Below are 57,671 nucleotides of genomic sequence, written 5' to 3' on the forward strand. Positions count from 1 at the left end.
CGACTGGCAACGACAACGTCGAATTGATACTCTCAGCCATGGTGGCGTACTCCGGGGGAATTGGGTCTTAAGCAACCAAATTCAAACCCAAGTACGCCGCCTTTTTCAACTAACCCGTCCACAACATTCGGTTATATCTCAGTGTCCGTTGGGATCAGCTTGAAACTTCCCTTCCTCAGCGTCATCTTTCGCACCTTCACTTCGGTTCCAGCAACTAAACGTTTGATGACCTGCTGATGGTCATCAGGCATTTTCGCACCTAGATAGATCGCCGTAAGTGCAGCGGGATCGTAGCTGCGTAGAACGTCGCCTTTTTTATTCAGAATTCGCCATTCGTTTTCGTACGCCCAGCAATTCGATTTTACCAGCCACAGTCTAATCAATTCCTTGTCGGTAAGATCGCCACTCATCAGGCGGTCGGTGTCGAGTACGGGAATGGAATTATCGGGAGGATAATCTACCTCCATCGGCGGAAGTCCAAGTTTTGCGTCACGATCCATATTGAACTCTAGACAAAAGCCACGGTGGCCATTGGCATAGTGACCCCACATCAATAGACAATCCGCAGTTGCGGAAAAGCAGCACACTCCACCAAGGAATCCTTGTAGTTTTTTCTCAATGCTCTCTTTGAACTGCCCCGCCGCAGCTATCCGAATCTGTGCGGCCTGGTCATCGTTCAAGTTGTCGAGCTTGGGAACCAACGCTGGAGTCTGCTTTTCCAGCATCCTTTTCAGTGTCTCAATACTCGGCTCCGAACAGACAACGTCGAGGGCGCAGTCAAAAGGGTCATTGAACGTACCGACCTTTGCAAACCATAGTTGGTTGTTCGATAGATTTGCGATGTCTTCCAAGGTACCTGAGCGGTATTTGAAGAGTCGCTTGGGGAAATCTACTGGCGCGACCACCATTGTCGATCATTCCGTCGCCCGAGAATAGAACGAGTCGCGACCGGCGGGCGGCGACCAATCGCGGCATACGGGTGCGGTGGTTTTCCCTTTGATTTCGGTCGTTGTCAGCATACCACGGCGGCCTGTTGCATCGCGGTGTCGCGAACTATCGACCCCCTGCTCCCAAAGTTAGCGGGCGTCGCGTCGCAATTTCGTAAGTTGCTATATCAACGGTGGTTGCGACACGTCACCGATTGCAGGGATTGCACAAAATCGCATCGATTTTGCTTCTCTCTCTGCAATAACTCTGCAATTTGCGACACTTGGTACTGCTAGGTTCTTGCGCGATCGCGCCCAATCATCGGCGGAGCGGACAGGACGCGAACATCCGCTGAAAACACGGCAAAAAATGACTATTCTACGGCAGGCGCTGCAGAAGTCGGTGGAGTTTTCCCCGATCCTGATCTGTAGGCGGTTGTCTCCGCTTGGCCCGATCTTTCAGTCCGGTTCCGAAAGCTAACTGCGGAACTGGTCCGGGAGCAGTGGCCTCGCTGAGGGGGAGCTTATGAAAATACTTTGGGTCGTAATGGTGATCGCTGTTGTGGTGTTGCTCTCCGTTCTGGGAGCCGTAGCGTGGTTCGACCTCCTGAAGCCGTTTTGGGAGGGTTGGTCCGGGAAGCTCGGCGTTGTTGGTGCAGTGCTCAGCATCGTGGCAGCGATCGCGGTCGGCATAATGCACAAGTTAAAGCTCACACAGCTTAAGGAGGACCACACCTTCTACGTTGCAGCAATCGTCATTTCTTGTGTGATGTTGTTCCTAGTATTTGTTGTCTCGCTTGATGCTGCTCAGACCTGGAATGCTCGACGACTAACACATGAGAAGGAATTGTCAGTTAGAGAAGTGCGAATTCTTGTAAAAGACCAAAACGGTCGTTTGTTACGGGAACCGTTCAAGGTATCGGTGCAGGTCCCAGACCGAGCGCTCGAAACACTGTCTGGACACGATGGTTCAGCGAACGTCAGCGCAGTGCCAAGAAGCATCGCTCAGCTCAGCGAAGTGGACGTAGAGTACCGTGACTACGAGCAAGTATCGAAGCCTCCTTTCAAGATCGAAGAAGGCGGAGTCGTAACCGTGCAAATGGTTCATTCGAAAAAACAAGAGCCTATGCTTAACCCGACGAAACCGCCACCATTGCCGACCTTCACCGATGCTGGAAAGGCCAGATTCTCTAAGGATTCCGCCAAAGTCTATGGTGTTGGCGGCGAGGATGTCATTGTACGCGCGCGCAATGTGACGTCAGACGATTTGACGCTTCTCATGGAGGACCTTACGAATCGGCCGAAGAACGCGGTCAATCCTGACGGGTCTCTGCACGTCGGTGGCCCAGGTGGAGGCGGCGTTGAGAGCCGTAAACTGCCGCGATCTGAAGATGGTGTCGTTTATGAGGACTTTAAGGACGGGAGCGGCTGGTATTTCTTCTGGGTCCGTGGCGAAAGCGGTAAAGAATGGCCGCTCGGTGACCACAATATATTTACGGAGCGGAAAGTCTTTGTAACCGTCCAAGATGCTCGCGATCCAAAGGAGGGGAGATACGAGCTGAACTTTTCCCCTTTTGGCGAGCAAACGAACGGTGGGCAAAACACTCTTGATGGTGGCAGCAATCAGCCTGGCGACGAACCAGGCAGTAGCTCAGGATCGACTCCTCCTTGAGTCGAAAATGGGACGCACGGCATTCCTGTGGATTAAGCCGGAGCGGGTGACACAACGACCGTGGCTGCGACGAGAGGTGAATCCAGGCATAACAGCGTCTCCATTGGTATTGGAAGACCCGGATAGCTACTACCTCATTACTGAAGACCGCGATGGCTTTGAATGGTTTGACCGCCGCCAGCCTGCGTTCCCTTTGCGCGAAATGATTCAGAAACAAGGGCTTCGACGTTTGATATTGGATGGCAAAACGGTAAACGAGACGAAGCAAGACCCGATATGGAATCCTTTGGCTCAACGCTGGGAATACCGGACGCGAACAGTTACCCGTATGAGCGAGGTCATCTACCGATTTCAGTTCGCCGACGGGACGGAAAGGAGTACGTCATTCCCATGGTCGGGACGGCGTTTGCGTGTGCCGCAACCGCGGACGCGCGTTGTGCCCGTTCAACCGCAGTCAGTCCTCATGGATTTGCCATGTGACTGTGAGGCATGGGATTAGTGATCGCAACGATTTGAGTTTGGAACCGTGCCAATTTTGGCGGAGGGATTGCCGATCCAAGCTCGGCCTCGTAAGCGAGTGTCGAGCATGGATTGATGGCCGCGGCCCCATTGCCAGCAAATAGGTTAGCACAATCGGGCGATCCGAACGCTGCAAAATCCGATGCAGTTGGCTCTCATGCTTTAAGCCGCCGGAGATTTGGTGAAGGTCGTGACCGAATGGCCACAACTATTTGTGTGACAGTTTTGTTACGATGCTATGCACAGACTTTGGACTCCAACTACCAGTAAGAGCTATAGGTGATAACTATAGGTTTGGGGGGGTGATTCATCGAACTTTTGGCCGGTGACGGGGGGGTGATTCATCGAATGCCGGGGGGTGATTCATCGTGGATAACTTTGCTAACCCCCTGGCTTATCCACAGACACCAACGGCAGAGACATGCCGACCGACGTTCTGGTAATCGGCGGCGGCGATTCGTAGAGCTTGATGCCGCCGTCCACTTCTTCAATACGGGCGTCAGGATAGACCACGCTAACCTGACGCAATAGCGCACGAAATTCGCGTTTGAAGTCTTTCGACTCAGAGTATTCCTGGCCGAACTGGTCGCGGAGATTCTGCCATGAGAGCATTACGCCCCCGGGCTTGTTGATTCGGCAGAGCCGATGAGCAAGCCACGTGTAAATGTCGAGGGCCAGGGCCGAATGCCGCAACGCCGATAACGCCCGATAGTCGAGCGGCACGGCATGGCTGGCCAGCGTCTCATAAAAGTCCGGGTGCAGTTCCATCACGCCAGGCCATAAGGTCTGCTGCGAGCCGTCCTGATGCAGCCACGCTTCAAACTTGCGGATCGGCTTGGCGTCCACGGTGACGACCTTGCCATGATCCCGCATTCCGATGGTGAGCCGACAAGCGGCCAAGGCTTCGATCTGCTTGCGGATCGCCGTATATCCTCCGCGAGGCCCTCCCCCGTCCCCCATGCCGAGCTTAAGCAGGAATTGCCGCATACTGTCGCCCACATCGACTCGGCGGCTCTTGGTTCGGATCGCCTCCGACGAAACGTGTACCATCACGAGGCGTGGCGTGGTGCCGTAGGGTAATGGCTGCTGCACCCATTCTTTGCCGTTCCACAGCTTGCCCGCCTCAAGCTGAAGGCTGATATGGCCGCTGGTTCGCTCGAAGGTGCGTGCCTCGGTGGCCCGGCGTGGCATACCGACCTGGCACATAACGGTGTGCAGAAAATCGTTGCGGTCGGGCCGTTCGTTAATAATCTGATCGCGGGCGTCGATAAGCCGCTGCTGGTTGCGGGTGAGTGTTGTTCCCTCGTCCGGCCGCTTCATGCAATCGGGCTCTTGCCGTGCTTAACGAACAAGTCGTTGAGCGCCTCGGATAGCAAATCTTGCACGGTGCTGTCGTGTTCTACAGCCATGATGCGTAGCTGCTTTGATACGGCCGGGTCAAAGAATCCGCCGATGGTCTTTAAACCATCGCGGCCGGTTCGTCTCTCTGAAGCGGCATCATGCGGCTTATTTTTTTCCGGCTCGATGTCCGCCGCAGCCGTAGGCCTGGATGCCTCACGCAATGCTGCCGACAAGCTTGGTTTCTTGATTGTCATGCTCTACCCCCAATCGTTTCATCATCCAGCGGAACAAATGCTTGATCTCGCGGGCCGCCTTCCCCCCCGGCTCGAACTCCTGGGCGGTGAGTCCCGCCGTGAGGCAATGCACGAAGGCTGCCCGCTGCCCCAACTGCACGTCCGCCACGTCGATGCCGTAGCCGGTGACGGCTTCGATGGCTTCGCCCGTCAGTGAGCCACGAGCAGGAACAGCATTCAACACAACAGCCGCAGGCTTGCCCGCGATGCGTGCTAAATCGACTGTCTGGCTGATCGCCCGCAAGTCGAGAATCGCCGGACGGCACGGGATCAGGATCAAATCCGCCTCACGCGTGGCGGCTAGCGCCGCTGCCTCGGAATGCGGAGCGGTGTCGATAAGGGCCAACCTCGCCCCGTTCTGCTTGGCGATTTGCAAGACGTTGCCAAGGCGGGCTGCCTGGGCTGAGACAACCGCCGGTGTGTCCTGCCTGCGGCTATCGCCCCAGCCGGTGGCGCTGGCTTGCGGATCAAGATCGATGATGGCCGAGGACAAGCCGGAGCGCTCGGCCTCAACTGCTAGATGCACGGCCAGCGTTGTTTTGCCAGCCCCGCCCTTTTGAGAAATGATCGCCACAGTACGCATGTGCAAGCGATACACACCTACGGGCCGGGATGTCAACCAATAAGAAACTCAACGCATTGACACGTGGAATTGATTGGTAGGTGTAGTCGTGTGATTGTCGTCTGCTTGACGCGTCTGCAAGTAGTAGTCGTTGGCATTCGTGCAACGTCGATTTGTCCACATGCCAACGTGTGTGGATGTTCGGCAGCCATGAATTTGACCGGGGTAGTCGATGTGCTTTTATGGGCCATCACGATTGATTTTCACGGTGAAAAACTCCCTTAGCTCTGCTAAGGGAAGATGTCTGCAACGAAGTTGTGATTTTTTGCCTGCACTCAGCCAGTCGGCTTACTGGCGTCATAGCCTGGCCTGCGGTCGCGACTTTTCACCGTGAAAAGTGCAGCCAGCTATTGGCCACCTCCTGTATTCATCCTCCGTTGGCAGGGTGATTTTCACCGTGAAAACGGCAGCAATTTTTCACGGTGAAAAGTGGGGACGGGAACTGCTGGCTTTTGGACCGGAGCCCACACTCAGCGAAGGGCCAAAAGCCAGCATCGCCAGCGATGCTCTTGTGCCGATCTGTGACAGGTGGCAGCCCTTCATTGCGTTGACGAAGCAATGCCGCTCTGGCATGAATCGAGGCATGTTACGTGTCGTCCAAAGTACCTCTCAGGCCCAGGCCCGCAGCTACTACACCGCCGATTACTATTCGGAGGGGCAGGAATTAACCGGCATCTGGCACGGCCAGGCGGCGAAGCGACTCGGCCTGGCAGGTGCGGTGACGCAATCTCAATGGGATGCGTTGTGCGGCAACCACCATCCCTCCACGGGCCAAAAACTCACCCGGCGGCAAAACAAAGAGCGGACGGTGGGTTATGACTTTAATTTCCACGTGCCCAAGAGCGTGTCGTTGCTCTATGCCGAAACTCGCGATCAGCGAATCGTGGACGCGTTATGCGAATCGGTCGCGGCCACGATGGACGATGTCGAAAGCGAGATGGCGGCGCGTGTTCGCAAAGGTTATCGGTACGACAACCGACGAACCGGCAACATCGCCTATGGGCTCTTTGTCCATTTCACGGCCCGGCCGGTGAATTCGATTCCCGATCCGCACTTGCACGCCCATTGCTTCGTCCACAACCTGACGTTCGACGAGGACGAACAGCAATGGAAAGCAGGACAGTTCCGCCTGCTCAAGCAATGTGCCCCGGAATTCGAGGCGATGTTCCATGCCCGGCTGTCGGCCAGCCTGGCTGAGCTTGGTTTACCGCTCGTACCCAGTAAGCACGGCTGGGAACTTCAAGGCATCGATCAGGAATTCATCGAACGTTTCTCGCGGCGGACGCATTACATCGAGCAGAAAGCCCAGGCCCTGGGCGTCATTGATCCGCTGGCCAAGTCGGAGCTTGGTGCCAAGACGCGCGAGCACAAGCGAAATGATCTCTCGTTCCGCGATTTACAAGCCATCTGGCGACGACGAATGACCGCCTCCGACCGGCGAGCGTTGGCTACTCTCAAAAGCAGGCTCAACGGCAATGCCGAGTCTGATAATGCTGCCCCGAGATCGCGGCTCGATACCAAAGGGTTGATCGATGACACGCTACGGCGGCAAGCGTTCCTCGCCGATTGGTCGCGTCAGTGGGCCGGAAGCGGCTGGCGATTACATGCACGGCAGACGATATGAAAGACAGCTTTGTCGCCAAGTTTGAAAGCAAGGACGCGGAGTCGAACGTCATTCAGCTAGCGGAAGCAGAAGCCCAAGACAACCTGGGCGTTTGCGGTCTGCTGCGTGGCATCCGCGATAGAGCGATTATGCTTGAGTTGCGGCTACGTGGCGGCCGCGTCGAAGCCTGCGGCTACATGTGGCTCGATAATGCTACGTTCGATCCTAGCGAGGGGATTACCCTGTACTTCGCCCGCAAGGTGGTCAAGATCAGCGGTCGCAACCTCGATACTCAAATCCGGCCGGGAGTAAACTTGTTTGAAGCTCTGCTGCGGCATCGCGTTACCTGGCTCCGGGAAGCCGACCTAGCGGACCAGTTTTACGGTAAAATTGCGATTGAGCGGATCGAAGTCGAGCAGCTAGGGGGCTGAAAAATCTCTCGACCGCTATGCCCAATCGTGACAGAATACCGATAGAGGTTCGGTTATGGTTAACATTCAACTCAATGACGCCACGGCTGCCGCGTTAGCGGCTAAGGCCGCTTCCCAAGGGCTTTCGCTGGAAGCCTATCTCGATCAGATGGCAAATAGCGGCAGCAATCCGCCCGCACCTCGTATGTCGGCCGACGAATTCCTGCGATTGCTCGAACAAGAAGCGACCGACGGGCCTTCGCCATCTGGGACATTTCCTCGGTCAGAGATTTACAGCGATCACGATTGATGGCCTGTTTACTCGACACCGGCATTCTGCTGCGGGCCTTCGACGCCAGAAATCCCCAATGTCGTGGCATCCGTCAGGCGCTTCGCAAACTTCTGTCACGACAGGAGCGATTGACCGTTGCACTACAGAACATCGCCGAATTCTGGAACGTTTCGACACGTCCGGTCGAGTCTAATGGCTTCGGCCTGGCGACGGATCGGATCGGGCAACGGCTAAAGCTGCTTGAGAGCGGCTGCGAGGTACTGACTGAGAGTGATGAATCGTATCGCATTTGGAAGGGATTATTGGCGGCTCACTCCATATCCGGTGTTGCCGTCCATGATGCCCGTCTGGTCTCGGTCATGCTCGCCAACGGCATCTCAACAATCGTCACGCTCAACGTAAAGGACTTCCGCCGCTATAGCGGCATTTCAGCAGTCGTTCCGAGCGACGTTTGACTCCGGTCGCCTACCCTCCCTCCGCTGGAGTTCTGCCGCATTCCAGCTGAACTCGGGCACTGACCCCTTCGGTGGCAATCATCGTGGCACTAGAGGCGCATGGCATGGACGGTCGGATAGACTTCGTTCATCACTTTAGCCCTAAGCATTTCTTCTAACTGTGGATCGTCGGTATGGATAACAAGATCTTCTTCTTGGGGAACCGAATTGCATTCAGCGTCGACCTCGAGGTCTGAATTCAGATTACTCGGGGTAATAAGCTTGATGGTGAAATCTGTGTCCATCGAACAATAGCAGACTATGTCAAGCATCCGAGGAATTCTCGAAAGGTACGTCTCTATCGATTCAATAAGTGCGTTGCAGCCGGGGCGCTGACGAATCGATTTTGGCAATTCCTTTAGCAATCCGTCGAGCAGGGCCTTCGCTATCTCATCCGAGATCAAGTCGCGTTGCGGCCGTGATCCGACGAAGAACATTACCTCGAACAAGATCACCTCGGTAGCATGGATATGCACGACCGAATCAACTCTTAAGCCGGCAGAGCCATCCGAGGACGCTGCTGCATCGCTCGCTGAAGCAAGCACAGAAATGCTTTGTGCCCTACGCTCATCGGCCCGGGGGGTGCAACGAAATGTCCACACGACAGGAAAGGGTGCCGATTGACCCGGCACTAACGAACGCCGATAGACGACTTGCTTGCACATGCGTCTGAATCCATTATTTGACCTAAGTTTTGATCGATAAAATCGTCTAGTTCAACTGTTCATTCTTCCGCCTGCCGTGCTTTGATTCTTCTGTTGGTCATCGGTATCAGAAGCACCCACTACGCACGTTTCGTTGAAATAATGAACGATCACCTGCACGATGGTCTTGGAGGCATTCTTCGCAGGATTAGCCTCGCGTCGGCAACAAGCGCGCAAATCGACAGCTACCCAAGGAACTTGCCACGTCGTCCCAGGCGGATCTTGATGCCCAGCCGATTCTTGAAACTGCGGGAGTGGCAAAGTCCCTTCCGTTGTTCGCAAGAACTCTTCCGCGGCAGTTGCGAGGCGATTGAAGAAACCAAGAGGTTTAGGTACACCACTTCCTTGACCATTCCTATGCGGACCATCGTCTCGCCCTGACCGGAAACGCTTCGCAAACCGCGCCAACCGAAACCTTAAATATGCCAGTTTCCAGCGAATCGAAAAGGGGCACCCTTCGCGGCGAGCCCACCCCGGGAAGCATTGACGACGAACGAGATGATACAACCCGTCGACATCTGGTTCGCCGACTCCTGCGGCCCGCAACTTGTCTGTCAGTGGCTTTGCTTGAAGAATGGCCGACCACTCGAATGCCTCATGATTCTTCATCAACATGAATGCCTTCTCTTTAATCCGTTTCTCTAAGGCTTCGGGTGTTGGATATCCAAGCGTTAGATGCTCGTCCAGTACTCCCTCTACAATCAATACAGGCTCCAATTTTGGGACCTTCGCCACGCTCCCGCCCTCAGAATTAGTCGATTAAGCCAGCCGCCATCCGGCCTTAGTTGCGTGAGCATATCACCCCCCACCAATGGGTGCAAGGTGCCTGAAGTGTGTCGAATTTGAAAGGACGGACGCTTAACCGACGAGCACCCGATTTGTGGTGAAAACAGGCTATGACGGCCTGAAGCGTCGAGGTCTAGAGTGCGTAAAATACCACGTCGGTGAGGCAGGATTGCGCCATCGTGCGGCAGTGACGAGCGGAATCGAAAGCAAACGGTCGCACGAAGAAAGTTAGTTTTGCTCGTTCTGGTCACACCGCAATTACTTGCCTCGTTTGCGGCTATCCGAGTCTCGACGGGATTCAAGCCGATGCACATGGTTTGATCTCAATACAACAGCATCGCCCAGCATTTCTGCGAAGTTTTGATTGGAAGCCCGAATGGCGATGCCGTAGGGCGTCTTGCCTCGCGCAGTTTGCGCTTCAACATCTGCGCCGTTTTCCACTAACAGTTTACCAGCATCTATTAGACGATGGAAATTGAGGGCGGCGTAATGCAATGGTGTCGCGCCGTTGGCATCCCGTGATTCAATGTCGGCACCGGCAGTGATCAATACGTCGACAATCGTGGTGCGATTATCTCGCGATGCAAGATGGAGCGGGGTACGAAGTAGTGCGTCTTGCGTATTCACGTTGGCACCGCATGCAATTGCTTGCGAAACACCATGGGCATCCGCTCTCATTACAGCATTGAATAATTGACGGTCGACATCGGACAGCATCGGCACCTCATCAGATGCCGATGGTTGTAAAGATGTTTGTTGTTCGCGCAAGCAGTTTCCGCTTGCGGCCGCTGCAAGTTCTGTTCCAGCGGCCAGTCGCCCGCACCTGAAATCACGGGCGATCTAATAGGGCAGCGCGATTTCAGCGGAAATCCGGTTAACGAACGTCTACAAATAGGGTTCGAATGTTTGTGGACATTCGGAGTTTGTGGATGTAGTTTCTGGACGGTTCTGATGCAGAACGATCGGACCTCGCTCATCGTCCAGCAAACGACCGCTTTATACACAACTCATGGCCAAAAATGACGGCGATTCTCGGCTATGCCCGCGTATCAACCGCCGGGCAGGATTTGGAAGGCCAGCGGCAGCGGCTGAGTGCCGCCGGTGCTATCCGTGTCTTTGAAGATGTCACGAGCGGCCGTAATTTCAAGCGGCCTGGCTTATCATCACTGCTTGAATATGCCAGAACCGGCGACGTGCTGTGCATTGTCCGCCTGGATCGCCTCGGCCGCAGCCTACGAGAACTGCTCAATATCGTCGATACGCTCAAGCAACGCGGCATCGGCCTCATGTCGTTAGACGAAAAACTCGACACTTCTTCAGCGGCTGGCGAACTCGCATTCCATGTCTTTGCAGCTGTAGGCCATTTTGAGCGGGGCGTGATAAGCGAGCGGACACGTGATGGGCTGGCAGTTGCCAGGGTACGCGGCAAGCGAATCGGTCGGCCGATACTCGATGAAACCAAAATCGCCGCCGCCTTACGACTTGTTGACGCGGGCCTAACCCCTGCCCAGGCCTCGCAACAAGTCGGGCTGGGGCGTTCAACCGTGTACCGCGAATTGCGGACACGGAATCGCTCGCGGCAAGAAATGCCATGCTGAACCTGTTGACGGTGGTTTTCGAGGCCCATCATACCGGCAGAAACCATCATCGCCGCTATCAAATCAGCGTCGGCCGCGATCTATTCAATGACTGGATAGTGAGTATCGATTACGGCCGCATCGGTCAGCAAGGACAGCGGCAACGCTTCGGACATGCAAACGCTGTTCAGTTGCAGAGCATTATTCGTGAGCGGTTACGACGCCGGCGATCCGCGCAACGAAGAATTGGCTGCACCTATCAGCTGAAAGAACTGCACACCTTCAACGGATTCGATGTCGAGGCGTGGCTGCCGCGGGCATTGCTCGCAGAGTTTTTGCAAGTTTCTTCTTCCCCGGAACACCAGAGAAAGGCTAGCGGGGTCCAGGGGGCGGCAATGAGCCCCGGTCTGCGTGAACGCAACAAACAACGGCGGCGTTAGCCACTCCGCTGCTTCGCGTGAACGAAAGTCGCGGACACTTTGGCGGTGCGTTCATGTTGCCTGAGATGAGGGCTGACAATGCTTGCCAGAGAGCGACAACAAGCGGCTCGCAAACTTTCTAGAATTCTTTGCTATTGATCGCCGTACTATGAGAAAGCCGTGAAGTGCGCGGCTAGGCGGTCAATGGGGAGGATGCAATGAGCACGGAGCAACAACAGTTGCTAGTCACCTCGAAGCAAGCGGCTTCGATGCTGGCGATTTCGGAGCGAACGTTGTGGCAGTTGACCAGTGATGGTCATCTGCCCGCCGTCCGTTTTGGCAGGACGGTGCGTTACGATCTCAGCGATTTGCGAGCGTTCATCACCTCGCGTCGTAGCGGCGGTACTCCGGCCGCAAACTGACGCCACGTTCGTATAGAATGGCGTGAACCGATTTATTCCCCGATCAGCGGAGCGTGTGCGCGATGGCGAGCATTACCCGGCAGGGAAATGGGCGGCGGACAATTCAATTTGTGGGGACTGATGGGCGGCGGCGAAGTCTGAGGTTAGGTAAAACGTCGCAACGCGATGCCGAGAGGATCAAAACGAAAGTCGAAGCGATTCTCTCCGCTCGCCTGGCCGGGCAACCGCTCGATGCCGAAATCTCTGCCTGGCTCGGTAAGCTCGATCCGCTAATGCTGGATCGCCTGACAATGGTGGGATTGATAGCGACAACCACGTCACGCGGCAAAGCAACGCTTGGGCCCTTTCTCATCGAATATGTGGATCGCCGTATCGATGTGAAGCCAGCGACGAAAGAGGTTTGGTCGCAAGTGACGCGAAATCTCTGCGAGCATTTTGGCGAGTCGCGGGACATGGCCACGATCACCGAAGGTGATGCCGAGGATTTCAAACTATTCCTGATCGGCTCCGGCTTGGCTCCGACCACAGTGCATAAGCGTCTGCAATTTGCCCGCATGTTTTTTCGAGCGGCAACCAAGCGGAAGCTTATCGCAGCCAATCCGTTTGCCGACGTGACCGCCAAAGCGGTACTACGGCAAGAGCGGCAACGGTTCGTCACGCGCGAAGAAATCGACCGGGTGCTTGCTGTCTGCGATCCGATTTGGCGAACGATCATTGCTCTGTGCAGATTCGGCGGTCTGCGTTGCCCCAGCGAGGTTCTTTCGCTGCGATGGCAAGACATCGATTGGGATGCCGGGCGCATTACCATCACGTCACCAAAGACCGAGCATCATCCGGGCAAGGCAAGCCGCATCATGCCCTTGTTCCCGGAACTGCGGTCAGTCCTCGCTGAAGCATTCGAGTTAGCCGTTGATGGTGCCGGGTATGTGGTGAGCGGCAACTATCGCCAGACGGCGAACACAATACGGGGCTGGCGGAATTGCAATTTGCGGACGCAATTTGAGCGGCTGGTGAAGCGTGCCGGGCTGACGCCGTGGCTGCGGCTGTTCCATGCCCTGCGGGCAAGCCGCGAGACGGAGCTGGCCAGGGAGTACCCAATTCACGTCGTTACGGCCTGGCTGGGCAACACGCCTCGCATCGCCCTCAAGCATTACCTGCAAGTGACAGATGCCGATTTTGAGCAAGCGAACTCAGGCGGTGCAGAATCCGGTGCACGAGTGGTGCAAAATGCGGTGCAGCAACCCGCCGCGGCGAACGGCGACGTTTCGCAAAAAACGACGCAAGCCCGTGCTGGTGCAGGGGCTTATGCGAACTCTCGCGAATGGCCGCGAAGGCCTGCGAGAATGTCGAGCGGAGAGGACAGGATTCGAACCTGCGGACCGGTTACCCGGTCACGGGTTTAGCAAACCCGCGCTTTCGACCACTCAGCCACCTCTCCGAATTGAGCGAAACGGCCACCGTCGGGAACGGGCCGGCCGTCAACGCAGCAGGAATTTTAGGCAATTCGGCGGGTATCGCAAGGCGGCTATTTCGCAAGTTCAGCCGTCGAATCCGCCTGATCCGGCTGATCCCCGCGGCGCTAGCCCGAAATGGGCCGTAAACGCCGTCCCAATTATCCAGTGCTGGCAGGGTCGAAGCTATGGTTGACTGGGACTATAGTAGCGCCGGGGTCGACCATCCGCCGTGGTACTTTGCGTAGTCGGGGCGGGGAGCCCGCTCACGTCGTGCCTTGAGTGCGCAGCGGGAGACTAGGGTGACACAGCAAGACCCAGAATTGAAATTCGCCACAGCATACGATCAGCAAGGTGTTCGATGTTTGCAAGATGGTTTGCGATCCGTCCCGTCGGTAAGAGCATTTGGGCGGCCCTAACGATCATCTGTGCGGCATTCGCACCCTTGTTCGTGGCAAACGCGCCGGCTCGCGAGACGATTTCGCGTCCGGTGGTCAGCGAAGCGGCCTGGCCCGGCGAGGCGAGCAACATCGACGCCGCGGCCGCAACCATAACGGCCAACGAGCTTAAGCAGCACGCCTCGGCTCTGGCGGACGACACATTCGAGGGACGCGCCACGGGCAGTCGGGGCGGTCGGGCGGCGGCCGGCTATTTGCAATCGAAGCTCAAGGAGTTCGATCTCGCGCCGGCCGGCGAAAAGGGGAGCTACTTCCAAAGCTTCGATTCCAGCTCGCGCAATATTCTGGCCAAGATCGAAGGGACCGATCCGGCGCTAAAAAAGGAAGTCGTCCTGGTCAGCGCTCACTACGATCACGTCGGGTACGGTAATTCTCGCAACAGTTACGGCCCGACCGGCTACATCCATAACGGCGCCGACGACAACGCCAGCGGCGCGGCCACGTTGCTCGAGGTCGCCGAGGCCTGCGCCAAACTCGACCCGAAACCGAAGCGGACGATCCTGTTCGCGCTGTGGGACGCCGAAGAGACGGGGCTCAATGGCTCGAAGTTCTGGCTTACTAGGCCGACGGTTCCGCTGGCCGACGTCAAGCTGATGATCAACATGGATATGGTCGGCCGGTTGCGTAACAACAATCTCACGGTTTATGGCGCTCGCACGGCCCGGGGCCTGCGCAAGCTGACCAGCACGCCTAACCGCGACAGCGACGCGCCGGTCATCGACTTCGATTGGGAGATCCGCAGCGATAGCGACCATCATCCGTTCTACATGCGCGGAATCCCCATCCTGATGCTGCACACCGGTCTGCACGGCGATTATCACCGACCGAGTGACGACGTCGAGAAATTGAACATTGAGGGCATGCAGCGCGTCGCTCGGCTGTTGTACGGCATCGTCACCACAGCGGCGAATCAGGCGGAATTGCCGAAATTCCGCGAAGCTGTTCGCCGTGAATCGAGCTATAGCAAATCGACGAACGATCGCATCGAGCCCGCGCCGCCGGGGCGTCTCGGTCTGCAATGGGATCGCGAGGACAACACCGCAGCCGGCTTGAAGATTGTTCGTCTGACGCCCAGTGGTCCTGCTGCGCAGGCAGGGCTGAAGGTGGGCGATCGCCTGTTGAAATTCAACGATCACGAGCTGGTACACGGCATCGACCTGGCCGGCATCGTTGTCTCGGCACAGAACCCAGTGAAGATCACAGTCGCCCGCGTCGGTTCGGAACAGCCAATTGACGTCAAGGTGCAATTGCGTGGCAACCCCACCAAGCTCGGCATTCAATGGCGCGAAGACGACGCCGAAGCCGGCTCAGTGAAGATCGTAGGTGTGGTTCCCAGTTCCCCCGCGGCGCGCGCCGGCATCCGCCCGTTGGATCGGATTTACACTGTCAACGGGCAAGACTTCGCCAGCGGCCAGGAAATGCGTCAACTGCTCGACGCCGCCACGATGCCGTACCAATTGCTCGTCGAGCGCAACGGCCGCGTCCACCAGGCAACAGTCGAGCCATCACCCGCCGTCGCCGTTACGCAATAACTACGCGCAACCCCTCTCCCTTCGGGAGAGGGCAGGGTGAGGGTGCGACGCCGTTGACGCAAAGCATTGCCTTCAAGGTGAAGCTAGAAAAATTCCCCTCACCTAACCTCTCCACCACGGGGGAGAGGGATTTGGCTTTGCCCGCTGTCGCCGTGACAATCGAACCTACTGCGTCGACAGTCGAACGAGCTCGCGGTCAGTCCACCTGTCCCCACACACGCGGACTCTTGAACCCGCGTGGCTTAGGCCCTGCTTTCGGCGGTACAGCTTCCTTGGCGTAGGCCGCATAGCGCGCACGCAGTTGCTCGGTGATCTTCGGTTCGGCGTTCGCCAGATTTGTTTTCTCGCCGACGTCGGTTGCCAGGTTGAATAGCTCGACGGATTCTTTTTCCGTCGCGGCGGCAGGCTTTTCGTCCTCATCCTCGCTCCCCCGGCGATTGCCCCCCAGTACCAACTTCCAATCTCCGACACGGATCGCGCCAGCGGTAGGCGTGGTGTTGATCACGATCGTCCGATCGGTTGGCGTCGGCGCACCTGTCAGGGCTGGCCACAGGTCGAGGCCATCGACCGGCAGCGATTGCTCGGCCGATGCGCCGGCCAGTTTCAACAGCGTCGGGTACCAGTCAACGATATGTAGCGGTGTGTCGATCTTTTGGCCGGCCTTGATCTTCCCCGGCCAAGTGGCGAATGCGCAGACCCGCACGCCCCCTTCGTACACCGTTCCTTTGCCGGCACGCAGGGGACCGTTATCCGTCAGTTTGCCGGGATTCGGTCCACCGTTGTCACTGGAAAAGACGAAGAGCGTGTTGTCGGCCATTCCGGCAGCACGAACAGCATCAACGATTTGCCCCACGGCCTCGTCCAATGCCGCCACCATGCCCGCATAGATGCGCTTCTGGCCGGCGCGATTTTCGTACGGCGCCGTGTAACTATCAGGCACCTGATGCGGAGCATGGACCGTGTTGAAAGGGACGTACAAAAACAGCGGTCGCGACGGATCGCGTGATTGGATCCGCGCCACGGCTTCGCGCGCGATCAAGTGCGTGGAATACCCCTCGTCATGATTCTCGTGATCATCGCGATGCCAATCGAACCCCTCGTCGCGAATGTGTGTGAAGTAATCAAGCGCGCCGTTGTAGTGGCCATATTGATGATCGAAGCCACGCCGCGTGGGCAAATACTCCGGCTGAAAATGCCCTAGGTGCCACTTGCCCGTAATCGCGGTTTGATAGCCAGCGTCGTGCAGCGCCTGGGGAAGTGTGCGTTCTGCCAATGGCAACCCGTACTGCGCCCAGGGACGTACGACGCCAACCTGCAAACCATGTCGGAAGGGATACCGGCCCGTCATCAGCGCCGCGCGCGTCGGCGAGCAAACCGGCTGCACATAGAACTGCTCGAGCTTCGCACCAGACTCCGCCAATTCGTCCAATCGCGGCGTCTTAATATCGCTGCCGCGCCAACCGACGTCGTCCGATCCCAGATCGTCGGCCAACAAGAAGACGATGTTCGGCCGCGGCGCAGCGGCAGCGTCGGCCGCTGACGCCGACCTGGAAAAGCCAACAGCTACGACCGCGAACAACATGACCAGCGTTTTCATAGCGCTCCTTAAGCCCGACGATCAATGGCACGAGCACGCGCGAAACTACTTCGCGGCCTCGGCGACCCGTCGCCCCGAGGCGGTCGGCGGATCCTGGTCGGGCACTTTCAAGTCCTTGCGCAAGCGACTGAGTTCTTTTTCTAATTCTTTTTGCGCCGCTGCATAGCCGCTCTGGCCATAGACGCTGCGCAATTCGTGCGGATCGGCCTGACGATCGAATAACTCCCAGTAGTCGACGTCGGATCCGTAGAAATGCACCAATTTGTACTGATCCGTCACTACACCATAGTGCGGTCGCACGTGATGCGGCACAGGGTATTCGTAGTAGTGATAGTAGAAGCTCTTGCGCCAATCGGCCGGAGTTTCGCCGGCTAACACGTCACGCAGGCTGCGTCCCTGCATCTCGTCGGGAATCGGCACGCCGGCCGCATCGAGAAACGTCTCGGCAAAGTCGAGATTCGAAACGATGTCCCGGCACACGAGTCCCGGCTTTGCCACGCCAGGCCAGCGCACCAGCAGCGGGGTTCGCAGCGACTCTTCGAAGATCCACCGCTTGTCGAACCAGCCATGCTCGCCCAGGTAAAACCCTTGGTCGGCGGCGTAAATCACCAGCGTGTTGTCGGCCAATCCGGCGTCGTCCAGGTATTTCAGAACCCTTCCCACGCTTTCATCCACCGAGCGGATGCAGCCCAAATAGTCGTGCATGTAGCGGTTGTACTTCCAACGGACCAGGTCGGCCCCTTGCGGATTCGCCTGACGAAACGCGGCGTTGCGCGGCTCGTAGTAGGCATTCCATTTTTCCAATTGCTCCGGCGTCAATTGCGCAGGGGGGGTGAGCTTCAGATCGCGCGAGTTCATCGTCTTTTCGATCGTCATGTCTTGGTCGCGCTCGGCCACGCCGCGGTTCGCATAATCGTCGAACAACGTTGCCGGTTCGTCGTATTTGCGATCCTGGTCGTGCCCTAAGTATTTCAGGTTGGGTTCCCACTCGCGGTGCGGCGCTTTGTGCTGGCACATCAGCAGAAACGGTTTCGACGCATCGCGATTGCCGAGCCAATCGAGCGACAAGTCAGTGATGATGTCCGTAACGTACCCTTGGTGCTGCGTCTTTTCGCCGTTGCGCGTCATGGCCGGGTTGTAATAGACGCCTTGCCCCGGCAGGATTTCCCAATGGTCGAAACCGGTCGGCTCGCTGATCAGATGCCACTTGCCGATCACGGCTGTTTGATAGCCGGCCGCGCGCAGCAACTTCGGAAACGTCATCTGCGAACTATCGAAGCGGCTGTTCGAATTGTTGTAGAAGCCGTTCAAGTGGTTGTACTTGCCCGTCAGCACTGTGGCTCGGCTGGGCCCGCAGATCGAATTCGGCACCAGGCATCGATCGCAGCGCACTCCCTCGGCGGCCAGCCGATCGAGGTTCGGCGTCTGCACCAATTTCCGTGGATCGTTGTAAGCGCTGATCGCCTGGTAGGCATGATCGTCGGAAAAGATCAGCACGATGTTCGGGCGTTTTCCCTCGGCGGCGGACGAATCGTCGGCAGCCATGCAATTGAAAACCAGTGCCGAGGCTCCCAACAGGATCGAAACGCGGATCACCGAAGAATGCATGTTGAAGCTTTCCGAGGATTGAACTGCGCTAAGTAGTATGTGCATCGCGTACAGAATCGATTTGAACGAGAAAAGTCACGCGCAACGGTGTTACTTGCCCGGCAAGCTGCCGAATTGCTGCAGGTAGAGTGTCTTGAAGGGATTCTCCGCCGGGCGGACGGCGTCCTCGTTCTCCAGACGCGGCAGTATGGAATCCCACCACTTGTCGTAAGCGGCTCGCAGACTGGCCGCGACATCCGGATGCGCGGCGATCACGTTGGTCGTCTCGCCGGGATCGGTCTGCAGGTCGTAAAGATCCTTATTCTCGACGAGCGTGTAGCGGTTGTTGCGGATCGAACAGGTCTTGTACTTCGCCGCGGCCACCTCACCGCGCGGCCAGCGCCCCAGATGCGTCACGAGAAAACGATCTGGCCAATCCGCGCGCGGATTCTTCAGTAGCGGCAGCAAGCTACGTCCCTCGATCTGCTGCTGCAGCTTTTCATTGAGCGTTGCGCCGGTGATCGCCGCCAAGGTCGGCAGGATATCGATCTGCGCCGAGAGTGCCGGGCAATCGACTCCTCCGGCAAAGCCTGCCGGCCATCGCCAGAACGACGGCACCCGCGTCCCTCCTTGAAAGGCAGTTCCTTTCTTGCCGCGCATGCCGGCGTTGAAGATCTCGGTCCCCATCGTGCCGCCATTGTCGGTCAGAAAAATGACGAGCGTGTTTTGCGTCAGGCCTGCTTCGTCCAGTTGCGCCATCAGCCGGCCGAAGTTCTCGTCGATGTTTTCGATCATGCCATAAAACTTCGCGACATTGGTCGGCACCTCGGCCGCGTGCCGCTTGGTGTATTCGTCCGGCACGTCCAGCGGCGTGTGCGCCGCGTTCGGCGTGATATAGGCAAAGAACGGCTGCCGCCCCTTGACCGTGTCGATCCACGTCTGGGCCTGGCGAAAGAAAACGTCGGTGCAGTACCCGTTGGTCTTTTCGAAGCGACCGTTGTGCAAGATGGCCGGGTTGAAGTTCGTATTGCCCGGGGCATCGCCGCAACTGCCCGGGTAGGATTGGCCGATGCCGCCGGCGCCGTGAATGAACATTTCGTCAAAGCCGCGTTTGTCAGGCCAGCGCTCGGGTTCGTCCCCCAAATGCCACTTGCCGAAGATGCCAGTCGTATATCCGGTCGATTTCAGCACCTGGGCCAGCGTTGTGGCACGCAGCGTCAATCGCTCGCGCTCGTCGATCGTGTGCGTCACACCGTTCTTGAATTCGTGCCGTCCGGTCATCAGTGCCGCGCGCGTCGGAGCACACGTGGGGCTAACATGGAAATCCGTAAAGCGAACACTCTGCCGCCAAAACGCGTCGATCGCGGGCGTTTTGATAATCGGGCTCCCCAGGCACGAGAAATCGCCATACCCCACATCGTCGGGCATCACGATCACGATGTTGGGGAGTGTGTCGGCAGCGCGAGCCATGGTGGTCAGCAACAAGGCCGTGAGAAGTCCGAGGGACAAACTTGTTTTAACGGGCATTGCGTAGTGCGTCTGCAAGAGGATGGAACAAGGGAACATCGATAGCCACTCGCGATGTTTACTCCGCACGCCCCGCGGGACGTCGATTCTTGCCTTCGCGCTGCGTGAGCTTGTCCCCCATATCGTCGCGGGCCTTCTCGGCCAGCGCCAAAAGTCGCGCTACGATATCCGGATGTTCGGCGGCCACGTTCTTCGCCTCGCCGATGTCGTCGGCCACGTTGTAAAGTTCGGGCTGCTCGATTTTGCGCGACTCATAGGATACTGGTTTGCCACCTGTTCCCCCCGGTCGTCCGGCCAGCGTGCGATAGGTGTGTGGCAAGTACAGCTTCCAGTCGCCGCTCATCACGGCCTGCAACTCGTTGTCGTTGTAATAGAAGTAGTACGCCTCGTGCGGGCTCTTCGCGCCGGGCGCGCTGACGAACAACGGCCAGATGTCTAGTCCGTCAATGGGCTTCTCGGGCAGTTTCGCTCCGGTCAATTTGGCGATCGTGGGGAACAGGTCGATCGCCATGGCCGGCTCTTTGCAGACGGTGTCGGCAGGAATCACGCCGGGGAAGCGCGCGATGAAGGGCTCACGGACGCCCCCTTCCCAGCATGTTCCCTTGCCTTCGCGCAGCGGGCCCGACGAGCCGGCATGATCGCCGTAGTTCAACCAAGGGCCATTATCCGACGTGAAAATGACGAGCGTCTTTCGATCGAGCCCGTTACGCGCGAGCGCTGCCAGGATTTCGCCCGCGGACCAGTCGATCTCTTGCATCACATCGCCATACATGCCGCCGCCGGATTTGCCCTGGAACTTGTCGCTGACGTGCAGCGGCACATGCGACATGCTGTGCGGTACGTACAGCAAGAACGGTCGCTCTCTGTTGCGTTCGATAAAGCTCACCGCATGTTCGGTATACCAGGTGGTCAACTGTCGCTGCTCTTTCGAGGTCACCTCGGGGATCACGACCTTGTCCCCTTCGATCAGCGGCAGATCGGGATAACCCTGCCGTTTTTTCTGCCCCTCGGTCGCCAGGTAATCAGGATGCAGCGGCCACATATCGTTCGAATAGGGCAGCCCGAAATACTCGTCGAAGCCATTATGCGTTGGCAGAAACTGCGGTAAGTGCCCGAGGTGCCATTTGCCGTACACGGCCGTGGCGTATCCCTGTTGCTTGACCAACTCGCCGAGCGTCATCTCGTCGGCATTGATGCCGATCTTGGCCTGCGGGCCGAGCGCGCCTTGAATTCCCAGCCGGTTTGGATAGCACCCGGTCAATAGTGCCGTGCGGGATGCCGAGCAAACCGGCTGCGCCGAATAATATCGTGTGAAGCGGACCCCTTCGGCCGCCATCCGATCGAGATTCGGCGTCGTGTAACCCTTGGCCCCGAACACGCCAACGTCGGCGTAACCAACGTCATCGCAATAAATGATGACGACGTTCGGATGTTCCGGTGCCGAAGCCTCGGTTGCGAGGCCGTTTCTCGAGCCACTTACGCACAATGCCGCTGCGAACGCCAAGATAGACAGGGTTCGGATCGAGACTCGGCCCAGCCGCGCAGCAGTCTGAAAATTGCGAGAAACTCGTGCTCTCATAGTCCGCCTGACATCGTGAAATTAAGGTCGGGCCGCCGATGAGGCGGGCCACGGGCGGCCCGCTGCCGGCAGCGAATTATGCCGATCATAACTCTTGCAAGGCCCGCTTGCATGCGATGGGGACCACCGCTTTGACGATTCCCCGTTTGGCGCTGGCAAACCGCTTTCCGCCTGTGGAATCCGCAAGGATAATCGATGGAACCGCGGCCGATCGACAACCTTGTCGGCCCATCGCACTCTGGCAAGATTCTGGCGGCGCATGCCCCTCGACGATTCTGATCCAGCGCACATTCCCGTGGCGGCGAACAGTCGTGCGTGGGCTTGCACCGTCGTCGTGCTACTTGCGGCGAGCGTCTGGGGCGTATACGGCCGATCGATTCACGCGCCGTTCATTTTCGACGATTACAACAGCGTGCTGGCCAATACCTCGATCACGCGGCTCTGGCCTCCTTTCGGCGACTCATCCTCGCGCGGCCCGTGGAATCCGCCGCCGCAATTCTGCACGGCCGGCCGGCCGCTGGTGAATTTCACCTTGGCCGTCAACTACCACTTCGGCCAGCTCGATCCGACGGGCTATCACGTCTTCGACATGATTATTCACGTCCTGTCGGGCGCGCTGATATTCGGGATCGTTCGTCGCACGCTTGATTTGTCGTTCTTCGGCGGACGATTCGATGGCGCTGCCGCTTGGTTGGCGCTAGCTATCGCGCTGGTCTGGGCACTGCATCCACTGCAAACCGAGGCCGTGATCTATGTCACCCAGCGCACCGAGTTGTTGGTCTGCTTCTGCTACCTTGCCACGCTCTATAGCAGTCTGCGTTATTGGCAGGCTGCAGTGCCGTTGGAACGCACTGCCTGGCTATTCGTGGCGGTCTTTGCCTGCGCGGCCGGCATGGCCTCGAAAGAAATCATGGTCTCGGCCCCTGTGATCGTTTTGCTTTACGAACGGACGTTTCTTGCCGGTTCGTTTCTCGCGGCGCTGCGCCGCTCGTGGCCGTTGTACTGTGGGCTGGCGTTGACTTGGCTGCTGCTCGTGGCCCTGAACGTCGTGGGGCCGCGCTCGCATTCCACCGGCTTCGGTTCGGGCGTGCCCGCCTACGTTTGGTGGTTCACCGAGGCCAAGGTGCTATGGGTTTATCTGCGCCTGGCCGCGTGGCCGTGGCCGTTGGTGATTCATTACGAATATCCGTACCTCGATTCGTTCGCTGCGGCGTGGCCATGGCTCTTGCCGACACTCGCGCTCGCGGCGGTGACCGCGATCCTGTTCTGGCGGCGCACGGCGGCAGGCTTCGCGCTCGTATTCTTGTTTGCCATTCTCTCGCCGACGCTCTTGGTCCCCGTAGTTACCGAGGTCGCGGCCGAGCGAAGGATGTACCTACCGCTGGCAGCGTTGGTCACGCTCGCCGTTACGTTCGGTTATTTGGCCGCGCAACGAGTTATGCAGTTCTCGGCGAGCGAGACGAATGTTAAGTCGCGTATTCGCGGACCGCTGGCCGTGGTGCTTACGCTTTGCGGAGGTGTCGCGCTGGTCTCGGCGCTGTATGGTGCCCGGCGCGCCGAGGTTTTCAACCAGCCGCTGGCTCTGTGGGAAGACGCGATCCGGCACCAGCCCAACAGCTCGTCGTCGCGGATCAATCTTGGCATGGCGCTTGCCGAAGCGGGGCGGCAGCAAGAGGCGATTCCGCAGTTCGAGGCCGCGCTACGCCTCAAGCCCGACGCTGCTGATGCCGCCAACGACCTGGGCATGGCATTGATCAGCGCTGGCCGAGCCGCCGAGTCCGTCATTCCTCTCGAGCGATCGCTGGCCCTCGAACCCGATTTCGCCGAGGCCCACAATAATCTGGCCGTCGCCCTGGCCACGACCGGGGACGAAAGCGGGGCTGTAGATCATTTGCGTCGGGCGATCGCACTGCGTCCGGATTATGTCGAGGCGCGCATGAACCTGGGATTGTCGCTGGCCCGGCAACATCAGGCCGCGGCCGCGGTTGAACAATTGGAAGCGGTACTGCGCCTGCGGCCTGCGCTGCTGGCGGCGTACCAGCCGCTGGCGAGCGCGTATTTCGAACTCAATCTACCACCACAAGCGATCCAGACGGCGCTACGGGCAGTCGAGCAGGCGCGACAACAAGGCGACACCCAGATGGCCGACCAGATCACAGCCTGGCTCCAGGAACATGCCGCCAGCGCTCCGCAGCCATGAAAACCGGACTCCTGCGGCAAGTCCCGTTGTGACGAACTTTTCTCCGCAGCCGTCAGCAACCATAATCGAATCGATCGGCCGCGATTGATATACCGGTGGCAGGTGAAAACACTCGGCCGGTAACCAAGGAAACGGAAAGACTCTTGGCAAAGGCCCATCAAAAAAATCGGCGTGACCGCAACCAAACCCCGGCACCTGTGCCGACTGTGGGGGGCTATCGTCGCTACCTGCAAAAGCCGGCCGTTGGCGCGCTGGCTGGGGCCGCGATCATCGCGGTCTGCATCGCGGCGATTTACGGCGGTTCGCTCTCGGCCCCCTTTATTTTTGACGACAATCCAACCATCGTCGCCAACACGTCCGTACACCGGTTATGGCCGCTCGTGGGCACGCCCGATGATCCTGGCCCGTTGCGTCCGACGCGCCAATCGTCAACGGCGGGTCGACCGCTGGTGAATCTCTCATTCGCCTTGAATTACGCGATCGACGGCAAGTGGCCGACCGGATACCGCGTGGTGAATGTCACGTTGCACATTCTCTCGACGCTCCTCCTGTGGAGCATCGTGCGTCGCACATTGCGGTTAGAATATTTTCAGGGTCGGTTCGACCAAGTCGCGGGTCTGCTCGGCTTTCTGGCGGCACTCTTGTGGGCCGTTCATCCGCTGCACACCGAAAGTATCGAGTATGTCACGCAGCGCACCGAGCTTATGGTCGGATTCCTTTACCTGGCGACGCTTTCCGACAGCCTGCGTTATTGGGCCGCGACCGCGCGCTCGTCGCGAATCCTGTGGCTGTGCGTGGCGACGCTGGCCTGCACGGCCGGCATGGCGTCCAAAGAGGTTATGGTCACGGCGCCGGTCGTGGTGTTGCTGTTCGAGCGCACGTTCGTTGCTGGATCATTTCGCCGTGCTCTGCAAAAGTCCTGGCCGCTGTACCTGGGTTTGATGGCGAGTTGGGGTTTACTGCTGGCGCTGAACGTTGGCGGGCCGCGCACCGAGTCCACCGGCTTCGGTCACGACGTGCCGGCTTATGTCTGGTGGCTCACGCAGTGCAAAGCGCTGCTGATGTATTTAAAGCTGTCGGTTTGGCCCTGGCCGCTGGTGATTCATTACCAGTTTCCATTACTCGACACTTTGGGCGCCGCGGCGCCATATCTGTTGCCGGTTCTGCTGCTAGCGATCCTGACCGTGTACCTGCTGTGGAAACGCGCGGCCACGGGATTCGTGCTCGCGGCGGTCGTTGTGATCCTGTCGCCGACCTTGGTCGTGCCGATCATTACCGAGTACGCGGCCGAGCGTCGTATGTATTTGCCCTTGGCCGCGCTGGCCACACTGGCTGTCGTGGCGATCTATCTGTTAGCTGTGCGAATTGTCGCCGACGCTCCGACGTTAAAATCGCGCGTAGTGCCACGCGGCCGGGCCTTGATTGTGACGTGCGTTCCGGTGGCACTCTTACTGCTGATCTACAGCAGCGTCAGCGCAAAACGACTTTCGGTTTACTCCGAGACTTTGAAGGTCTGGCAAGACGCACTCAAATATTCGCCCGAGAGCCATTACGTGCAGAATAATGTCGGCATGGCGCTGGTCGGCGTAGGGCGCTCGCGCGAAGCAGTTCCGTATTTCGAAGAGGCGATACGACTGAAGCCTGACTCGTCGAAAGCGTTCCTGCACCTGGGCTTTGCTCTGTTGGCGGCCAATCGGCCGAATGACGCCGCCGAGCAGTTTGCGCGCGTTCTGGCTCTTGAACCGAATATATCGAGCGCCTATGACAACTACGGCTTTGCCCTGACCCTGGCCGGTCGGCCGCAGGAAGCCATTCCTTATATCGAAAAGGCGCGGCAGCTCGATCCCACGTCGGCCGTGCCACTGCACAATATGGGGGTCGCCGTGGCCGGGTTGAATCGACATGAAGAGGCGGCCAAGTATTTCCGACAGGCCCTCGAAATGAATCCGAGTTTTACGGACGCGGCCACGAACTTGGGAATTGCCGAACTGCGCTGCGGCCATCCGCGCGAAGCCGTCACGGCCCTGGAGCGGGCGCTAGTCCTAAAACCAGATCAATTCGAGAGTGTGATGCCGCTGGTCGCCGCCTACGACGAGCTCAAGCAGCCGGCTGACGCTGTTAAAACAGTCGAAACGGCGCTCAAGCTGGCGCGCCAGCTAAGGCGCGACGAATTGATCAAACAATACACAGAGTGGCTGCGTGCCCGGGCGAAATCGGCGGCAAAACGTTGAGCTGTCCCTCGCCCGACGGTCGAGTGATTCCCATCTCCGCCGTCGGCTAAGGTAATGGACGCGTGCAGATTTGATCGAGAGAAGTACGGATATTCGGACGAGTCGGCAATTTTTAACTGACGATGGCCCAACCTAAGACCCACCGCCCGGCAAAAACCACAACTGCCGCATCGCCATCGACCTCGGGCGAAGCACGCCGGTGGTCGTCCGGCTACTTCCGCGCGCTGGGCGTGTTGGCGTTGCTGGGCATCGTCGTGGCACTGGTTTACGGCCGCGCGATTCACGCTCCCTTGGTCTTTGACGATGGCAATACCATTGTCGAAAACCCATCGATTAAGCAATTGTGGCCGCTGATCGGAGATGGCAAGGCGCCTGGCCCGCTGAATCCGGAAAAGGACTTCTGCACGGCCGGCCGGCCACTTCCGAATCTGTCGCTGGCGATTAATTACCATTTCAGCGAGCGCTTCGATCCGACCGGCTACCACATCGTCAACGCTTGCCTGCACGCGTTCAACGCCTGGCTGCTATGGGCCGTGCTACGCCGTGTTTTTCGGCTCGAATTCTTTGCCGGCCGTTTCGATCGGGTGTGCGAGCCGCTTGCGATTCTCGCGGCATTGTTATGGGCGGTGCATCCTTTGCAGATCGACGCCGTGCAATACATCACGCAGCGCACGGAAATGATGATGGGGTTTTGCTACCTGGCAACGTTACTGGCCAGTTTGCACTATTGGCAAGCAAATTCCCCTCCGCGTCGCGCTACATGGCTCGCCCTGGCGGGGCTCGCCTGTCTTACGGGGGCCGCGTGCAAAGAGGTCATGGTATCGGCGCCGGCCATGATCTTGCTCTTCGAGCGCACTTTTATTGCCGGCTCGTTTCGCCAGGCACTGCGAAAATCGTGGCCGTTGTATCTTGGCTTCCTGCCGGCCTGGGGAATGATTCTGTTCCTGCACATCGGCGGACCGCGCTCGGAAACGGCTGGCTTTAGTGTCGATCTGGCTCCTTGGATCTGGTGGTGTACGCAGTGCAAAGTCTTGCTCATCTATATGAAGCTTGCCGTCTGGCCTTGGCCGCTGGTGATTCACTATGAATTTAGGTATCTCGACACCTTTGCGGCGGCATGGCCCTGGGTGCTAACGGTTGCGCTGCTGGCCCTCGCGACGATTGTCCTGGTCTGGCGGCGCACAGCAGCGGGTTTTGTTCTGACGTGGGTCGTGGCGATACTCTCACCCACGCTGGTCGTCCCGATCATCACCGAAATTGCCGCCGAACGGCGCATGTATTTACCAATGGCCGGCTTGGTGGCCCTGTTCGTCGCCGGCGGGTTCGAAATCGTCCGCCGCTTGCTGACAGGCCCCAACCCACGCTCGCCGGCGGCGCGGTCCAGTGCTGCGCACGTCGATCGACGTGCCGTAACGATCGTCGGTGCCGCCGGCGTGTTGCTGGCAATTGGCTATGGTGCGCTCGACGCCCGACGGCTCGCCATGTTCGAAACGCCACTCGCACTTTGGCAGGATGCACTCGTTCATCAGCCGGGCAGCTCGATTTCGCAGTTCAATGTCGGCATCACACTGCAAACGCTTGGTCGACAGCAAGAGGCGATTCCCCATTTCGAAGAAGCGATCCGCATGAAGCCCGATGACGGAGGTACGCACAATAACCTCGGCTTCGCCCTGATGATGGTCGGCCGCGCGCCCGAGGCGATCCCGCACATCGAAAGGGCGATCGTGCTCAAGCCGGACTCGGCCGCGGCGCAGAACAACTTGGGCATGGCGCTCACCAATCTGGGCCGGCCCACGGAGGCCATCCCTCATTTCCGGAAAGCTCTCGAGCTGAAGTCGAAATACGCTGAAGCCGCCGTGAATCTCGGCGTGCTGCTAGGGCGAGCCGGGCAGCCGCAGGCCGCGGTCGATCAACTCGAGCAAGCGCTCGCCTGGGATCCTCTACTTCTGGATGCTTTCGCGCCACTCATCACGGCCTACATGGACCTGGGCCAAACTGCCACGGCTGTATCCACGGCCGAGCGGGCTATCGCTGTCGCACGTTCGCTGGGGCGCAACGACACCGCCCAGCAATTCACGGCCTGGCTCGTGGAACATCGAAGCGCCGCGCCCGCGAAGTAGATGCTGTGCCGGCGAAGTAAATTCAGGCAGCGCGATCGTAGTTCTCGCGGCGGGCAGGTCTTTCAATTGCCGTTCAGCGACTTCTTCGCGCGCTTCTTGGCTTTCTTGTTCGCCGGGCGATCTTCAGCTGTCGTCCGCTGCTCTGCCCGCTTTTTGCCTGCCTGCACTTTGTCCGCGGCATTCTCTAAGGGCAGGAATTTCGCAAGCTCGGCCTTTTTCGAAGTATGCTCGGGCCGATCGGCGACGTTCTCCCACTCATAGGGATCGTTCGTTTCGTCGTACAACTCTTCATCGCCGTTGGCATAACGAATATAGCGCCAACCTTCGTCGCGCACCGCGTGGTTCTTATAGCCGAACGTCGTCATAGCCGGCTGATCCCAACTCGCCTGCGGATCGGCCAAAAGCGCGCGGATGCTCTTGCCATTGATGTGCTGCGGCATCGGAATTCCGCATAGATCCGTGAGCGTGGGATAGATACTCATAAAATCCACGGTCCGTGCGCATACGCCTCCCGGTTTCGTCACACCGGGCACGATCCAGAGCAGCGGCGCCCGTGTTGCTTCTTCCCACAAGGCGAACTTGCGCCAGTGCTGTTTCTCGCCCAGGTGCCAGCCGTGATCTCCCCATAGCACCACGATCGTGTTGTCGCGGTATTCACTCTTGGCTAGCCCTTCGAGCAGGCGGCCGATCATTGCGTCCGAATAAGAGATAGCGGCCAGATAGCCTTGCACCGCTTCCTTCCATCGGCCCGACTCGAGCATTTCGCGATGATCCCCCTCGGGCCGGGCCATCTTCACGCCGGCCGGCGGCACATCGGCCAGGTCATCCGCTTTCGTCGGTGGTAGCTCGATCTTTTCCAGCGGATGCATGTCGTAATACTTGCGTGGCACGTTCCACGGCATGTGCGGCTTGTGCAGTCCAATCGTCAGCAGAAACGGCCGATCCTGCTTGCGATTCAATTGGTCGATGCCGTACTGGACGATCTTCCATTCGCGCAGGTCTTCATCATTGCAGTCGAGCGGCGCGAATTTGATTCCGCCCACGCCCGTATCGCCCGAAGGCTTGGGATCTGCGCCCTCACGTTTCAAATACTCTTCCCACTCGTTATGGCGCTCGAAGCTGCCGTGGTAGATCTTGCCCGACCCGCCAACGAAATATCCCGCCTTGCGAAACGTACTGATCAAGGTCTGCGCGGGATCGATTTCCGGGCGCCAGTCATTCTTGTTGTCATAGACGCCTGTTTGGTGCGGCCGTAAACCGGACATGAGCGCCGCACGCGAAGGGTTACAGACCGGCGCCGCGCAATAAGCGTGCGTGAACGTTACCCCTTGGGTGGCCAGGCGGTCGAGGTGGGGCGTAATCGTCTGTCGGTTTCGTCCCAGGTGCCCGACCCAATGGTTCAGGTCATCGACGGCGATGAACAGCACGTTGGGCCGGCCCGCCTCGGCAGCCCTAACCTGTGAGGATTGCGCACCGGCGAGATTTAATAGCACGGTGCAGGCGCCGAAACACGTGCCCGCCAGCTTTCGAAAAGAGGTGCCTTGCCCGTAGGCACCGTGCCCCGACGACCGTGATAGCAACGCTGTGACCATAATGATCTCGCTATTGGCTACTCGTGCGCCTCCGGCTATTGCGGTCGGTCGTACGCATAAATCTCTAATGTTGTGGCTGGCCAGGAGGCCTTGCCTACTTTCGGGTGCTCGACGAAGATGACACTGCACTGTTTGCCCCGACCTGTCAAGCTCCTTCCGCCGCACGGATCGCGACTTCGTTCGATGAGTTCTTCCAGCAGCACGCCTCGCCCCGTTGCCACGCGGGTCCAGTATTTTACCGAGTCCGTGATTCGCGAAATGACGCGGCTGGCCACCCGCGCCGGCGCGATCAACCTGGGGCAGGGGATGCCCGACTTCGATCCTCCGGAAGAGGTCAAAGAGGCCGCCTGCCGCGCTATCCGCGACGGCTTCAACCAATACTCGATCACCTGGGGCGTTCCCGCTCTACGGCAGGCCATCGCCGCCAAGGCCCGGGCGTTTAACGGCATCGAGTGCGACGCCGACAGCCATATCACGGTTTGCTGTGGTGCCACCGAATGCATGATGGCCACGATGCTGGCCCTGATCGATCAGGGAGACGAGGTCGTTATCTTTCAGCCGTTTTACGAGAACTACGGCCCCGACGCGCAGCTCACCGGCGCTCGGCCGGTATGGGTGCCGTTACGCCCGCCCGATTGGCGCTTCGACCCACAAGAGTTGCGGGCCGCGTTTTCGCCACGCACCAAAGCCGTGATCGTTAACACGCCCAACAATCCCACGGGGCGCGTCTTTACGCGCGACGAGCTTTCGCAGATCGCGGCGCTGTGCCAGGAATTCAACGCCTTCTCGCTGTCGGACGAAATCTACGAATACATCCGCTACGGCGACGTGCCACATACCAGCATCGCCACGCTGCCCGGCATGGCCGAGCGCACGGTCACGATCAGCGGCCTGTCGAAGACCTTCAGCATGACCGGCTGGCGGCTGGGCTATTGCATCGCGCCGCCAGCGATCACCGATGGCATCCGCAAGGCGCACGATTTTCTTACGGTCGGTGCGCCGCATCCATTGCAGATCGCGGGGGCCGCGGCGCTTGCACTGCCGCAATCGTATTACGATTCGTTGCGCGATCATTACGCGCGCGGCCGCGAAGTGTTGCTCGGCTATTTGCGCCAGGCTGGCTTCGAATTCCAGGAGCCAGAGGGGGCGTACTACGTGATGACCGACATCACACCGTTCGATACCGGGTGGGACGATACGCAGTTCGTGCGTTGGATGATCGAGAATGTCGGCGTCTCGGCCGTCCCCGGCAGCAGCTTTTACGCTCCCCGCGAACGGGGCCGAACTAAGGTCCGGTTCATGTTTGCCAAACGCGAAGAAACGCTGCACGCCGCGGGCAACCGGTTGCTGCAGCTTCGCGAGCGGTTGCCGAAATAATCGTCCGGCCTGCTGTCGGTAATGGTGTCGGTGGCGTTACCGGCCCCAATTCGACCATCAATCGGTCTCATAAAGTGACAAAATCACCGTTCCACTACCCATTTGCTAACCCCCCGATTCCCCCGCGGCGCGACGTATAATACAAAGTCTTCCGGTATCCCCGGGCCACCCTTGCCACGCGAAAAATCGATGAAACCAGAAGACGTCCCTTTCGACAGCCATAGCCTGGCCTTCGTCGAGAACTTGTACAGCGACTTCGTGCGCGATCCGGCGAGCGTCAGCGACGACTGGCGCCGTTTCTTTGGGTCACTTGCCGGCCGCGATGGACGTTTCCTGCGCGACCCGCAGCTCGGTCCTTCGTTTACGCCGCAGAGCATGTATCACGCCGCAGGTTCCAACGGGAACGGCGCCCGCGTGAACCGCGGGCACACCGGCGCGACCAACGGTAGCTTGACAAGCGATCATTCGAACAACGGCGCCGCCACGTCGGCAGCCGAAGCAGGGGGCAAAGCGGTCAACGGTGGCGTCACGTCGGGTGTGCTACAAGAGCGAGTCGATCAATTGATTCGCGCCTATCGCGTGCGCGGGCATCGCATGGCGCGAGTCAATCCCTTGGGCGATTCCCCCGCGCCGCCGCCCGAGCTCGATCTCGAATTCTATGGCCTCGGTCCGGCCGATCTCGATCGCACATTTTCCACGCGCTCGCTGGGCGGGGCGGACGAAGCCACGCTGCGCGAGCTACTGAAACGACTGCGCAACACGTATTGCCGTTTCATCGGTGTGCAGTTCATGCACATCGACGACCTGACCGTCCGCGGCTGGCTGCAAGAGCGCGTCGAAAGCACCGAGAATCGGTTGCAGCTCAGCCGCGCCGAGCAATTGCGGATCCTCAACTGTCTGACCGACGCCGTGCTGTTCGAGGAATTCATCCAGAAACGCTACCTGGGGGCGAAGAGTTTTTCGCTCGAAGGTTCCGAGAGCCTGATCCCGTTGTTGGACCTGGCCATCGAAAAGGCAGGGCGCCAACAGATCAACGAGATCGTGATCGCGATGGCGCATCGCGGACGATTGAACGTACTGGCCAACATCATCGGCAAAAGCCCACAGAAGATTTTTCACGAGTTTGAAGATCTCGAACCGGCATTGCACCGCGGCCGTGGCGATGTGAAGTATCATTTGGGCTACAGCTCGCAGCATGTCACGAGCGATGGCCACGGAATTCATCTTTCGCTCTGCTTCAATCCCAGCCACTTGGAATTCGTCAATCCCGTGGCCTCGGGCCGGATGCGAGCCAAGCAGGATCGCGAAGGGGATTTCGACCGGCTGCACGGCCTGGTGCTGATGATTCACGGCGATGCTGCTTTCGCCGGCGAGGGAGTGATTCAAGAAACGCTCAATCTTAGTCAGTTGCCCGCCTATTGCACCGGCGGTGCGCTGCACGTGGTGGTGAATAATCAACTCGGCTTTACCACGCCTCCGGAGCAGGCCCGTTCAAGCACGTATGCCACGGATGTGGCGAAGATGCTTCAAATTCCCATCTTTCACGTCAACGGCGAAGATCCGGAAAGCGTGGCGCAGGTCGTAAACCTGGCGATGGATTTCCGCGAGCGTTTCCAGCGCGACGTCGTGCTGGATATGTATTGCTATCGCCGCCGCGGGCACAACGAAGGGGACGAGCCTTCGTTCACGCAGCCGCTCTTGTACAAGCAGATCGATCAGCAACCCACGGTGCGAGAGAGCTACCTGGATCGGTTGTTGCTCCTAGGCGAGATCACGGTCGACGAGGCCGATCGGATCAGCGACGAGAGTCGTGACCGGTTAGAAGAGGGCTTTTCCGCGGCGCGCAGCCGTGGTTACGCGTCCCCGCCGGAAGTTCCCTCGGGCGTGTGGGGCGGTTACACCGGCGGACGTGAAGCCAACATCGACGAGATTGACTCGGGCGCCCCGCGTGACCGGCTCGTCGCGCTGTTGACGGCACTCACAAAGGTCCCCGAAGGCTTTCATCCGCATTCGAAGATCGAGCGACTACTTTCGCAGCGAGCGGCAATGGCCGCAGGCGAGCGCGGACTTGATTGGTCCACGGCCGAGGCCTTGGCCTTTGCCACGCTCGTGACCGATGGCACGCCGGTGCGCCTGAGCGGTCAGGATTGTCAGCGCGGCACTTTCAGCCAGCGCCACGCCGTGTTGCACGATGTGGAGAATGGCAACACCTACACGCCGCTATCGAATCTCAGCACGGACCAGGCCCGGATCGAGTTGGTCAACAGCCCGCTTTCGGAAGTGGGAGTATTGGGCTTCGAGTATGGCTATTCGCTCGATCGCCCCGCGGCGCTCGTGATGTGGGAAGCGCAATACGGCGACTTCGTCAACGTGGCCCAGGTTATCATCGACCAGTTCATCGTCACTGCCGAGGATAAATGGCGCCGGCTCAGCGGCCTGACGCTGCTGTTGCCGCATGGCCTGGAAGGGGCAGGGCCCGAGCATTCCAGTGCCCGGCTCGAACGCTTCCTGATGCTCGCGGCCGAAGACAACATGCAGATCGCGCAGCCTTCGACGCCGGCCCAATATTTTCACTTGCTACGCCGCCAGGCCGTGCGACGCTGGCGCAAGCCGCTGGTCGTCATGACCCCCAAGAGTCTGCTGCGGCACGCCGCGGCCGTTTCGCCGCTCGACGAGTTGACCGTCGGCACCTATCATCGCGTGATTCCTGATACCATGCTCGACAACGGGGCCGCCGTGCGTCGCGTGTTATTGTGTGCGGGCAAGGTTTATTACGAGCTGGCCCAGAAACGCGCAGATCTGGCGCGCAACGACGTTGCGATCGTGCGCGTCGAGCAGTTCTACCCCTTCCCGTTCAAGCAACTGCGGGCCGCGCTGGCCACTTACCGCGACGGCACACCGGTCGTGTGGATTCAGGAAGAGCCCGAGAATATGGGGGCCTGGAACTTCCTGAAGTTGCAGTTCGGCACAACGCTCTTCGAGCGATTGCCGTTCTCGGGCATTTACCGCCGCGCCAGCGCCAGCCCCGCCACCGGCTCGGCCAGCAGCCACCGCCTGGAACAAGACGAACTAATCGCGGCAGCCTTCGGCGGCACTTGAGATAGCGAATGAGATGGAATTGAAAACGGAAGTCGAAACGAACATTACGAGAAAGCGGTGATATAAAAACCCCTCTCCCTCTGGGAGAGGTCAGGGTGAGGAAGCGTTTGTATCGGCTCGCCGATTTTGATGGGCGTGAGGGCCGCGGCGTAACAGGCAAGACAAAGAGAAATCATCCAGCAAGGTTCGGGAGCGGACGGAAAAAATCATGGCTTTGGAATTAAAAGTGCCATCGGTCGGCGAGTCGATCACCGAGGTGCAAATCGGCGCGTGGCTGAAGCGCGTGGGTGATCCGGTGCGCAAAGATGAATCGCTCGTCGAGATCGAAAGCGACAAGGCCACGGCCGAACTCCCCGCACCGAGCGACGGCGTGTTGACGCAAATCGTCAAGAATCGCGGTGAGATGGCACAGGTCGGCGAAGTGATCGCCTACATGGAAGAGAAGGGCGCGGCCGGCGGTTCCGCTTCCCCACCCGCGAAGGAAACCGCACCGGCCACGGCAAGCGTCACCCAGCGCGCGGCGACTTCTCCGTCCGCGGCTCCCGCAAAAGCATCGACGGTCGAAGCAAAAGCTCCTGCGCCGGTTGCTCCAGCGCCCGCTGCGGCGCTCAAGCCAGCGCCCGCACCCGCTGCGCCCACGCAAGCGCAACCAGCGCCCGAATCGGCATCGACGCCCCCGGCTCGCCTTCCGGCAGCTACATCGCCAGCAGCAGCGGTGCCGCGACCGGCTCCGTCAGTTCCTGCCACTCGTAAGAATCATCCCTCGACGCGTCCCAAGCGCGTCGACGGCGAAATCACGGTCGAAGCCGCGAGTGCGCCGATTGGCGAGGACGAAGAGCTGGTGCCAATGAGCTTGCTGCGGCAGCGCATCGCCGAGCGATTGGTCGAAGCTCAGCAGACGCAAGCGCTACTGACCACGTTCAACGAGATCGATATGTCGGCCGTGATGGCACTGCGGACCGAAAATCGCGAGTTGTTTCAAGAGACGTACGGCGCGAAGCTCGGCTTCATGTCGTTCTTCGTCAAGGCCGTGGTCCATGCACTGAAGCAGGTGCCGGTCGTGAACGCCGAGATTCGCGGCACCGACGTCATTTACCGAAATCATTACGACATTGGTATCGCCGTTGGCGGTGGCAAGGGACTGGTCGTGCCCGTGCTGCGGAACGCCGAGCGGCTGAGCTTTGCCGAGATCGAGCGCGCCGTGACCGATTTCGGCCAGCGCGCCCAGAAGAACCAATTGAAGGTCGACGAGCTGCAAGGGGGCACGTTCACCATTTCCAATGGTGGCGTTTACGGGTCGCTCTTGTCGACGCCGATCGTCAACCCGCCTCAGAGCGGCATCCTGGGTTTGCACGCGATTCAGGATCGCCCCGTGGCCCGGGCGGGCCAGGTCGTAATCCGGCCAATGATGTACGTTGCCCTGACCTACGATCACCGCCTGGTCGACGGCCGCGACGCCGTGACCTTCCTGAAGCTGATCAAGGAATCGATCGAAGAACCGGCCCGAATGCTGCTCGAAATCTAGAAGAGGATTTTGCCACAGAGGGCACCGAGGTCAGCGAGAAATACAGAATTCCATTCGTGTGATTCGCATCAGTCGTGGTTTGAAATGCTTTTGAAATAAAAAGCAACAACGACTTACACGAATGACACGAATCAAGATTGTCGGTCGGACGTCCTCTCTCGGTGTCGTCAGTGGCAAACTTCCGTTCTTCACGCTCTTCTTGCTATAGGATTATCATCATGCGTTTAACGCTTGCGCTCGTTGCCGTATTGCTCGTCGGGGGAATTGCCATGACGTTTGCGCAGAAACCGGCGGTACAGGCTGCCGAGAAGCCGGCGCAGGTTTTGCGCCATATCGTGCTTTACAAGTTCAAGGACGACGCAAAGTCGGCCGACGTGCAGGAAGTGATTGACACGTTCGCGGCGCTACCGACGAAGATCGACGGCATTGTCGCCTTCGAGCATGGCAAGAACGTCAGCCCCGAAGGAAAATCCGACGGCCTGACGCACGTCTTCGTGGTCAGCTTCAAGGACGAAAAGGCCCGCGACGCGTATCTGGTGCATCCGGCGCATCAGGCCTACGTTAACGTGGTTAAGGACCGGCGCGAGAAGGTTGTGGTTTTCGATTATTGGGCCGCACCGTGATGCGCCGAACCGTCGTATGTCATTTATGATCCGCCAATCATCCACGTTCGTCTTTGCGGAACCCTTCGATGCGTGAGCAATCAGCCAACGAACAGCCACCTGTGAAACTGACGCGCCGTCGACTATTGGAAGGGGCCGCCGGCATGACCGCCGCGGCACTCGCCGCGTCGCTAATGCCCCCCAACGTGCGCCGCGTGCTGGCCGATCCGCCGAAGATTGGTTCGCTGCGCGACGTGAAGCACGTGGTGCTGGTGATGCAGGAGAACCGATCGTTCGATCATTACTTCGGCACGATGGCCGGTGTGCGCGGCTTTGCCGATCCCAAGGCGTTGCTCTTGCCTAATGGTCAGTCGGTCTTCTATCAGCCTGACAAGGAAAGCCCGGGCGGATACCTGGCACCGTTCCGCCTCGACACGCGCAACACCAGTGCGCAGCGCATTCCTTCGACGAGCCACGCCTGGTCTGTTCAGCACGAATCGTGGAACGGTGGGCTGATGGACAATTGGCTCCCCGCGCATCGCAAAGCCGACGGCGTCGACGGTCCCTTCGTGATGGGTTATCACACGCGCGAAGATATTCCGTTTCAATTTGCACTGGCCGAGGCGTTCACGGTTTGCGACGAGTACTACTGCTCGGTCTTCGGCCCCACTTGGCCCAACCGTATGTACTGGATGACCGGCACGATTGACGCCGAGGGAAAGCACGGCGGACCCCTGATCGATAATTCGCTTCCCAAGTCAGGCAAGGGATTCTTCAACTGGAAGACCTATGCCGAGCGTTTGGAAGAAGCCGGCATCAGTTGGAAGGTCTATCAGCAGAAGGACAATTACGGCTGCAATATGCTCGAGACGTTCCAGGCCTTCCAGGATGCGCCTGAGGGATCTTCTCTGCGCAATCGTGGCATGACGATCGGCCCGGCGGATCAATTCGAAGAGGATGCGAAGAACGATCGGCTGCCTGCTGTGTCGTGGATCATCCCCACCAGTTACGAGTCCGAGCATCCCGATTACACGCCGGCCGAGGGGGCGGCTTTCGTCGCGCGGCAGATCAATGCCATCGCGGCCAACCCCGAACTGTGGGCCAAGACCGTCTTCATTCTCAACTATGACGAGAATGACGGGCTTTTCGATCACGTGGCGCCCCCGGTGCCACCAGCAGGCACGGCGAGCGAGTTCGTAAAGGATCTACCGATCGGCGCCGGGTTCCGTGTGCCGTGTGTCATCGTCTCGCCCTGGACCGCCGGCGGCTGGGTTTGCAGCGAGGTTTTCGACCACACTTCGCCGCTACGATTCCTCGAAGTCTTCACGGGCGTTCGCGAACCGAACATTAGCGATTGGCGGCGCAAGACGTTCGGCGACATGACCTCGGCGTTTCGTTTCGATGCCACGCCCGGCAAGCCGCCCGCACTCCCCAATGCTAGCGCGGCCTTGGAAGCTGTGCGCATGACGATCGATAAGCTGCCAAAGCCGACGCCGCTGGCCGAGAAAACGCTGCCGACTCAGGAGTCAGGCACGCGCAAGCGTGTCCCCAAGACCGGTTGAGCCGATGCTTAAATCTCGGCGCCGTTGAAGACGGGCGTGATCGGCTGTCCGGTATTCAGCCGTAGCGGCCGCCCGAGCTGGTCGTGAATCTCGGTGTCGAGATCGACCCCCAGGGCGCTATAGACCGTGGCCCCCATGTCGCGCGGGTCGAATGCCTTGGTCAGCGGCAACGACGCCGTCTTGTCGGACGTGCCGATCGTCCGTCCGCCATGCACGCCGCATCCGGCGAAGACGCTCGTGAAGCATTGCGTCCAGTGATCGCGACCGTCGGGCGAGAACGTTGGCGAGCCCACGTTACCGCCGATCTTCGGCGTGCGGCCGAATTCACCTGTGAGGATCACCAGCGTTTCGTCCAACATGCCCAGCGATCGCATGTCCTCCAGCAAAGTGGCGAAAGCGCGATCCAAGGGCGGCAGCAGGTTCTGCTTCAGCCCCTGAAAGTTATTCGAATGCGTGTCCCATTGTCCGGCGTAGCCCATGTTGGCCTGCACCATCGGAACGCCAGCTTGCAGGACACGCCGCGCCAGCAGCAACGATTGTCCGAAGATGTGCCGGCCATATCGCTCGCGCAACTCGGCCGGCTCGTCCGCGAATGCAAAGGCCTTGGCCAGCCGTCCCGCGGTCAGTGTGTCGCATGCCGCCTGCTGTTGAGCGTTGAATTGTTTCACCGCCGCATGCGCGTCGAGCGCCGCGCGCTGGCGATCGATCTCGGCTAGTAGCGTCCGCCGGCTGTCGAACCGCGAAATCGACAGCCCGTCAGGCATGATCAGGCTGTCGTCCCCCTTGTACTTCGGATCATTCGGATCGCGGCGCAGTTGCCAGGGATCGTGTCCGGCCCCCAGCATCCCGGCGTTCTGTCCGCAGTAGCCCGCACCGGAAAAATTCATATACGTCGGCAGCATGACACCGCTGGGCAGTTCGGCGGTACCGGGACGCACGATGTCGAGTCCTGACGCATAGCAGGGCCAATCATGGCGCGAAGCATACAGACCGGCGCCGGGGGGGAGCTCGTTGTTGCCGGTCAGCATTCCATGCGTGCCGGTCTCATGTGCACCCAGGCCAGGGTTGCAGTGCATCGTGCGCACCACGGCCAGCTTGCTAGCGTGCCGAGCCACCAGCGGCAGATGCTCGCAAAACTGAATGCCCGGAACGTCGGTCGCAATGGGCGAGAACGGACCGCGCACCTCGTCCGGCGCATCCGGTTTCAGATCGAATGTGTCGAGATGGCTCGGGCCGCCAGTCAGAAAGATCAGCAGCACGTTTTTAGCGCGCGGTACACCAGGCCGTCCCACAGTGATTGCTGTTTGCCCGGCCACGCTCGATTTCTCGGCCGAACGTGCCTGCGCCGCCAACAGCGGGGCGAGCGCCACGGACAGCATGCTCGAGCAGCCGACTTGCAGGATTTCGCGGCGCGAACGAAGCAGCCCGCCTGCCGATGCGTAACCTCGTTCGCGTTCTTCACCGGCGGCCATCATGCAACGTCCACAAGCGAGAAATTTTACGCCCTGCGGATACTCGACGCTCTACACGCGGTGCCCCGCGCTTCGCCACATCACGGCGCCTTCACATCATAGCACCACAGGCAATCCAAATCTCGCAGGTACAACCGGCCGTTGGCCACGACCGGATAAGCCCAGGCCAGGGCCCGGCCATGCTCGGGCTGATTGGGAAGCGTGAAACGCCCTTTTTCTCGATAGGCTTCGGCCGAGGGCTCGACCAGCACCACGACGTCGTCCTTCTCATTGTGTACGTACAGCCGGCCGTCGGCGTAGCAAACCGACCCCGGGCCGACGCCGCGTTCTTGCCAGCGCCCTTCGCCCGTTGCGAAATCGGCGCAGACCAACCCCTGCCCAGTGGTGCCGTAGAGAAATCCGTCCAGCTCGACGGCGCCGCCGATGCTGGTCGGCAGCTTCTGCTCGAAATAAACCTGCTCGGCAACGACGTCGGCCCCCTCGTTCTTGATTTTCACCAGCCCGCCACCGCTGCGCCCGGCCGAGCTGTAGATCAAATCTCCCACCGCGATCGGCGTGGGAATATTCGCCGGGCTTCCTTCGGCCGTCTTCGTATAGCGCCACAGGAACTTGCCCGTCGCCGCGTCGACGCCGACCAAACCCTTCTGCAAAAACTGCACGTACTGCTTCACGCCGGCGGCGTTCACCACGATCGCCGATGCATAGGCCGCCTGGTCCCCCTCGGGCAAAGCGGTCTTCCAAATGCCGTTGCCGGTTTGCCTGTCGAGCGCGACGATCGTTGCGTCCGCGCCGCCGGGCGTGCAAACGACGACACCGCTGTCGACCAGCGGAGATTCAGCATACGCCCAGTTGCCGGGCTGACCGCCAAAATCGGTGCGCAGATTCTTCTGCCAACGGACTTTTCCGTCAGCCGTGTCGAGGCACGTTAGATCACCGTCCGAGCCGAGCGCGAAAATCAACTTGCCGTCGACGGTGGGCGTCGAACGCGAACCCGGATATTGCGGTCCCTTGTTTGCGCCGACATTGCCAATGCGTGTGCGCCACAGTTCCTTGCCGTCGGCGACGCTCAGAGCCTGAACGTATTCGTCGTCCGTGCCTTTGTTGCTGATTAAGTAGAGCCACTCGCCGACGACGGCGGGGGTCGAGTAACCATTGCCGATATCGCTCGCTTGCCACAGCAGCTTCGGCCCGTCGGCCGGCCACTCTTGCAGCAAACCCTTTTCGGCCGAAATGCCGTTGCGATCAGGCCCACGCCATTGCGCCCAATCCGCGGCCCGCAACGAATTACCAAGCAGGACAATGCCAAGAATGGCAAGCAAGCAATGACGCGCGTGCATGGGACACCCTCCTATGGTGAACAAGCAATAGCGATTAGGGGCAAGCAGCAATGATCAAAGATTGGCTTAAGCGTCGCGTTCCAAACCCCTCTACCTATGGGAGAAAGCAGGGTGAGCGGCAATCACGACAGACGCAACCACATCGTAGTCGTCCGCATTCTACACCCACGCGCCCCGAAAACACTGCGCGAACTTTCAGAAGCCGGCGCAACAGCTTGGTACGCATGCACTGCGGCTTTAAGATCCAGCGGCCGGCGCTGGCGGCGTTTTGCGCGAACCGGCGCTCAGCTCATCCTTGATCACCGCGCCCCCCTTCATCACAAAGCCAATCTTTTCCAGCGTGCGCATCTCGGTCAGCGGATCTCCGTCGACGGCGATCAAGTCGGCATAAAAACCGGACGCCACTCGTCCGATGTCCTTCGGGCGGCCGATCAATTCTGCCGCGTCCGAAGTCGCCGCGCGAATCGCCTGCGCCGGCGTCAGCCCGTACTTGACCATGTAAAAGAATTGCTTGCCGTTATCGCCGTGCGGGTACACCCCGGCGTCGGTGCCGAAAGCCACTTTCACCCCCGCCTTGACGCAGCGGGCGAAATTATCGCGCTGCTTCTGACCAAGCGCCTTCTCCTTGTCGATCGACTCCTGCGACAGCTTGAATTCGACCGCTTTGCCCAGCAGGTAATCGTCGTTGTAGATATCCGCCACCAGCCAGGTACCGTGCTTCAGCATCAATTGAATTCCTTCGTCATCGATCAGGCTGCCATGCTCGATCGAATCGACGCCGGCCACCACAGCGTTTTTGATTCCCTGCGCGCCGTGGGCGTGCGCCGCGATTTTGCGCCCGGCGGCATGCGCTTCTTCCACCGCAGCCTGCAGCTCTTGCACGGTAAATTGCGGGGCGCCCGGCGCGTCGCCGCGCGACATAACTCCGCCCGACGCGTGGACCTTGATCACGTCGACGCCATGTTTGATCTGTGCGCGAGTAACTTGCCTGACCTGGTCCGGGCCATCAGCGATCTTGAAATCACGTTCCGCGGGGAACATCGACACATGTACCTGCGGAGCATAGCGGTTCAAATCGCCGTGCCCGCCGGTCATCGAAATGCCAGGCCCGCTGGCCACGACGCGGGGGCCGACGATAAATCCTTCGTTAATGGCGTCTCGTAGGTCCACAGCCAGAAAAGGGCGCGAACCGACATCCCGCACGGTCGTGAATCCCGCCTCGAGCGTCGTGCGGGCGTTTTTCACCGCGGCAAAGGCGCTATGGTTCGGAGTGTCCTTGAACTTGTAAACCTCGTCGAACCGGTCGGCCCGCCCCCCCAGGTGCGTGTGGCAGTCGATCAAGCCAGGCAGAACCGTATTAGCGCTCAGGTCGAGGACGGTCGCCCCCTGAGGAATCGAGGCCGTCGCCTGCGGCTCGACGGCCTTGATGCGATCCCCCTCGACCGTGATGACGACGTCGCGCTGGTATTTGTCGCCGGTCCCGTCGAACAGCCGGCCGGCCTTGATGTACACCACTGGCGGCGCGTCCGCGGCTGCTGCTGGCAGAACGGCGACGAAGTGGGCGGCCAAAATCGCCGTCCAGAGGGCGGGCTTTCCTAAGCGATTCACGCAGGTAACTCCGGCAAGAGAACGGGGGAGTTGCCGCTGCCGACCAACCCAGCCGCGGCAACAGGGCTCTGTCGCCATTATAGCCCTGGCACACCCCATCTCACGTGCGGCCAAGGGGCCGAACCCCTGCCACAGAGTTAGTTCGGGCGCTATTTACGAGTAATTGACTGGGGAAATGTGCCGATTGGCATATAGCTCCCGATTTTGCCCAGGCCTAGGGTTATGAAAGAGGGTGGGCCAGACCCTCTCACATCAAAGCTTTCGCAAAATCTGCGGCCGGCGGACCGCCAAGAAACGAAGCCGAGGGGCTAATGGTGTCGGAGACCGCGATGCGCCAAATCGTCTTGATCGGCGGCGGAGATCACGCTTCCGAGATTATTGGCGCCGCCCGCCTATCGGGCATGTCGGTCACCGGCATCTACGACGACGATAGCAACCTCTGGGGACAATCGATCTGCGATGTCCTGGTCAAAGGGCCTGTCGATCAGGCGGTTCACACCGGTTTGCCCGCCGTTCTCTCCAGTGCCGATCCCGTCCACCGCCGCGAACTGGCCGAGCATCTCAAGCTGAGCTGGGTCACCGTGATTCATCCCAAGGCCGTGGTCGAGCGATACGCGCACCTGGAACTGGGCTGCGTCGTCCTGGACGGGGCCGTGGTTCAGCCGGGCGTGCGGATGGGTGCCCATGTCGTTGTCGGCGCCAAATCGACCGTCGCGCACGATTGTATTCTCGGCGATTACGTACACATGCAACCCGGCGTGCAATTGGCCGGCTACGTCGAGGTCGGAGAGGGAGCATCGCTGGGCGGTGGCGCGGTCGTGATCCCCAAAGTCAGGATTGGTCGTTGGAGCACGATCAGCGTCGCTTCGGTCTTAATTCACGACGTGTCCGATTTCACCAGTGTTGCGGGCGTTCCCGCCAAAGAGATCACCGTTCCCACCGCGATTCTCTCCGAACCGCGGCTGGATTACGGGCGGATGCAAACGGGATAGATGCTCTCCGTCCCGTGAGCTTGGGGTGCAGCGTGCCTCGCTGGCCAGTCTCTGGCCAATATTGTTCTGGTCTTCATAACCCGTCAGTATTTCGCTGCCCCCTTGCGCGCAGAGAGCCCTCCGACCTCGCGCCGTAAGATGCCTGCTTGACGATGCCAACTTGCGCTAGATAGTGCGGCAAAGATTACCGCCCGCGCAAGAAGACTTCGAGTAACACCGATTGTGCGCGATAGGCCATTCACGTACGAGAAGCTCTCGGCGCAATAAACCCTGTGCGCATAAAGAAAGCCGCCAGGGGAGTTCGGGCACCCCAGGCGGCTTCCGACGTTGGTTTCCCGGAAGAAACCTCGGCTGAGGTGTAATCTACTCAAGTTCGCCGCGCCGCAAATATGCCATGCGGCAGTCGACAAGCGCACAGTGTGAACGCCGCATCTATCCTTTGCGCGAAACCGCGCGAGAATACTGGCGAGTGTCCGCTACTCAGGGGCTTATAAGACGCTGTTTCACTCGATTCGCGAAGCACTCAACCCGCGTAAGCCGACGCACAAACCCCAGCTCTGCAGCATGCATGTTACACGTCGAGCGGCCTACGCCAGCAGCGCATTAACGACATTGCCATGCACGTCCGTCAGGCGGAAATCGCGTCCTTGAAAGCGGTACGTCAGACGCGTGTGGTCGATTCCCAGGCAGTGCAGCACGGTGGCGTTGAAGTCGTGGATGTGAACCGGATCGCGCGTGATGTTGTAACAGTGGTCGTCCGTCTCGCCGAGCGTGACGCCCCCTTTGATCCCGCCGCCGGCCATCCACAGGCTGAAGCAGCGCCCATGATGGTCGCGCCCATAATCATCCTTGGTCAGCGCACCCTGGCTGTAGACGGTCCGCCCGAACTCGCCTCCCCAGATCACAAGCGTATCGTCCAAGAGCCCCCGGGCGTGCAAATCCTTCACTAGTGCCGCGCTCGCCTGGTCGACGTCCTTGCATTGCCCGCGAATCTGTTTCGGCAGGCTGCTGTGCTGGTCCCAGCCGCGGTGCATCAACTGCACGAAGCGCACACCACGCTCGACCATCCGCCGCGCCAGCAGACAGTTCCGCGCAAAGCCGCCGTCGGTGCCTGTTTCGTCGACGCCGTACATGTCGACGATATGCCTTGGCTCGTCGCTGAAGTCCGTCAGCTCCGGCACGCTCGACTGCATGCGGAAGGCCATCTCGTACTGCGCGATACGGGTGTTGATCTCGGGATCGCCAAACGATTGCGCCGCCATCTTGTTTAGCTCGCCCACGCCGTCCAGCATTCTGCGCCGCGTCGCGGCGTCGACCCCCGGCGGGTTCGACAGGTACAGCACCGGATCGTCACCCGAGCGGAAACGCACCCCTTGATGCAGGCTGGGAATAAACCCACTTCCCCACAGCCGCGAAAACAGTGGCTGATCCGTCTTGTTGCCGCTCCCTTGCGAGATCATCACCACGAAGCCGGGCAGGTTCTGATTCTCGCTCCCCAGGCCGTAGCTGAGCCACGAGCCCAGGCTGGGCCGGCCCGGCTGCTGCGCGCCGGTTTGAATGTACGTCGTGGCCGGGTCGTGATTGATCGCCTCGGTATTCAGCGAATTGATGACCGCGATATGGTCCACGATCTGAGCCGTGTGCGGCAACAGCTCGCTGATCCAGGTTCCGGCTTTGCCGTGCTGCGCGAACTTGAACATCGGGGCTACGCACGGAAACGACTTCTGCCCCGAGGTCATGCCCGTGATCCGTTGCCCCTGCCGCACGCTGTCAGGTAATTCTTGCCCGTGATAATCGCGCAGCTTCGGCCGGTAGTTGAGCAGGTCGATCGACGACGGTCCCCCCGACATGAACAGGAAAATCACCCGCTTCGCCTTCGGCGCGAAATGCAATGGCGAAAGCGCGCCATGCGTCGCCAGGCCGGGCGAGCTGGCCGCCGTCGTGGCGGCAAATAGCTCGGGATTCAATAGCGACGCGAGTGCCGCCGTGCCGATCCCCGTGGCCGTGCGTCCGAAAAAATGTCGCCGAGTCAGTAAGCGTTCGTGTGCTTGACGAGATTCGTTGTTCATGTTCGTTGTCCTCTCATGTCGAGAGGAAGCTGCCAAGAGTTGTTCGTTCACGCGTCAGTGAACGTCGTTCAATTTTAATCGTTAACGCCGCATTACTTTTCGGCCAACACCTTTTCCAAAAGCGCAATTCCAGCCTCGTTCGGCGCCCATTTCGACGACACGACGGTTCCGCGGCGGTCGATCAAGATGCAAGTGGGATAACCCACGATGCCGTACGCTGCCGCCGCCGCGCTGCGCGCGTCATAGTCGATCCCTTCGCCGTACGGCGTTCGATTGCCGCGAACCAGCGCTACGCGAAAAGGAAGGTCGCGCCCCTTCCACAGCTTCTGGCGCGTCGACGTCAGGCGCGCGTCGAGTCGTTCGACCGTGTCGACCGGTTCTTCTTCGTCGTTGCCAAGATCCGTATGCACACCGATGATCGTCAGTCCTTGATCATGGTACTTGTCGTGTGCCGCGAAGAGCTTGGGCATGTCAACAACGCAGGCGCCGCACCAATATCCCCAGAAATCGAGCACGACCACTTGTCCACGCAGCTCGGACAATTTGACGGCAGGCCCGTTCTTCCAAGCCACGACGTCAGGAAGATCCGGCGCGGTTTGACCTTCCAGCAACGTCGCCTGCGTTACGGGCAGATTGAACGTCGCCAGTTGCTGAACATCAGATTGCGACGTAACCACGAACGTCTTTTCGACAAAATGCGTCAGGCCGGCCTTCGCCTGCAGCTTGTATTCCCCTGGCGGTAGCGCAAGCCGAAATTCGGGTTCGGCGAACGCGATAGCGATGGCGAACTTCTTGCCGACAAAAAAATCGATCTCGACCAGTCCGGCCCGCCCCTCGCGCGCCAAGTCGCGCCCCAGTGCCGTTAGTTCTTCGCACGTCCAGTGGCCAACGACCTCGCGCTCTGGGACGAGCGTCATGCGTATCGGCCGGTCGACCTTTTCCGAATCGACGGTGGCGATCGCCATCAGCTTTCGCCGTTCATGTCGCGCCACGATCGCAAAGGCATGTTCCTGCGCGGACAGCTCAGGAAATGTTGCCACGCCAGCTTCGTTCGACCGCTGATGGTTCCCATATTCCCATTCCGTACCGTCGCGCTTCGCGGCAATGCGCGATGTCTCTCCCAGCGAGGCCGGATAGCCTACGTCAGCCCCTTCGATCGGTTTCCCCTCGCTATCGACCAGTACGACCGAAACCGAGCTTCGTTTCTCCTTGGCGTTCTGCGCTGGCTCGTCGCCGCGCCCGGCGTTGGCGCAGATCAGCGCAAGCACCAGGCTTAGGGCAAGACGTTGCGAATGACGGACGGTCGCATTACCAGACGTCACGTGGCACCTCATCCCTTGGTCACCGTTTCGTCCAAATTCAGGATCATGCTGGCCACCATTGTCCAGGCGGCCAACTCGGCCGCGTCGAGCTTGTCGTTACGCGCCGCTTCGCCGACAGACAGCAGCTTCTGCGCGGCGTCCGCGTTCGCGCGATAGCTCGCCAGTTGTTCTTCGTAAACCCGGCGCAACACGCCGATTTCCCCCTCGCTGGGCCGGCGGGCCGTGGCCAGCCGGAAGGCGAACGCGATCCGCTCTTCGAGCGATTGCGGCGCTTCGGTCATGATCCGCTCGGCCAGCTTGCGAGACGCCTCGACGTAGGTTGGGTCATTCAACAGCACCAATGCCTGTAGCGGCGTGTTCGTTGTCGCCCGGCGGACGGTACACGTCTCGCGGTCGGGCGCGTCGAAGGTGATCAAGGTTGGCGGCGGCGATGTCCGCTTCCAGAAGGTGTACATCGTCCGCCGATACAGCTCCGGCCCGTGGCTTTGCGTGTAAGTCTGCGCTGTCCAGTTCTTGCCATCGGCGCGGAAGGCCAGCTCTTCCCACAAGCCGGGCGGCTGATAGGGCGAGACGCTGGCCCCGCCAATCTGATCGTTCAATAGTCCGCTCACGGCCAGTGCCTGATCGCGAATGAACTCGGCAATCAAACGAGCGCGCGGCGCCCGACCTAGCAGTCGATTATCCGGATCGCGCGCCGCCAGATCCGGCCGCGCATGTGAGCTTTGCCGATACGTCGCCGAGGTTACAATCAACCGGCAAAGGGCCTTCACATCCCACGGTCCTGCGTCAGGCGCACCTGACGAGGCCGTATCCGTCAAAGAAACCGACCCGTCGCGGAACTGCGCCGCCAGCCAATCCATCAGTTCGGGATGACTGGGCTGCTCGCCTTGCGAACCAAAATCCTCGGCCGTCTTGACCAGCCCGGTGCCGAAGAACAATTGCCAATATCGGTTCACCGCCACGCGCGGCACCAGCGGATGCGAACGATCAACCAGCCAGCGAGCCAATCCCAACCGGTTCGCCGGTGCCCCAGAGGGCAGCGGTGGCAAGGCGGCCGGCACGCCGGGCGTGACTTGTTCGCCGCGCTTGTCGTACTGCCCGCGCTCGAGCATGAATGTATCGCGAGGCTTTTCCATCTCTTGCATGACCATCGAGCTGGGGATGGCCTTTTCGAGCTGTACGTGGCTCTTCTTGGCGGCGGTCAGTTGCTCCTTCATTTCGCGCACCTGCGGCGAAACATTGTCGCGATAGTGGGTACGCAGCTCGTTACGCTGCGCGTCACTCCGTTCGGCCGCTGGCGTGGCGAGAATCTTCGCGACCCCCTCGGGCAAGGCCGAGGGTTCGCGCGGATCCACCGCATCGGTCAGCGAGATACGCAGCCGCCCGATCTGATGCTGTGCGAATTGCGATTGGAACAGCAGTCGCACGACCAGCTTCGCGCCCGGCTTCAATTCGACAGGTTGCCCGAGCGCGAATGTCGCCGCGTGCGGCTTCCCCATCTCGGGATGCAGCGCCCAGCCGGTCTCTGGCTTGTCGTCGATCGCGCCGGTGACGTCGAAATCCTTCTGGCTGAAATCGGCCCAAGCGCTGCCGAGTGGCACCGGTTGCGGCGCCGCATTGGCGGATTCGACGCTGGTCACAACTTGCGTCAGCACCAGGTTGCCATTGCCGGAACGTCCCGGCCCGCGTTCCGACAGACTGTCATCGGGCAAGGCTTCGACGCGAATCGCCGTGAGCGGGGCCGTTCGTCCAGACTCTGTGCTGGCCAGTGCGGCACTGTCGATCGTGATGGTGTAAACATCATTCGCCGGGTTCGCGCCGGTCGCCAGGAGTGAGCCATCGTCCAGCCGCGTGAATGTCGCGCCCCCTTCGGCCGTGATCGATTCCGGGGTCGCCGTGCGCCACTGGGGAACCGCGCGGTTCGCCTGGCTGGCTTCCCACGCCAATTGCGCTTCATCAATCTCGGCGACCGGGCCAGAGATTTGCTGTTCCAGTCGAGCAATCGTCGCCCCCAGCTCATCGAGCTGATGTTGCTGTTCGGGGCTGGGCAGTTTCAAAAACGGCGGCGAGTTGCCAGTCTGCCCGTCGAGTCCCTTTTCCGGAACGTTGTTGAAGAACGCGTACAGCCGGTAGTAATCCTTCTGCGTGATCGGGTCGAACTTGTGGTCGTGGCACTGGCTGCACCCGACCGACAATCCCAACCACACGGTGCCGGTCGTGTTAACGCGATCGACGATATACGCCGTGTGATATTCCTCGGGGATCGCACCCCCTTCGAAGTTAATCATGTGGTTGCGGTTGAATCCGCTGGCGATCTTTTGCGATATCGTGGCTCCTTCCAGCAAATCTCCGGCGACTTGCTCGATCGTGAACCGGTCGAACGGCACGTTCTGATTGAACGAATCGATCACCCACTCGCGCCAACGAGTCATGTCGCGGCCGTTGTCGATGTGATAGCCGTTGGTGTCGGCGAACCGAGCCGCATCCAACCAGTCAAGCGCCAGCCGCTCGCCGAAGTGGGGTGAAGTCAGCAACCGATCGACGACCTTCTCGTACGCGTCGGCGCTGTTATCCAGCATGAACGCATCGACCTCGGCCGGCGTTGGCGGCAGACCAGTCAGGTCGAGCGTCACGCGCCGCAGCAGCGTGGCCCGATCCGCCTCGGGCGAAGGGAGCAGGCCTTCACGTTCCAGCCGGGCAAGCACAAAGTTGTCGATCGCATTGCGCGGCCACGCCGTGTGCTGCACCGTTGGCAGCTCAGGACGCTCAGGCACGATGAATGACCAATGCGGCTGATACTCGGCCCCCTCGGCCACCCAGCGGCGCAGCGTCTCGCGCTCGCGCTGGCTCAATTGCTTGTGGCTCGCCGGCGGCGGCATCAGCGCCGCTTCGTCCGTGGCGAAGATTCGCGCGACCAGTTCGCTTTCGTCCGGCTTCCCCGGCACGATTGCCAGCGCCCCGGTCGCTGTCGGCTTGCGGGCTTCCTCGGAAATATCAAGTCGCAACTCGGCCTGCCGTTCGCGCGCGTCAGGCCCATGACACTTGAAGCAGTTGTTCGACAAGATCGGACGAACGTCATGGTTGTAACTAACCCGCGGCTGTGGCGGCGTGTCAGGCGCGCCCGGCGAAGTTTCCTCAGCCCAAACAGGCACCCCGAGCGCCAAGACCACCAGCGCAAAAGCTGTCGTCGCTACAAACATTGGCGTTCTTACAGATGCTCTCCCTTCAGAGGAGAACGGCCCCGTCAAAACCCCTCTCCCCTCAGGGGAGAGGGCAGGGTGAGGGGTGAACGGCAGCCGCAACAGCCGGCCGAGCGTTTGCAAATGAGCGCAATTCAAAAAATGCATTCGTAGAGAACCTATAAGACTCCGGACAGGCGGGATATTCACGGAGCGTGTCACAGTCGGCTCGCAAGCCGACCTGGGGGGCACCGACCCCGGGCGGGGCCTACCCCCAGTTTACCCGTCCGACAGGGGCAAACTCAACAAGCAGGCAGGAAAGAATGCCGGTCAATTGCAGCGTTAGAGGGCACCGCCGTTTTCGATTTTCGCAGAAACCTGCAGCCCGCTGGTCACTATCTCATTGACAGCTTGCACAAGTTCGTCGGACGGTGAAATCTGATTTTTATGCGTCAGTCTCTGCCAAAGACTGCCCCGCGTCTTGATGATAATTCTCCATTCACCCAGGTTGCCGCGAGGTGCTGCGGTCGAAAGGCTTGGCGGGGTCAGGAATGCCTCGTTGGGCTGCGTCACTCCAATGGCAACAAACCAACGGCGCTCTCCGTTGGCGACTTGAAGATACCAGCCCCAATCTTCTTGCCCAGGTTCGTCAACATCGTACCCGCGCGGTAGCAACTTCTGCGCTAACCAAGCAGCCAAATCATCGCCATAACAACAGGCATTGATGTAGTGCGACATGGGTTGCGAACAGTTGAATCGATCGGTCACGAAAACAACGTGAATTTCGCCGGTGTTCGCCATGCGCCATCGCCCGTTCAGGTCAGCCGCGAAAACTTCCGCCTTGGACCAGCATGATCCATGTAAGAGCGCTTGCCGCGCTGGCGCAATTCACGAGCGGAAGACACGCACAGAGGCATGCCGTTCCGTATTTTTTGGACAAGAGCGTTACCCACGAAGCGATAACGGCACCGCCGCAAATAATCGGAAAGGTCAGCAGACTGTAGACCAGAACATTGGTAGCGATGTTCTTCTCAGAGCCAGGAGCGTCGAACATCATCACCGAAAATCCTGCGGGAATCATGCCGACCAAGCCCAGCAGTACCCAGGCGCACGTCGCAAAAACCACAAATAGCGCGGAGAGTTTCTGCTGCATCGCAAGGACTCCTACTCTCTATCCCATCGCGCCATGAACGAGCTTTTAGACGGGCTTCCTCAACGAATTAATGCCCGAGCACCGAGTGTGGTCCATTAAAACTGGCTACTCGTGCGCAAGCAACTTCGCCAGTTTTCGTGCTGAGGTGCTCAGCGGCACCTCGGCGAGCTCCGCCGGCCGGACCCAGCGCATCTCGGGCGTGGCTTTCGATCGCGCGGCCTTCGAGGCATAGTCCGCCTCGTAACACTCGAGCGAAATACGAAACCGCGTTACGCTATGGCGAATCGTAGTCAGCAGTTCGCCTGGCCGCACCTTCATGCCCGTGCGTTTAAGCACGCCGTCGATCAATTGCCGTTCGACCGGCTGGTCAGCGGCCGATGCCAACGCAAAACGCGGAAAGTCCCACAGTCCGGCCCAGCGCTCGCCCGCTTCGCGTCGTACGATCAAAATCTTGTCGCTCCGTCGCACCACCACGGCCGCTTCGCGCACTTCTTCGATCGTCGGGCGGGGGCGAGCGGCAGGAATCGAGTCCGATAATTGATAACGCCACGTCGGGCAAAGCGCGGCCAGGGGGCACTCATCGCAGCGTGGATTGCGCGGCGTACAAATCTGGCTCCCCAGTTCCATCACGGCCTGGTTGAAGCGCCCCGCGTCGCGCGACGGCAACAACTGTTCGGCCGTGTTCCACAACTGGCGCTGCCCGGCCGTGGAATGTGTGTCGCCCGCATAGGCTGTCAGCCGTGCGAACAGTCGAATCGTGTTGGCTTCCAGAATCGGCTGAGAATCGTCAAAGGCGATCGACAGGATCGCGCCGGCCGTATAGCGGCCGATGCCGGGCAGCGCTCGTACCGCGGCCACGTCGCGAGGGAATTCGCCAGCATGCTCCTGGCACACCACGCGGGCCGCGCGGTGCATCTGCCGGGCCCGGCGATAGTACCCGAGCCCCTCCCACAGTCGCAGCACGTCCTCTTCCGGCGCCTCGGCCAATGCCGTGACCGATGGGAAACGGGCCATGAACCGTTCAAAGTAAGGGACGACCGCCGCGACGACCGTCTGCTGCAACATGATCTCGCTGACCCACACTCGATACGCATCGCGCGACCGCCGCCAGGGAAGATCCCGGGCGTGGTCCGAATACCAAGCGAGCAGCCGCCGGGTGATCGCCGCGCGCACCCGAGACGTCGCCAGCGCACCTACTGCCTCGGCATGAATCTGTTTCACGCTGGGAAGCGCGGGGGGCGATGCCGAGCGTTTCGCACGGCTCCGCGTGGCCGGCTTCGCTGATGTACGAGATTTCGCGGCACTGGGCATCGGAATCCGTTCCCTGAAAGCAAAAAGCCGCCCCGTAAACCAGCGGCGTGTGAACTTTCTGCCGGATAGTATAATCGTGGTTCAATAATCGCGTCGAACGGTTCAGGACGCGATGCCCCCATCGAAAGTAGGAACAATTCTTGTCCGCCAAGCGACGCACCGAACCTGGTTCCCGTTCCGCCCCACGTAGGGCCGAATCCTCAGCGCCGCCATCGCGGCGCGGGTCGTCTCTCGCATTGCGTGCCGCCGATAAAGCCGGCGAATATGAGCTAGTGCATCCGCCCGCCGCGCGCGCTCGGGCTGAGGATCTGGAAGAAGTTCATCAGATGATCGACGCCGACGAGATCGAAATCGCCGTCGACGAGCTGCGCTGGCTGCTGACCGGCTGCACGGACTTTCTCGAGGCCCACCAATTGCTCGGCGAATTGGCGCTGGCCGACGGCGACGCGCGATTGGCCCGGGCCCATTTCGGCTACGCGTTCGATATCGGGCTCGGCGCGCTGCCGAGCGACGATTGGTCGGGCAAGCTGCCGTTTCGCCTACCGGGGAATCGCAGCTTTCTCACCGCGGCGAAAGGACTGGCCCACTGCCTGAACGAAATTGGCCAGCCTGACCGCGGCCGTGCGGTGGCGTTGCGGCTACTCCGTTTCGATCCGAGCGACCCGCTGCGCGTCACGGCATGGATCGCTCAACTTCCGCCTGAGGGGACAGTGCTCACTGTGCTGGACGAGCCAGACGACGAGGACGATGACGCCGAGTCGGGATCGTGCGGCGCCTGACACTTGTCATCCCGGGTTACTTGTTCATGACTTGCGAGCATCTGCGAGCGCTGGAAGAGACAATCCTGGACGCGGGCATTCGCGAGACGTTTCGCGGCGCGGCATGGTCGAGTAACTGCCGCGAGTGGGTCTGCTTCGACTGCTGGTTCGATCTTGCCGCGATTCGTCGACGCCACCAGCTACCATTATGCGTGACTGATCACGAACATCGTGGCACGCATGACGGATCCGAGCGCGGACTCGTCTGCCAGGAATGCCATGACGCGCTGATGGGCGGCTATGAGCAGCTACCCGGTCAAACGATCTTCGCCGGCTGAGCGATTCAATTTGCTGGTTGATCGCCTGACCTGCTCGTCGCTCACCGCACCTTCTCGTCGCCCAGTGCAAACGCCGAGCGTAGCGTTCGCTACTGCTTCATCAGCTCGACGCAGATACCGCCGGCCCGGAATACCTTGTGCATGCGCGAAAACCAGAGTTCCTGGTTCAGCGAGAGCCCCAGATCCTGGCAGGTCCGGTACAGATCCTGGCGGTTGTACGTCCGGCAGCACCAGATGCGGCTCGTCCACGCGCCCGAGAAACTGTCTTCGGTCGTCAACAGCAGCATGCGCGAACCTGGCCGCATCACGCGGGCCAATTCCGAAAGCCCGCTGCGTGCGTCGGGAAGATGCTCGAGCACGTAGCCGCACGTGACGCAATCGAACGATCCATCAGCGAACGGCAGCCGCGACAGATCGGCGACCAGGTGCCGTGGCACATCGCTCTTCAGTCGATTCCTGGCGCGCCGTAGCATTTCGAACGACAGGTCGAAGCAGGTCAACCCGGCATCCAGGTCGGCATACTTCAGTAGGTGCTTGGCGATTTGTCCGGCGCCGCTTCCCACGTCCAGGATTCGCTTCGCGCCGCGCAGATCGAACTTGCGCTCGCGCAGCAAGCGATCGCCGAGTGCCATGTGCCCTGACAGCAAGCTGGCCGTGGCTAAGAACGCCCCTTGCGGCCCGTCGTAGACGTCGCGGACCTTGTCCCGATACTCCTCGTAGCTGACGCGCCGGATCAGATCGTTTTCCACGATCTTGTTGAGCACCTTCGTGCGCGGTCGCGCGGAGTGCTTCTTCTTCCGACGGCGCAAAGTGTCTGGCAGCATGCAATTTCCCCGAGGAGAGAGCCCGAGCAGACCAGGCACGGGCAATAGGCAGGCAAGACGTTATAGGTAAGCGCGACGATTGTAGATATACCACTCAAACAACAGAATTGCCAAGGCCCCCAGCAAGACAAACTTCCAGGCGTCGCGCCGGGTTTCTTCCCAGCCTGTGCCCGTGGCAATCTCGTCATGACCGACCTTCAATGTACGATCGGCTACGACCTTGACGTCACTTTCGCGGCTGTCGAATAAATTAACGGCAAAGTCGTCGATTTCTCGCCCTTCTGCGCTGGCCCTGTAAAGCCCCACCTTACTGGTGCCTGTAAAGTGATACTCGTTCCGCTTATCCCGGGTTACGCTCACGGCCGTGGCTGCTTCGCCGGGGGGAAGGATCGACAGCGTCTCGGACGAGGTCTGCGTGCGCAGCACCACGGGCTGACCGGGCCGGACACTAGCGGTTTTGGCAACTTCTCGATTTCCGCCCAGGTACGACAGCGCGTTGAGAACGAAGACCGGAAAGCTGGCCCGCACCGGCCAGTTGGTGCCGATTCGTTCGTTTCCTACCAGTTCGAACGCCACGACGACATCCTCGTAGCCATCGCGCGGCGCCACGGCCAGCAGCGGACCATCGATCGCTTCCAAAAGCATCGTTGAGCCACGCGGCGGCACGAGGGGCTGCGCTTCGATGATCAGCACGTCCGACATGTCGAGCCATTGCATCAACGGATGCGCGCGATTGATGTCGATGATCTGCGGCACCGTGACCGTATCCTTCTGCTGCCAGGCCTCTCCGGTCGGCAGCCGCGCGATCGACAGCGTATTGGCTTGCGGCGCTTGCTCGGGCCGGCATCGGTCATAGATCACCAGGTCCCATTCGCCCGCCGCGGCCGCGCGCTGGTATTGTGGGCTGGCGAGAAATTCGGGCGCTTGGACGACGATCTCCGCCATTTCGTGCGCCGCTTCGGTGCGCAGCGCCGTTGACAGCGGTTCGTTGCCGGGCGTGACAAACAACACCCGTCCGCGCCGCGGGGCCGGGACCACGGCCCAAGCTTGATTGTCGATCGCCAGGTCGTCGGGATCCGTGAGCCGCAGTTCGAGCACGCCTGACTTCAGGTTCGCCACGTCGAAGCTGACACCACTACTCTTACCGGCCGGCACCGACACGCGCTGCGCATCGACCAAACGGTCGTCGAGGTGTAACTCGACATCCAGCGACACGTCTTGCGGACCGGAATTCTCCAACCGGCCGAAGGCTTGCACTTTCTCGTCCTTCGATTCGCTGCGTGCCGTGTTGAAGGCCGCGATCGCAACGTTCGCCGCATCCGCGGTGCCAATCCATACGGGCGCCGTCGGCGATAGGTTGCCCAATGCGAAATCAGGATCGTCAGCAAAGTTGCCGTCGCTGAAAAAGAAAAGCTGCGCCGGCAGGCCGGCCGCGGCTTCGCCATCGCTATCGTCGCGGTGCGGATTGGCCAGCACGCTCGCTACGCGCAGCGCCTCGCTGATCGAAGTCGTCTGATCGGTCGGCTGGATCAGCTCCAATCGTCGGCGCAATTCGCCGCGGTTGTCCGTGAACATCTGTTCGACGCGCGCCGTGTCGGCGAAGCTGACGATCATCGCCACGTCCCCTGAGCGCATCTGGTCGATCAGCTCCGCGACTCGCCGCTTGGCCTCGTCCAGACGCGTGGGATGAACGTCGGTCGCCACCATGCTGGCCGAGTTATCGACGAGGAATATCAATCGATCATGTTGAAACTGCGAGCCCTGCCAGGCCGGACGCAACAGCACTAGCGCCAATAGCGCCCACAGCAGCAATTGCAGGAACAGCAGCAGGCTTTGCCGCAGCCGCTGCCAGATGCTATTCACTCGCAGGTCGTCGATCGATTTATGCCACAGGTAAGTGCTGGGCACTTCGAGCGGCTGCCGCTTCAGCTTCAAGAAATACAGCGCGATGATCGCCGGCGGCACCAGCGCCAACAGCGCCCACTGCCACGGGCCGAGCATGCTGGTCCACTGAGGCCAGGTCATCGCACCAACCCTCGCGCGCGCAAATAACCCGACACCATCTGATCGACTGGCTGATTACTGCGGGCAAGCAAGTAGCCCACGCCGCGCCGGGTGCAGAACTCCTGCAAACCACCGACGAACGCTGACACGGTTTGCTTATAGCGCTTCAACAGTGGCAGGCTGACCGTGATCTCGGCTTCGTCGGCGTCTTCGCAATCCACCAGCCGCAGGTCCCCCTTCACGTCGGGTTCGACCTCTTCCTCGCTCAGCACCTGCACGACGTATGGATCCATGCGCTGCGCGGTGAGGAAGCGCAGCCCTTCTTCGTAGCCACGTTTGTCGAGCATGTCGCTAATCAAGACGACAATGCCGCGTCCCGTGTTGCGCAGGCAGAAATTCTTGATCCCTTCGGATAGTGATGTCGTTTCGCCCGGCTCAATGCTGTTCAGATAGTCGACCATGCGCCACACGCTACTTCGGCCGCGCAGCGAAGGGCCCGGCCGGCCGGCGGATTGTCCCAACGTTTCGATCTTCACCCGGTCCGAACGGATCAGCCCGATGAACCCCAACGCCGCGGCCAACCGCTTCGCAAATTCCAGCTTCGAGGGGGTGCCGAAGTTCATTGACTCGCTGGCGTCAACCAGCGCGTAGAAGTGCAGATCTTCTTCCTCGAGAAATAATTTCAGAAACAGCCGATCCAGCCGCGCGTACGTATTCCAGTCGACAAACCGCAGATCATCGCCAGGCACGTAGCTGCGGAAGTCGGCGAATTCGACGCTCTGCCCCTTCCGCAGGCTGCGCCGTTCTCCTTTGATGCGGCCGCGAAAAATCTTGCGGCTTACCAATTCCAGACGCTCAAGCTGCGCGAGCAGCTCCGGCGTCAATAGGGGCGTATCGGTCGTGGTCATCTTCTCGGTCCTAGGCTGCCGCGGACTCTTCCGCTTTTTCCGGAACCAGCTCCAGCAAGTCCAGCAGCACGCGGTCGCTGGCAATTCCCTCGGCCTGGGCTTCGAAATTCGGAATCACGCGATGCCGCAAAGCCGGCAGATAGCTGCGACGCACATCCTCGAAGCTCACATTGAATCGCCCAGACAACAACGCCCGCATCTTCGAGGCCAGGGCCAGCGTCTGCGCGCCGCGCGGACTTGCACCCCAGCGTAGGTACTTGTTCGTCGCGGGAAACGC

The 57,671-nt window shown here is 60.0% G+C and carries 45 protein-coding genes and 1 tRNA gene (1 of these 46 running past the window's edge); 20 read left to right on the forward strand and 26 right to left on the reverse strand.

Annotated elements, in window-relative coordinates; all coding sequences use genetic code 11:
• Positions 1 to 131 precede the first annotated feature (131 nt).
• On the reverse strand, positions 132 to 908 hold the full coding sequence (locus VGN12_30540) for a DUF2971 domain-containing protein (GenBank protein HEY4313817.1): 777 nt from the start codon (positions 906 to 908) through the stop codon (positions 132 to 134).
• A gap of 544 nt (positions 909 to 1,452) precedes the next feature.
• Here VGN12_30540 and VGN12_30545 point away from each other — a divergent pair.
• Positions 1,453 to 2,598: a hypothetical protein gene (locus tag VGN12_30545; GenBank protein HEY4313818.1), complete on the forward strand. Its 1,146-nt coding sequence runs from the start codon at positions 1,453 to 1,455 to the stop codon at positions 2,596 to 2,598.
• A 900-nt stretch (positions 2,599 to 3,498) separates the two neighbouring features.
• On the opposite strand, the gene VGN12_30550 is transcribed toward VGN12_30545, so the two are convergent.
• From VGN12_30550 to VGN12_30560, 3 genes are read right to left on the reverse strand one after another with little or no spacing between them, the layout of a single operon-like run.
• Positions 3,499 to 4,437 (reverse strand): replication protein RepA, encoded by a 939-nt coding sequence (locus VGN12_30550; protein ID HEY4313819.1) that lies wholly within the window; start codon positions 4,435 to 4,437, stop codon positions 3,499 to 3,501.
• Positions 4,434 to 4,712 carry a ribbon-helix-helix domain-containing protein gene (locus VGN12_30555; protein ID HEY4313820.1) on the reverse strand — a complete coding sequence of 93 codons (279 nt, stop codon included), beginning with the start codon at positions 4,710 to 4,712 and terminating at the stop codon, positions 4,434 to 4,436. The genes VGN12_30550 and VGN12_30555 overlap by 4 nt, the downstream gene beginning before the upstream one ends.
• Positions 4,672 to 5,334 carry an AAA family ATPase gene (locus VGN12_30560; GenBank protein ID HEY4313821.1) on the reverse strand — a complete coding sequence of 221 codons (663 nt, stop codon included), beginning with the start codon at positions 5,332 to 5,334 and terminating at the stop codon, positions 4,672 to 4,674. The genes VGN12_30555 and VGN12_30560 overlap by 41 nt, the downstream gene beginning before the upstream one ends.
• Before the next feature lie 622 nt (positions 5,335 to 5,956).
• Here VGN12_30560 and mobF point away from each other — a divergent pair.
• Genes mobF through VGN12_30580 form a run of 4 tightly spaced genes read left to right on the forward strand, consistent with a single transcriptional unit; the run spans position 5,957 to position 8,133 of the window.
• Complete coding sequence (mobF, locus tag VGN12_30565) at positions 5,957 to 6,997, forward strand: MobF family relaxase (protein ID HEY4313822.1); 1,041 nt, start codon at positions 5,957 to 5,959, stop codon at positions 6,995 to 6,997.
• Entirely contained in the window at positions 6,994 to 7,407 is a 414-nt protein-coding gene (locus tag VGN12_30570; GenBank protein HEY4313823.1) for a hypothetical protein, read from the forward strand. Before mobF ends, VGN12_30570 begins: the two co-directional genes overlap by 4 nt.
• A 55-nt stretch (positions 7,408 to 7,462) precedes the next feature.
• Positions 7,463 to 7,696 (forward strand): hypothetical protein, encoded by a 234-nt coding sequence (locus VGN12_30575; protein ID HEY4313824.1) that lies wholly within the window; start codon positions 7,463 to 7,465, stop codon positions 7,694 to 7,696.
• Positions 7,696 to 8,133: a type II toxin-antitoxin system VapC family toxin gene (locus tag VGN12_30580; GenBank protein ID HEY4313825.1), complete on the forward strand. Its 438-nt coding sequence runs from the start codon at positions 7,696 to 7,698 to the stop codon at positions 8,131 to 8,133. The genes VGN12_30575 and VGN12_30580 overlap by 1 nt, the downstream gene beginning before the upstream one ends.
• Before the next feature lie 89 nt (positions 8,134 to 8,222).
• On the opposite strand, the gene VGN12_30585 is transcribed toward VGN12_30580, so the two are convergent.
• The 3 genes from VGN12_30585 to VGN12_30595 form a co-directional block, all read right to left on the reverse strand.
• Positions 8,223 to 8,837 (reverse strand): hypothetical protein, encoded by a 615-nt coding sequence (locus VGN12_30585; protein ID HEY4313826.1) that lies wholly within the window; start codon positions 8,835 to 8,837, stop codon positions 8,223 to 8,225.
• A 51-nt stretch (positions 8,838 to 8,888) separates the two neighbouring features.
• Positions 8,889 to 9,611, reverse strand: a complete 723-nt coding sequence (locus VGN12_30590; GenBank protein ID HEY4313827.1) for a hypothetical protein — start codon at positions 9,609 to 9,611, stop codon at positions 8,889 to 8,891.
• A gap of 309 nt (positions 9,612 to 9,920) precedes the next feature.
• Entirely contained in the window at positions 9,921 to 10,430 is a 510-nt protein-coding gene (locus tag VGN12_30595; protein ID HEY4313828.1) for an ankyrin repeat domain-containing protein, read from the reverse strand.
• A 251-nt stretch (positions 10,431 to 10,681) separates the two neighbouring features.
• On the opposite strand from VGN12_30595, the gene VGN12_30600 reads away from it, so the two are divergent.
• The 3 genes from VGN12_30600 (at position 10,682) to VGN12_30610 (ending at position 12,080) form a co-directional block, all read left to right on the forward strand.
• Positions 10,682 to 11,260: a recombinase family protein gene (locus tag VGN12_30600; protein ID HEY4313829.1), complete on the forward strand. Its 579-nt coding sequence runs from the start codon at positions 10,682 to 10,684 to the stop codon at positions 11,258 to 11,260.
• Positions 11,254 to 11,679, forward strand: a complete 426-nt coding sequence (locus VGN12_30605; protein HEY4313830.1) for a WGR domain-containing protein — start codon at positions 11,254 to 11,256, stop codon at positions 11,677 to 11,679. Before VGN12_30600 ends, VGN12_30605 begins: the two co-directional genes overlap by 7 nt.
• 197 nt (positions 11,680 to 11,876) lie before the next feature.
• A complete protein-coding gene (locus VGN12_30610; protein HEY4313831.1) occupies positions 11,877 to 12,080 on the forward strand; it encodes a helix-turn-helix domain-containing protein in 204 nt (67 codons plus the stop codon).
• Positions 12,081 to 13,431: 1,351 nt separating this feature from the next.
• On the opposite strand, the gene VGN12_30615 is transcribed toward VGN12_30610, so the two are convergent.
• Positions 13,432 to 13,518, reverse strand: a tRNA-Ser gene (locus VGN12_30615).
• Between the two features lie 374 nt (positions 13,519 to 13,892).
• On the opposite strand from VGN12_30615, the gene VGN12_30620 reads away from it, so the two are divergent.
• Positions 13,893 to 15,521, forward strand: a complete 1,629-nt coding sequence (locus tag VGN12_30620) for a M20/M25/M40 family metallo-hydrolase (GenBank protein ID HEY4313832.1) — start codon at positions 13,893 to 13,895, stop codon at positions 15,519 to 15,521.
• Positions 15,522 to 15,717: 196 nt separating this feature from the next.
• Here the strand turns inward: VGN12_30620 and VGN12_30625 are convergent, their stop codons facing one another.
• The 4 genes from VGN12_30625 to VGN12_30640 form a co-directional block, all read right to left on the reverse strand.
• Positions 15,718 to 17,118: an arylsulfatase gene (locus tag VGN12_30625; GenBank protein HEY4313833.1), complete on the reverse strand. Its 1,401-nt coding sequence runs from the start codon at positions 17,116 to 17,118 to the stop codon at positions 15,718 to 15,720.
• A gap of 45 nt (positions 17,119 to 17,163) precedes the next feature.
• The gene (locus VGN12_30630) at positions 17,164 to 18,726 is read right to left on the reverse strand and encodes a sulfatase (GenBank protein ID HEY4313834.1); all 1,563 of its coding nucleotides are present in this window, start codon (positions 18,724 to 18,726) and stop codon (positions 17,164 to 17,166) included.
• Positions 18,727 to 18,816: 90 nt separating this feature from the next.
• Complete coding sequence (locus VGN12_30635) at positions 18,817 to 20,232, reverse strand: arylsulfatase (protein ID HEY4313835.1); 1,416 nt, start codon at positions 20,230 to 20,232, stop codon at positions 18,817 to 18,819.
• A gap of 58 nt (positions 20,233 to 20,290) precedes the next feature.
• Positions 20,291 to 21,736, reverse strand: a complete 1,446-nt coding sequence (locus VGN12_30640; GenBank protein HEY4313836.1) for a sulfatase — start codon at positions 21,734 to 21,736, stop codon at positions 20,291 to 20,293.
• A gap of 334 nt (positions 21,737 to 22,070) precedes the next feature.
• On the opposite strand from VGN12_30640, the gene VGN12_30645 reads away from it, so the two are divergent.
• The 3 genes from VGN12_30645 to VGN12_30655 all read left to right on the forward strand — a co-directional run bounded on the left by VGN12_30645 (position 22,071) and on the right by VGN12_30655 (position 28,362).
• The gene (locus tag VGN12_30645) at positions 22,071 to 24,011 is read left to right on the forward strand and encodes a tetratricopeptide repeat protein (protein ID HEY4313837.1); all 1,941 of its coding nucleotides are present in this window, start codon (positions 22,071 to 22,073) and stop codon (positions 24,009 to 24,011) included.
• A gap of 143 nt (positions 24,012 to 24,154) precedes the next feature.
• The gene (locus tag VGN12_30650) at positions 24,155 to 26,242 is read left to right on the forward strand and encodes a tetratricopeptide repeat protein (GenBank protein ID HEY4313838.1); all 2,088 of its coding nucleotides are present in this window, start codon (positions 24,155 to 24,157) and stop codon (positions 26,240 to 26,242) included.
• 122 nt (positions 26,243 to 26,364) lie between these two features.
• A complete protein-coding gene (locus tag VGN12_30655; protein HEY4313839.1) occupies positions 26,365 to 28,362 on the forward strand; it encodes a tetratricopeptide repeat protein in 1,998 nt (665 codons plus the stop codon).
• A 62-nt stretch (positions 28,363 to 28,424) separates the two neighbouring features.
• Here the strand turns inward: VGN12_30655 and VGN12_30660 are convergent, their stop codons facing one another.
• On the reverse strand, positions 28,425 to 29,954 hold the full coding sequence (locus VGN12_30660) for a sulfatase (GenBank protein ID HEY4313840.1): 1,530 nt from the start codon (positions 29,952 to 29,954) through the stop codon (positions 28,425 to 28,427).
• A 183-nt stretch (positions 29,955 to 30,137) separates the two neighbouring features.
• On the opposite strand from VGN12_30660, the gene VGN12_30665 reads away from it, so the two are divergent.
• The 5 genes from VGN12_30665 to VGN12_30685 all read left to right on the forward strand — a co-directional run bounded on the left by VGN12_30665 (position 30,138) and on the right by VGN12_30685 (position 38,119).
• The gene (locus VGN12_30665) at positions 30,138 to 31,331 is read left to right on the forward strand and encodes an aminotransferase class I/II-fold pyridoxal phosphate-dependent enzyme (GenBank protein HEY4313841.1); all 1,194 of its coding nucleotides are present in this window, start codon (positions 30,138 to 30,140) and stop codon (positions 31,329 to 31,331) included.
• 189 nt (positions 31,332 to 31,520) lie between these two features.
• Complete coding sequence (locus VGN12_30670) at positions 31,521 to 34,430, forward strand: 2-oxoglutarate dehydrogenase E1 component (protein ID HEY4313842.1); 2,910 nt, start codon at positions 31,521 to 31,523, stop codon at positions 34,428 to 34,430.
• A gap of 208 nt (positions 34,431 to 34,638) precedes the next feature.
• The gene (odhB, locus tag VGN12_30675; GenBank protein ID HEY4313843.1) at positions 34,639 to 35,955 is read left to right on the forward strand and encodes a 2-oxoglutarate dehydrogenase complex dihydrolipoyllysine-residue succinyltransferase; all 1,317 of its coding nucleotides are present in this window, start codon (positions 34,639 to 34,641) and stop codon (positions 35,953 to 35,955) included.
• A gap of 218 nt (positions 35,956 to 36,173) precedes the next feature.
• On the forward strand, positions 36,174 to 36,578 hold the full coding sequence (locus VGN12_30680; protein HEY4313844.1) for a Dabb family protein: 405 nt from the start codon (positions 36,174 to 36,176) through the stop codon (positions 36,576 to 36,578).
• A 68-nt stretch (positions 36,579 to 36,646) separates the two neighbouring features.
• Positions 36,647 to 38,119 (forward strand): alkaline phosphatase family protein, encoded by a 1,473-nt coding sequence (locus tag VGN12_30685; protein HEY4313845.1) that lies wholly within the window; start codon positions 36,647 to 36,649, stop codon positions 38,117 to 38,119.
• Positions 38,120 to 38,127: 8 nt separating this feature from the next.
• Here the strand turns inward: VGN12_30685 and VGN12_30690 are convergent, their stop codons facing one another.
• The 3 genes from VGN12_30690 to VGN12_30700 all read right to left on the reverse strand — a co-directional run bounded on the left by VGN12_30690 (position 38,128) and on the right by VGN12_30700 (position 42,536).
• Positions 38,128 to 39,594, reverse strand: a complete 1,467-nt coding sequence (locus VGN12_30690; protein HEY4313846.1) for a DUF1501 domain-containing protein — start codon at positions 39,592 to 39,594, stop codon at positions 38,128 to 38,130.
• Positions 39,595 to 39,671: 77 nt separating this feature from the next.
• Entirely contained in the window at positions 39,672 to 40,928 is a 1,257-nt protein-coding gene (locus VGN12_30695) for a PQQ-binding-like beta-propeller repeat protein (protein ID HEY4313847.1), read from the reverse strand.
• Positions 40,929 to 41,165: 237 nt separating this feature from the next.
• Positions 41,166 to 42,536 (reverse strand): amidohydrolase family protein, encoded by a 1,371-nt coding sequence (locus VGN12_30700; GenBank protein ID HEY4313848.1) that lies wholly within the window; start codon positions 42,534 to 42,536, stop codon positions 41,166 to 41,168.
• Positions 42,537 to 42,865: 329 nt separating this feature from the next.
• Here VGN12_30700 and VGN12_30705 point away from each other — a divergent pair, with 329 nt between their 5' ends.
• Complete coding sequence (locus tag VGN12_30705; GenBank protein HEY4313849.1) at positions 42,866 to 43,528, forward strand: NeuD/PglB/VioB family sugar acetyltransferase; 663 nt, start codon at positions 42,866 to 42,868, stop codon at positions 43,526 to 43,528.
• A gap of 587 nt (positions 43,529 to 44,115) precedes the next feature.
• Here the strand turns inward: VGN12_30705 and VGN12_30710 are convergent.
• The 6 genes from VGN12_30710 to mutY form a co-directional block, all read right to left on the reverse strand.
• Positions 44,116 to 45,597 carry a DUF1501 domain-containing protein gene (locus VGN12_30710; protein ID HEY4313850.1) on the reverse strand — a complete coding sequence of 494 codons (1,482 nt, stop codon included), beginning with the start codon at positions 45,595 to 45,597 and terminating at the stop codon, positions 44,116 to 44,118.
• Positions 45,598 to 45,689: 92 nt separating this feature from the next.
• On the reverse strand, positions 45,690 to 46,919 hold the full coding sequence (locus VGN12_30715) for a TlpA disulfide reductase family protein (protein ID HEY4313851.1): 1,230 nt from the start codon (positions 46,917 to 46,919) through the stop codon (positions 45,690 to 45,692).
• An 8-nt stretch (positions 46,920 to 46,927) separates the two neighbouring features.
• Entirely contained in the window at positions 46,928 to 50,119 is a 3,192-nt protein-coding gene (locus tag VGN12_30720) for a PSD1 and planctomycete cytochrome C domain-containing protein (GenBank protein HEY4313852.1), read from the reverse strand.
• Positions 50,120 to 50,440: 321 nt separating this feature from the next.
• A complete protein-coding gene (locus VGN12_30725) occupies positions 50,441 to 50,899 on the reverse strand; it encodes a hypothetical protein (GenBank protein ID HEY4313853.1) in 459 nt (152 codons plus the stop codon).
• A gap of 19 nt (positions 50,900 to 50,918) precedes the next feature.
• Positions 50,919 to 51,251, reverse strand: a complete 333-nt coding sequence (locus tag VGN12_30730) for a hypothetical protein (protein HEY4313854.1) — start codon at positions 51,249 to 51,251, stop codon at positions 50,919 to 50,921.
• Between the two features lie 105 nt (positions 51,252 to 51,356).
• Entirely contained in the window at positions 51,357 to 52,562 is a 1,206-nt protein-coding gene (mutY, locus tag VGN12_30735) for an A/G-specific adenine glycosylase (protein ID HEY4313855.1), read from the reverse strand.
• A gap of 236 nt (positions 52,563 to 52,798) precedes the next feature.
• Here mutY and VGN12_30740 point away from each other — a divergent pair, with 236 nt between their 5' ends.
• Positions 52,799 to 53,341 (forward strand): hypothetical protein, encoded by a 543-nt coding sequence (locus VGN12_30740; protein ID HEY4313856.1) that lies wholly within the window; start codon positions 52,799 to 52,801, stop codon positions 53,339 to 53,341.
• The gene (locus VGN12_30745) at positions 53,329 to 53,658 is read left to right on the forward strand and encodes a hypothetical protein (protein ID HEY4313857.1); all 330 of its coding nucleotides are present in this window, start codon (positions 53,329 to 53,331) and stop codon (positions 53,656 to 53,658) included. Before VGN12_30740 ends, VGN12_30745 begins: the two co-directional genes overlap by 13 nt.
• A gap of 89 nt (positions 53,659 to 53,747) precedes the next feature.
• Here VGN12_30745 and VGN12_30750 read toward each other — a convergent pair whose 3' ends face one another.
• The 4 genes in view from VGN12_30750 to VGN12_30765 are tightly spaced (at most 60 nt apart) and all read right to left on the reverse strand, a layout consistent with a single transcriptional unit that may run on beyond the window.
• On the reverse strand, positions 53,748 to 54,482 hold the full coding sequence (locus VGN12_30750) for a class I SAM-dependent methyltransferase (protein ID HEY4313858.1): 735 nt from the start codon (positions 54,480 to 54,482) through the stop codon (positions 53,748 to 53,750).
• A 60-nt stretch (positions 54,483 to 54,542) separates the two neighbouring features.
• Positions 54,543 to 56,507 (reverse strand): BatA and WFA domain-containing protein, encoded by a 1,965-nt coding sequence (locus tag VGN12_30755; GenBank protein HEY4313859.1) that lies wholly within the window; start codon positions 56,505 to 56,507, stop codon positions 54,543 to 54,545.
• The gene (locus tag VGN12_30760) at positions 56,504 to 57,394 is read right to left on the reverse strand and encodes a DUF58 domain-containing protein (GenBank protein HEY4313860.1); all 891 of its coding nucleotides are present in this window, start codon (positions 57,392 to 57,394) and stop codon (positions 56,504 to 56,506) included. Before VGN12_30760 ends, VGN12_30755 begins: the two co-directional genes overlap by 4 nt.
• A gap of 10 nt (positions 57,395 to 57,404) precedes the next feature.
• Positions 57,405 to 57,671, reverse strand: partial view of a MoxR family ATPase gene (locus tag VGN12_30765; GenBank protein ID HEY4313861.1) — the 3' portion only. The gene runs 750 nt beyond the window's last position; 267 of the gene's 1,017 nt are visible here — the last part of the coding sequence; the start codon falls outside the window, past its right edge; the stop codon is at positions 57,405 to 57,407.

It is taken from the genome of Pirellulales bacterium, assembly GCA_036499395.1.
GTDB lineage: Bacteria > Planctomycetota > Planctomycetia > Pirellulales > JACPPG01 > JACPPG01.

Coding starts and splice junctions, on each gene's coding strand:
- VGN12_30670 (HEY4313842.1), top strand. CDS start 31,521: ATGAAACCAGAAGACGTCCCTTTCGACAGCCATAGCCTGGCCTTCGTC.
- VGN12_30760 (HEY4313860.1), bottom strand. CDS start 57,394: ATGACCACGACCGATACGCCCCTATTGACGCCGGAGCTGCTCGCGCAG.
- VGN12_30580 (HEY4313825.1), top strand. CDS start 7,696: ATGGCCTGTTTACTCGACACCGGCATTCTGCTGCGGGCCTTCGACGCC.
- VGN12_30665 (HEY4313841.1), top strand. CDS start 30,138: ATGAGTTCTTCCAGCAGCACGCCTCGCCCCGTTGCCACGCGGGTCCAG.
- VGN12_30635 (HEY4313835.1), bottom strand. CDS start 20,232: ATGCCCGTTAAAACAAGTTTGTCCCTCGGACTTCTCACGGCCTTGTTG.
- VGN12_30560 (HEY4313821.1), bottom strand. CDS start 5,334: ATGCGTACTGTGGCGATCATTTCTCAAAAGGGCGGGGCTGGCAAAACA.
- VGN12_30540 (HEY4313817.1), bottom strand. CDS start 908: ATGGTGGTCGCGCCAGTAGATTTCCCCAAGCGACTCTTCAAATACCGC.
- VGN12_30630 (HEY4313834.1), bottom strand. CDS start 18,726: ATGCATTCTTCGGTGATCCGCGTTTCGATCCTGTTGGGAGCCTCGGCA.
- VGN12_30720 (HEY4313852.1), bottom strand. CDS start 50,119: ATGTTTGTAGCGACGACAGCTTTTGCGCTGGTGGTCTTGGCGCTCGGG.
- mutY (HEY4313855.1), bottom strand. CDS start 52,562: ATGCCCAGTGCCGCGAAATCTCGTACATCAGCGAAGCCGGCCACGCGG.
- VGN12_30575 (HEY4313824.1), top strand. CDS start 7,463: ATGGTTAACATTCAACTCAATGACGCCACGGCTGCCGCGTTAGCGGCT.
- VGN12_30585 (HEY4313826.1), bottom strand. CDS start 8,837: ATGTGCAAGCAAGTCGTCTATCGGCGTTCGTTAGTGCCGGGTCAATCG.
- VGN12_30755 (HEY4313859.1), bottom strand. CDS start 56,507: ATGACCTGGCCTCAGTGGACCAGCATGCTCGGCCCGTGGCAGTGGGCG.
- VGN12_30690 (HEY4313846.1), bottom strand. CDS start 39,594: ATGATGGCCGCCGGTGAAGAACGCGAACGAGGTTACGCATCGGCAGGC.
- VGN12_30730 (HEY4313854.1), bottom strand. CDS start 51,251: ATGCAGCAGAAACTCTCCGCGCTATTTGTGGTTTTTGCGACGTGCGCC.
- VGN12_30620 (HEY4313832.1), top strand. CDS start 13,893: ATGTTTGCAAGATGGTTTGCGATCCGTCCCGTCGGTAAGAGCATTTGG.
- VGN12_30550 (HEY4313819.1), bottom strand. CDS start 4,437: ATGAAGCGGCCGGACGAGGGAACAACACTCACCCGCAACCAGCAGCGG.
- VGN12_30655 (HEY4313839.1), top strand. CDS start 26,365: ATGGCCCAACCTAAGACCCACCGCCCGGCAAAAACCACAACTGCCGCA.
- mobF (HEY4313822.1), top strand. CDS start 5,957: ATGTTACGTGTCGTCCAAAGTACCTCTCAGGCCCAGGCCCGCAGCTAC.
- VGN12_30645 (HEY4313837.1), top strand. CDS start 22,071: ATGCCCCTCGACGATTCTGATCCAGCGCACATTCCCGTGGCGGCGAAC.
- odhB (HEY4313843.1), top strand. CDS start 34,639: ATGGCTTTGGAATTAAAAGTGCCATCGGTCGGCGAGTCGATCACCGAG.
- VGN12_30605 (HEY4313830.1), top strand. CDS start 11,254: ATGCTGAACCTGTTGACGGTGGTTTTCGAGGCCCATCATACCGGCAGA.
- VGN12_30600 (HEY4313829.1), top strand. CDS start 10,682: ATGACGGCGATTCTCGGCTATGCCCGCGTATCAACCGCCGGGCAGGAT.
- VGN12_30545 (HEY4313818.1), top strand. CDS start 1,453: ATGAAAATACTTTGGGTCGTAATGGTGATCGCTGTTGTGGTGTTGCTC.
- VGN12_30685 (HEY4313845.1), top strand. CDS start 36,647: ATGCGTGAGCAATCAGCCAACGAACAGCCACCTGTGAAACTGACGCGC.
- VGN12_30725 (HEY4313853.1), bottom strand. CDS start 50,899: ATGGCGAACACCGGCGAAATTCACGTTGTTTTCGTGACCGATCGATTC.
- VGN12_30660 (HEY4313840.1), bottom strand. CDS start 29,954: ATGGTCACAGCGTTGCTATCACGGTCGTCGGGGCACGGTGCCTACGGG.
- VGN12_30625 (HEY4313833.1), bottom strand. CDS start 17,118: ATGAAAACGCTGGTCATGTTGTTCGCGGTCGTAGCTGTTGGCTTTTCC.
- VGN12_30695 (HEY4313847.1), bottom strand. CDS start 40,928: ATGCACGCGCGTCATTGCTTGCTTGCCATTCTTGGCATTGTCCTGCTT.
- VGN12_30710 (HEY4313850.1), bottom strand. CDS start 45,597: ATGAACAACGAATCTCGTCAAGCACACGAACGCTTACTGACTCGGCGA.
- VGN12_30705 (HEY4313849.1), top strand. CDS start 42,866: ATGCGCCAAATCGTCTTGATCGGCGGCGGAGATCACGCTTCCGAGATT.
- VGN12_30570 (HEY4313823.1), top strand. CDS start 6,994: ATGAAAGACAGCTTTGTCGCCAAGTTTGAAAGCAAGGACGCGGAGTCG.
- VGN12_30610 (HEY4313831.1), top strand. CDS start 11,877: ATGAGCACGGAGCAACAACAGTTGCTAGTCACCTCGAAGCAAGCGGCT.
- VGN12_30750 (HEY4313858.1), bottom strand. CDS start 54,482: ATGCTGCCAGACACTTTGCGCCGTCGGAAGAAGAAGCACTCCGCGCGA.
- VGN12_30555 (HEY4313820.1), bottom strand. CDS start 4,712: ATGACAATCAAGAAACCAAGCTTGTCGGCAGCATTGCGTGAGGCATCC.
- VGN12_30680 (HEY4313844.1), top strand. CDS start 36,174: ATGCGTTTAACGCTTGCGCTCGTTGCCGTATTGCTCGTCGGGGGAATT.